Source organism: Bacillus cereus group sp. BcHK124 (genome assembly GCF_027712065.1).
Lineage (GTDB): Bacteria > Bacillota > Bacilli > Bacillales > Bacillaceae_G > Bacillus_A > Bacillus_A pacificus.
Genome location: NZ_JAQFPJ010000022.1, coordinates 1 through 57,671, shown reverse-complemented (window position 1 = coordinate 57,671; position 57,671 = coordinate 1). Strand labels below are relative to the sequence as shown.

The window sequence follows — 57,671 nt, the reverse complement described above, 5'->3', positions numbered from 1 at the left end:
TCGTTGCACTACCTCGCTCTAGAAGAACTTTACGAATGCTGCGAAGGATTGCCTCTTTAATCGATTTTTGAGTAACAAATTGTTCACTCAAATCGCTCACCACCTTAATCAACATACTTATTAAACCCTTTTAATAAGTTGCGTTGACAATATATCATACATCATTTTCTAAAGCAATAAAGATAATATATTTCTACTAGCAGTATTCCGAATGCTTCCCCTAGTATACTTAAAAATTGTGTATAACCTATGATAGAAACTTACAGCAAACGAGAAAACCAGCAAAACAAATAAGAAAAAGAGCGTTTCAAGAAGTAAGTAATGTCTTCGTACGATTTCCGCACTATTTTTCTTTATATGAAACACCTTTCACATTTTCTATACGATACGACATCTGTTTATTCATGCACTCATAAAAAACGATTTCTATAAGTCTATCGTTTTAATAACTTTAGCTGGGTTACCACCAACTACTACATTATTGGGTACATCTTTTGTCACAACTGCCCCTGAAGCAATTACAGCGTTATCTCCAATTGAAATACCAGGGTTAATAATAGCTCCCCCGCCTACCCAAACATTGTTACCAATCTTTACAGGCTTTCCATATTCTTTACCAGAATTCCGCTCTACCGGGTGTAAAGGATGTGTAGCAGTGTAAATGTGGACACCAGGTGCAAACATACAATGATCACCGATTCGAACTTCACAAACGTCTAAAATCACACAATTGAAATTTGCGAAAAAGCTCTTTCCAACATGGATATTGTAGCCGTAATCGCAACGAAAATCAGGATTAATTTGCGCTTTCCCATCAGCTGAAGAACCTAAAAGCTGATTTAATAATGTAAAACGTTGTTCATCCCCTGTCTCCATCGCCTCGTTATAAAGACGTGTTAAACGTTTTGCCTCCACCCTATCAGCTACTAATTCTTCGTCATCTGCAATATACATTTCTCCCGCCAACATCTTTTCTTTTTCTGTTTTCATAGAATCATCTCCTTTGTAATCAAATGAACCCTACTTATTAAACATCTTTATTAAGTGACTTTCATTATACTTATTAAACATGTTTAATAAGTAACCCTATAGTAGCATACTTTTTAATATATGCAACTAATAAGTTTCAAAAGAATATGCGAACTCCTTGCTTTACTCATCGATATGACGAATAAGTTATAGAGAAAAAAGAGGGAACGCTCAGTGCTCCCTCTCAAATCCAATCCGTTTCTTAATTTCTGTTAAATTTACCTTCGCAATAGTCCGCGCCCGCCCAGCACCTTTTTCCAACGCTTCATATAATAAATTCGGTTCATTCATATACATAGCATATTTCTCACGTGGCCCAGCTAATTCACGGTCTACAACGCGGAATAACTCTTTTTTCACATCGCCCCATCCGATTCCAGTCTCATATTTTTCACGTAACGACTGCATTTCATCTTCTGTCGCAAATTCTTTATATATTGTATATAACGTTTCTAGTTCTTTCGGTTCATTTGGAAGTGAAGAATCTGTTTTGATTTTAAATATTAACTTTCGTAGTTTTTCTTTCTCTGCAAATAATGGGATCACATTCCCGTAACTTTTACTCATCTTTCTTCCATCAAGCCCTGGTAATATTGCACCCTCTTCTTGTATGACATACTCCGGAAGTGTAAATGTCGTGCCGAAAGTATGATTAACATACGTCGCAATATCACGCGCAATTTCAATATGCTGAATTTGGTCTTTTCCGACTGGCACATGCGTAGCCTGAAATAGCAATATGTCAGCTGCCATTAAGATTGGATACGTATATAATCCCATATTCACTCCTGCATCGACCTCTAAACCCGCTTCTTTATTTTGCTCTACTTTCGCTTTATACGCATGAGCACGGTTCATAAGCCCTTTCGGAGTTAGGCAAGCTAATATCCAAGCTAATTCTAGAATCTCCGGCACTTCTGTTTGTCGGTAAAAAATAACATCTTCTCCAAGTCCAAGCGATAACCAAGTAGCTGCTACCTCTTTCGTATAACTACTAAACTGGCTCGGATCATGCACAGCATTTAACGCGTGATAATCTGCTATAAAATACAATGCTTTTCCTTCATTCTTCTTTGACATTTGCAACGCAGGTTTAATTGCACCAATATAATTTCCTAAATGCGGATAACCTGTCGGCTTAATTCCTGTTAACATTATTTTGTCACTCATCCTAACTCCTCCTTTCTCAAAACAAAAGAGCCCCTCATCCTTAAAAAAGGACGAGAGACTCCCGCGGTACCACCTTAATTAGCTATCTTTATAGCTCACTTCACACTTCAATAACGGGAAGTAACCGTCTTTACCTACTCATTTCAGTTAGAAGCTCCAGAGCCCATTCCATATTCATTCCTTGCTGATTCCCACCACACATCAGCTCTCTGAAAAGTTTCGAATATGTACTCTTCTCTTTCATCGCTTTTCGTTATTTTTTTACAGTTTATCACATTTCACTTCTGAACAAACCAAAATTTTCTATTTTATATAGCAGGAATTTCCACTTCAATTGTCTAATATTATATAGGTTTGCAGAAATACTCGAAACAACTTTGGAGGTTTTTTCATGGTAAAATATATATCCATTTTAGGTTCAACAGGATCTATCGGCACATCTGCATTAGATGTCGTTTCAGCTCATCCCGAACATTTTAAAATCGTCGGTTTAACCGCAAATTATAATATCGAGCTTCTTGAGCAACAAATCAAAACGTTTCAACCTCGCATTGTAAGCGTCGCGACAAAAGAATTAGCAGACACGCTTCGTACGCGTATTTCAACCAACGTAAAAATTACATACGGAACAGATGGCTTAATTGCGGTAGCTACTCACCCTGATTCAAATCTTGTATTAAGTTCCGTCGTTGGTGTTTCAGGATTACTCCCAACAATTGAAGCATTAAAAGCGAAGAAAGATATTGCCATCGCTAATAAAGAAACGTTAGTTGCAGCTGGTCATATTGTAACTGAACTGGCCAAACAAAACGGATGTCGTTTAATTCCAGTCGATAGCGAACATTCAGCTATTTTCCAATGTTTAAACGGAGAAAATAATAAAGAAATTGACAAATTAATCGTTACAGCTTCTGGCGGTGCATTCCGTGATAAAACACGTGAAGAAATGAACACTCTACAAGCAAAAGATGCCTTAAAGCACCCAAACTGGTTAATGGGGGCAAAATTAACGATTGATTCTGCCACATTAATGAATAAAGGATTCGAAGTAATGGAAGCAAGATGGCTATTTGATATTCCTTATGAAAAAATTGATGTAATGATTCATAAAGAAAGTATTATTCATTCTTTAGTAGAGTTTATTGATGGATCAGTTATTGCGCAGCTCGGTGCTCCTGATATGAGGATGCCGATTCAATATGCGTTTCACTACCCTACTCGGCTACCTTCTTCCTATGAAAAATTAAATTTATTAGAAATCGGTAGTTTACATTTTGAAAAACCAGATTTAGAGAAGTTTCCTTGTCTACAATACGCATATGAATGTGGCAAAATTGGTGGTACTACTCCTGCTGTATTAAACGCAGCAAATGAAATTGCGAATGCACTATTCTTAAAAAATGAAACTGCCTTTTTCGATATTGAAAAAACAATTTACAAAACAGTTGAAGCCCATCATAACGTAAAAGATCCTTCACTAGATGCTATATTAGAAGCGGATCAATGGGCACGCCAATATGCACATCAATTGTTAATAAAAAAGAGCTAAAACAGATAATACTGTTTTAGCTCTTTTTCCTACGTATTCAACTTAACAAATCGATAACCATGCGTTACTAACACTTTTAATATCGCATATCCTGGGATTGCTAAAATAATCCCCATAATTCCAAATAAATTTCCGGCAGTTAAAATAATAAAAATGATAGTAATCGGGTGAATATCTAGCTTTTTCCCCATGACTTGCGGAGAAATAAATTTACCTTCTGCTAATTGTACAACCATCATAACAATAATTACCTTTAAAACCATTCCTGGCGAATCAATAAATGCGATAATTAATGCTGGAGTTATTGCGATAATTGGTCCTACGTACGGAACGATATTTACAATCATCGCTAAAATAGCGAGTAGTACTGCATATTTAATACCGATAATAAGGTAACCAATTAATAGCATAATACCGATAAATAAGCTAACGATAATTTGTCCTCTAATATACGAGCTAATCGCATAATGCATATCGTCTAGTATTCTCATCGCTGCTGGTCGTCTTTGTTCTGAAATAAACTTTAAAAAGTGATTTGGTAATTGCTCACCATCTTTTAAAAGATAGAACAATATAAACGGAACCATTACAAACGTTAAAACGACCTCTGTAATAGTACTTAAAAATCCAGTTACATTTCCTGTTACTGATGATAAAGATTTCGTAAAATCAACTGTATAGTCTTTTACCATACTCGCTACATCAATATTTAAATTCTCCTGAATTTTTCCTAGTAAATTACTTTCCCCAAATCTACGTGCTGCTCGTTCAATTTCATGACCGAAATACGGTAAGTTATCTATTAATGCGTCAATTTGATCTTTAATAATAGGAATAACCGTTAAAACTAAAAACACAAATAATCCAATTACGATTAAGTATATCGAGGCTATCGATACGATTCTTGAAACACCTTTCTTTTCTAAAAGCGAAACGAATGGATGCAAAATATAAAATAGCACGCCCGCTAATAATACCGGGAAGAAAATTGTTTTTAAAAAGACGATAAACGGTGTAAAAACAAATGATATTTTTGTTAGTAATAAAATATTAATGAACAATAGTGCAAACCCAAGTAACACTGCTAAATAATTGTGTTCTCTAAAAAATTTTTTCAACTTATCTCGTTTTCTTAAACTTACTTTCTCCAATAAAACCACCTCTTCGAATGATGAAAAGCCCTTATATAGGGCTTTTTATCATAATATAACTCTTTATTTCCTTGCAGCTTTCACTACAAATGATACAATAAGAACGAGAACAATTGATCCTAATAAAGCTGGTACAATATGAATACCACCTAGTGATGGACCCCAATCTCCAAATAATTTACCGCCTAACCAAGCTCCTAATAAACCAGCAATTATATTTCCAAACATGCCAGCAGGAAAGTCTTTACCTGTAATAGAACCTGCAATTGCACCTATAATAGCACCAACTATTAATGTGATAATCCACCCCATCTTTAGTCCTCCATTTCTATTATAGTGTAATTCAATTTAGCTACTAACTTATTGTGTAACTATGTAATTATTATATCCAAAAAAGAAAAATCTTGTCAAATCTATGAAAATACAGCCAACAAGGAGGTTTCTATTCTATGATTCAAAAATTAATAACAACTTCTCACAAAACTGCAACTTCTATTTTAAGCATTCAAATACCCGCTTATGAAATTGAGGCGAAATATATAAATAGTACAGCTATCCCTCGCCTTTATGATACTGTAGCCGATATTCAATCTTGTGATGAAATTTTTTACGGCTATTTTTTTGAAGATACACTTGCTGGGTTTATTTCTTTTAAAATGGATGAAGAGGAAGTAGATATTCATCGTTTAGTAGTATCCCCCGATCATTTTCATAAAGGGATTGCAACAAAACTACTACTTTATGTATTTGACATGTTCTCCCCTTCCAAAACATATATTGTACAAACAGGAAAAGAAAATACCCCTGCTCTGTCTTTATATAAAAAACATGGCTTTATTGCAGTAAAGGAGATCATATTACCCGATGGAGTGGTTTTAACTTCACTTAAAAAATCAGAAAACAACAAATAGTTTGACTCATTAATTTATTTATGTTATCTTTTACTTTATAAAACCTTTTGCTGAGTCCAAAATTTGGAGCGGGGGAACCATTTTTGTAGCTTTGCTACTTGGGGCGAATCTTATTTAAGTAGGGAAACTCTCACTTCCCGAGTCCGACAGCTAACCTCGTAAGCGTAATGGGAGAGGAAGGTGCTTTTTGCCTATGTTACACATTTTACCTCCTTAATAATAAATATGGGATCGATACCAAATAGTCACCTATATTTATAGAAAAGGAGACATGCACTATGTTACGTTTATCTGATCACGCAATAAAAATGATGGAGCAAAGACTTCGACTCGAACAACATCGCACATATCAAGCAAATAAAATTGTAGATAACTTACATCACAAATACTTCTTTCAACATATTTTTCAGCCGAAAAGATAAAGAAATGGTTCATTTAACATCAAAAACACAAGGTGTGTCTAAAAAGCATCCCTTGTGTTTTTTATTTTTCTTATAAAATTCTCACTACATTTAAACTTGCTGTAATCGCACCCGCTATGGTCGTTACATGCCCTACCCCTAACGGACCATTTTGTAATATTAATGTTGAATTGGCACTCGTTACATTCACAAGAAGCGTATTTGAAATGGCTGGTTCAATTACTACAGTTGACGTCGTTACGTTTTGTATAAAACTCCCTGTTAGTTGAGCTCCGTTTAATAATAATCTGACAGATACTGTCTCATTCCCACCACTTGCATCTCCTTGAAAATAATAACTTACCAAATATATTCCTGGCGTAGATACAGTAACCGTTGTGGCACTAGTTAAAGATACACCTGTTCCATATACTGTAGATCCACTATTGATTGGAATATTGGCATTGGCTGCAATTGCACTTGTTGAGGTAGAAAAGAAATAGCCGCCACCTGTTGATATTGCAGATGATCCTGTTGCTCCTGTTAAGCCGGTTGGACCCGTGGCTCCTGTTGGGCCTGTTACTCCTGTTGCACCAGTCGCTCCAGTTATGCCTTGTATGCCTTGGATTCCAGTCGGGCCTGTTGCACCAGTCGCTCCAGTCGCTCCGGTTGCTCCGGTTGCTCCCGTCACACCTTGTGGACCTTGGATTCCTTGGATTCCTTGTGGGCCTGTTATTCCAGTAACTCCGGTTGCTCCCGTCGGACCCGTTATCCCCTGTGGACCTTGGATTCCTTGCACGCCTTGTGGACCCGTTGCTCCTGTCGCTCCGGTTGCTCCCGCCTGCCCAGTTACGCCTTGGGGTCCTTGAATACCTTGAGGACCTTGAGGACCCGTTACTCCAGTTGGACCTGTTGCTCCAGTTGCTCCTGTTGGTCCCGTCGAGCCGGTTATCCCTTGAATTCCTTGCGGTCCTGTTGGGCCGGTTGGGCCTATTACACCTTGAATTCCTTGTATACCTTGTATGCCTTGTGGACCCGTTACTCCTTGTGGTCCTTGAATTCCCTGTATACCTTGAGGACCTGTTGCTCCAGTCGGACCGGTCGGGCCTTGGGGTCCTTGCACACCTTGGATTCCTTGGGGGCCGGTTGGACCGATATTTCCTTGAGGGCCCTGTATTCCTTGAATTCCTTGTGGACCGGTTGGGCCTGTTATGCCGCTCGGTCCTTGTACTCCTTGGATTCCTTGGGGCCCAGTTGGTCCCTGTATTCCTTGTATCCCTTGTAGCCCCTGTAAACCTGTTGGACCCGTTGCTCCTCTTACACCTTGCTCACCTTGTATGCCTTGAATTCCTTGTGGGCCTGCCTGCCCGATTGGACCCTGCGCCCCTTGCACGCCTTGCGGGCCTGTTGGACCGGTTGCTCCTACCGGTCCCTGTATCCCTTGTAAACCTTGTAAACCGGTTGGACCTGTTACTCCCATTACACCTTGAGGTCCTTGAATACCTTGATCACCCGTTGGACCAGTTGCCCCCATTGGTCCCTGCACTCCTTGCAACCCAGTTAAACCTGTTGCTCCAGTTGGTCCCTGTACTCCTTGCACTCCTTGAATTCCAGTCGCCCCTGTTGCTCCAGTCGCTCCTGTTGCTCCGGTCGCTCCCGTCGGACCTGTTGGACCTCCTGGTGATCCTGCTGGACCGGTTGGACCGGTCGGACCTCCTGGCGGACCTGTTGGGCCGGTTGCTCCGGTTGGACCTGTTGCAGATCCCGTTGCACCAGTTACTCCGGTTGGGCCAGTCGATCCTGTTGGACCTGGATCCCCTTGCAAGCCTGTTGGGCCGGTTGGTCCTATTACACCTTGCACTCCTTGTATTCCTTGAAAGCCTGTTGGACCGGTTAGCCCCATCTCACCTTGTGGACCTTGTAAACCTTGGACGCCGGTTGCCCCTGTTGGTCCCATTGGTCCTTGTTCTCCTTGAATTCCTTGAGATCCTGTTGGACCAGTCGGGCCAATTGGTCCCTGAATACCTTGTATACCTGTTACCCCTTGTAAACCACTATTCCCTAAATTCCCTTGAACACCTTGTATACCCGTATTTCCTGTTGGGCCAGTCGGACCTATTTCACCTTGTACTCCTTGTATACCTTGTATTCCTGTTGGACCGGTTGGACCAATTTCTCCTTGTATACCTTGTATTCCTTGTATTCCTGTTAGACCTGTTTCTCCCATTGGCCCAGGTATACCTTGTATCCCTTGAATTCCAGTTGGGCCAGTCGGACCTCGTTCGCCTTGAATACCTTGAACACCTTGAATCCCTTGTGGACCTTGTTCCCCTATCGGCCCTTGACTCCCTTGAGCACCCCGTGGTCCTGTTAAACCAGTTGGACCGGTTGGGCCAATCTCTCCCTGCACCCCTTGCGCTCCTTGAATTCCTGTTGGACCGGTTGGACCGATTGGACCTTGCACGCCTTGTATTCCTTGCGGTCCAGTCGGCCCACCTAAAGAACCTGTCGGACCTGTTGGACCGGTTGGACCTGTAATACCTGAAGGCAGAAAAGGAATAGGTGCTTGAAACTTACTACACTTATCTTGATCCTTCACAAGCATCTCCCCCCGTTTATAATGCGTCAAACTATTTTTAATATATTTAAACTAGCTGTTATCACACCAGATAATGTCGTTACGTGCCCAATAGCTAATGGACCATTTTGTAATGACAAGGTGGAATTTGGAGAAGTAACTTCAATGACCATCGTATTCGAAACTGCTGGTTCTAATACAAAAGTACCTCCTGTAACATAAAAAATAAAACTCCCTGTGACTTGTGTTCCATTTAAAGTAAGCCTCACGGAAATCGTTTCATTCCCCCCATTTGGATCACCTTGAAAATAATAGCTTACTAAATATATTCCCGGCGTACTTAACGTTACAGTTGTTGCATTTGTTAAACTTACACCAGAACCAAAAACTGTAGATCCAGAATTAATTGGTATGAATGCATTCGCTGCAATTGTACTCGTTGAAGTAGAAAAGAAATAACCGCCCCCGCTAGGTAAGCCAGTCGCTCCAGTCGCTCCCGCTATTCCCAAGAAGCCTATTGAACCTGCACTACCAGTTGCGCCTGTCGGTCCCACCACGCCACTTGGTCCCTGACTACCTTGCGCTCCAACCGGTCCTGTACTTCCGCTAACTCCCGTCATCCCTATTACACCAGCCTGACCCTGCAAGCCTTGAATACCTTGAATTCCTTGTATGCCTTGTGGACCTGTTGCTCCTGTATTTCCTGTCGGTCCCGTTATCCCTTGTAGCCCTATAATTCCTTGCACTCCTTGAATACCTTGTAATCCCGTCGCTCCGGTTGCTCCCATCGCTCCAGTTTCACCAGCTTCACCAGTAATTCCAACATTTCCTTGTAGGCCTTGGGGTCCTTGACTACCTTGTGCCCCTTGAACTCCTTGAGAACCAGTTATCCCGTTTTCTCCTAGATTCCCTTGGGAACCTCTAATTCCTTGCGCACCTGTCGGACCTGTTATTCCTTGTATGCCTTGCATTCCTTGAGAGCCTTGCGCTCCTGTTGGGCCTACTATACCTTGTATTCCTTGAGGTCCTTGCAAACCAATAGCTCCAGTCGGCCCTATTATTCCTTGCACTCCTTGAGGACCTTGTGCACCTTGAGGACCGGTCAATCCCGTTATCCCTTGTATCCCTTGAACTCCTTGTATTCCTTGTACTCCAGCTGCCCCTGTTTCTCCTCGGATTCCTTGTGCACCTTGTATGCCTTGTGCTCCAGCTGGCCCGGTTGCGCCTTGTATGCCTTGTGCACCTTGAGCTCCTGCAGCTCCTGCCACTCCTGTTGGACCTTGTATACCTTGTAACCCTTGCATTCCTTGTGCTCCTGTTGGACCTGTTACTCCTTGTATACCTTGCACTCCTTTAGGACCTTCTGCACCCGTTGGACCGATTTCTCCCTGCGGACCTTGTATTCCTTGTGGACCTTCTACACCAGTTGCTCCTGTTATTCCTTGTAACCCTTGGGGCCCCTGTGCTCCTTGAAATCCAACCGCTCCAACTACACCTCGAGCTCCTTGCGCTCCTCTTACACCTTGAGGACCAGTTGGACCAGTTATTCCTTGTAACCCTTGTGCTCCTATCGCACCAGTTCCCCCTGTTACACCCCGCGCACCAGTTGCTCCCGTTGGACCTGTTGGCCCCCCAGGTGGACCGGGTGGACCAGCTGGACCAGTCACTCCACTTGACGGACCAACTGGACCGGTAACTCCTGTTGGCCCTCCAGGTGGACCTTCTGCACCTTGTGTACCGGTAGGTCCGGTTGCTCCTGTTATCCCTCGTACTCCTTTTGCTCCTTGAAAACCGGTAGAACCTCTTACTCCTTGTGTCCCTTGTATCCCTTGTGGCCCTTGTGGACCTGTTACACCTGTTATTCCCTTTATTCCGCTTATACCTTGAGGGCCTTGTGGACCAGTAGAACCGGTTGGGCCTACTACACCTTGTATCCCTTGATCACCTTGGTGTCCTTGCTCTCCAGTAATTCCTTGTATTCCTTTTGGACCTTCTTCCCCTTGTATACCTGTAGTTCCGTCCTCCCCTTGTATTCCTTGCGCTCCTTGGGCACCTTGGGGACCTGTTACACCTGTAATACCAGCTTCCCCTATCACACCTTGCATTCCTTGTACTCCCGTTTGTCCTCGCTCACCTATCTCTCCTTGTATTCCTTGTGGACCTTGTATACCTTGACTACCAGTAGGGCCTGTAATTCCTTGTATTCCTTCTGGTCCTTGTACTCCAATATCACCAATTAGACCTTGGTTTCCGATTAACCCTTGAGCACCTTGGAGACCAGTTGGACCAGTTATACCTTGCTCTCCTGTATCACCAATAGCTCCTTGTATTCCTTGTGCTCCTGTTGTCCCTCGGGGACCTTGTATTCCCCTGATACCTTGAGGACCTTGAGGCCCAGTTGCTCCCGTCGGGCCAGTCACCCCTGTAGGACCAACAGGACCTTCATGCCCTCCAGTTGGACCAATCGGGCCACTATTACCAGTTGGGCCAGTTGCTCCTATAAGCGGAAGAGGCAGTGCCACTCCAAATTTTTTGCACTTTCTATAATGACGCACAACAATCCCCCTTCCCCAAAATAATTACACCTTTTATATGAAATGCATTTTTATAAGAAAAGTACACATCTGACCTCATTTTTTAAAAAATAAAGAAGCCTATCATTTCATTCATTTGAAATAATAGGCTTCTTTTTATAAAACACTTTACTTTCTCGCCTTAATAATAAAAGTAGTTGGCACCATTCTAGCTTTATGTAAAGAATAATATTTCGGAGACGGCTCAGCTAGTTCTTCATCAAACGAGCTCGATGGTTCAGGCTCTTCTATTCTCTCAATTGTAAATCCGGCTCTATGTAACTCATTTATGTATGTACTTATTTTTCTCTTATATAATGTCGCTTGTACATCCTCCCCTTTAAATGTTTCAAACGTAATAGGAGTTTCTTCATGATAAGACGAGCTGAAAGCAATCTCCTCTGTTCCATACATTAAGTTTGAATATACGGGATGCTCCCAGCTAAAAACAAAGCTTCCTCCTGGCTTTACATACGAATAAATCAATTCCAACGTTTTTCTTAAATCTGAAGTCCAACCTAATGCATAAATGGAATATACAATATCAAAATACCCTTTCGGAATATCCACTTCCTCTTCCATTGCTCCACATATTAACTTTGGATTCCACGACTGTAATGTTTTATGTGCCGTTTCGATTTGTGTGCTCGAAAGATCAAGTCCCCACAATTCTTCTGCGCCATGTTCCGCCATATATTGCAACGAATGCCCACTTCCACATCCAATATCAAGAACCTTTTTACCTTTAATTGAATCGAACAAATGAATCTCATCTTCAGACGCTGTATACGGGCCATATTTCGGTAAACAATCCACTTGAAAGAAATAAGGTGCAACTGTATCCCAACACTTTTTATTTAAAGCTAACATTTGTGTACCCTTCATATTCTACATTCCCCCATTCCATTTTCTTCCCCTAATTTAAATTACACATTATAACCCGATCTTCCTTTTCTTTTCGCTCGATAATTTTTCACTTTCGCAATCGTACCGCACGCTCTCCCTCCTTCTTCTCCAGCGTACATACCGCACCATCTTTTACTTCCATTTCGTGAATTGTCATAGAATACCCAGCGGCAATCTGGACATGCTTTTAACCTCCCCCATAAATTTTCTTGAACTGCTATTAAAACAATGCTTAATACTTTTGTATATACAGTTTCTTCGTGTATTGGTTCATACGTAATACCTTTCATATCTTCCATTACATGTACATGAAATGGATATTTCTCTAACCACTTTTGCAATGATCCTTCACCTTCAATTGCCGCCCGAATATCTTCTCGAAAACTTTTTAATTCCTCTATCGTATGAAATGTAAACTCTTCATGAAAATATTCTTTCATAAAAAGCTTTATATCCTCTTCTGTTTGCAGCAAATCAATTGCTTCTCTCGTATCGTTTGGTATTCTCCATGTATTTAAAAATTCTCGAATATACTCTAATTCGTTTGGTGCGTTTTGGCTCAATTCCATTCACCTTCTTCTTAAAATTTACTTTTTTCTGACTTTGTGTATAATTATAATATAAAATAGTTAACCATCAAATGATTTTACTGGTTACATAATTAGGAGGGGTTTTATGAAAAGTTTCTCAATACCGATACGTTTCATGCTTATTTCTTCATTTTTTATGTCTTTTGGGTATTTTGCAGTATACGCATTTTTAGCTATTTATCTATTAAGCTTTCTTCATTTTTCAACTTTTCAAGTCGGAACAGTGTTGACAGTTATAATAATTACATCACGGGTTATCCCTTTATTCTCAGGTTTAATTGCTGACAAAATAGGCTATATCATTATGATGATAGCCGGATTATTTTTAAGAGGAATCGGATTTATCGCTTTAGGAATATGCTCTGATTTCTATACAGTTTCTATTTCTTCTGCACTTATTGGCTTCGGAACTGCATTTTACGAACCTGCTGCGCGCGCTATATTTGGCTCACAGCCAGCTCATTTGCGAAAAAATTTATTTACATATTTAAACCTTAGCTTTAATTGCGGTGCAATAATCGGACCAATTGCAGGAGGGTTCTTACTCTTACTCGATCCAATCTATGCTTTCTCTCTAACAGGATCTCTTATGCTGTTATTTGCTTTAATCTTTTACTTACTTAAAAACCACTTCCAAGTCACTACTGAAAGTACGTCTATTGCATTAGGAATACAGACTATCTTACAAAACAAGTCTTTCCTTCTGTTTTCATTTATCATGATCTTCTTCTATATTATGTTTACTCAGCTTACTGTCGCACTTCCACTTCATATGAAAAACATTAGTAATAGCAATCAGCTTGCTACATTAGTCATTACGATAAATGCAATAACAGGCGTCATATTTATGGTGTTATTTCGAAAACTCTTTCACAAATACAACACGCTTTCATTTATTAAATACGGTATTTTATTAATGAGTATTTCCTTTTTACTCATCCCTTTATTTCAACACCCATATTGGCTATTTATTTGTGTAATTTTCTTTACAATTGGTGAAACACTCGTATTACCTAACGCTGATATCGCTATTGCAAATTACAGTAATGAATCATATACAGCTACTTTCTTCGGATTTTATCAATTATCACTCGCATTTGGTTTTATCATCGGTAATTATACCGGTACATGGTTTAAATCCAAATTAAACGGAATGTATACACCATGGCTTATTTTCGGGGGAATAGGACTTATTGGTTTTATTTCACTTCATATTTTAAATATAAAAAAAGAGCGCTCTAAAGAAGATATATACCTACTAGAAAAATATTGATACTCAACAATAAGTAAACTTTTCAATCTCCCTTAAATTTGATTTACACCCCGCCCTGATTTACATATTATGGTACAATCAAAAGAGTACTAGCTAAGCATTTACGCTCCACACTAGCAATCTAACAATGCCAAAATCAAAAATTACATAGAATCGGGGGGATGTTATGAAAAAGAAATTAATTGTTCTTCTATTCACCGGAATCATATTATCCGGATGTTCAGCTATTGCAGAAAATTCTTTAGAAACCGGAAACGGCAGTATCGCATTATTAACACCAACGATTACAACAAAAGATAATGAATTAGAAATTAAGACTGAAGGTATTGATGAAAATAAAGTAACTTTTATTTATGTCGCTAATAAAAAAGTGTTAGAGCAAAAGCTAAAAAATGGTGAATCCTACAAGCTTAACATTAAAGATATCGAACACGCTCATCGGACAGACTACAAACCAAAAGTTCAACTTTTGCAAACGAAAGATGATAATGATGATGGAGAAATAGTAACCTTCAAACAAGTTAGATATACAGTTAAAAACTAATTTTAAAGTTGTTTCATTATAAATGTAACGAACGAAAATATACTTTTAACAGTAGATACATGTAAGGGGTGCTAACATGAAAAAACGATGGATTTCTTGGTGGATCGGTAACCTATTTTGGATTATCATTTTTGGAATATGGGCGGCTATTATTTGGTTACGAGAGGTTGATGGTGCTGGTGTTATTCAAACACCTGAAATTAAATCCATATCACTTATCGTTATATTAATCGCGTTTATCATACCGGTATTTTTTCAAGTTATATGGCTAATCATTAATTTGAGGATGAGTAGAAAAAATAATTATACGATTTAGCTTTTCAATTAACAATAAAAAAGAGAGGAATCTACATCAAAATAGATTCCTCCCTTTTACATTTGGGCTTATACTGCGCTTTTCATGCAGCACTACTCCTCTTTTTTACGATGCGTGTTCATCTTTCTTCTTCATTAACGCTCTCTTCTTCATCGCCTTCGTTAAATATCCACCTTTAAATGAACGAATTTCATAAGAAGACATAAACGCTTTCGGTGCAATTTCATTAATAATTTCTAACAGTTCTTTTTCTCTAGAACGCTTTGCAACGATATCTAAGCGATAACGTATCGAATTAATACCTTCGCCTTCAAATACTGTAACGCCAAATCCAGAGTGACGTAACTCATCTACTAATTCATTACAACGGTCTAGTAAACTAACTTGATACGTAATATAACCAATTGCTAATTTATTCTCTATATAACCGCCTAATAACAGTCCTGCACTAAAGCCAATGACATAGGCAACGATGTTCATCCAATTTGATAAATCTTGAAACACAATACCTAAACTGACAATGTAAATAGCTCCTTCTAACAATCCTACGCCAGCAGCGGATCTTGTTTGATTCTTTACAAGCAAAATCGTACGAATTGTTAAAATTGGAACGTAAATAATTTGAAGCACAAAAATAAGTAGCGCTTGTAACATTGGTATCCACCTCTTTCAAAAAGTCTTTTGTCATGATAACATACATAACCTTTAGAAATCGATGGGTTTTTAAAAATTTTTTTATTATTTTTCATACTATTGAAAAACGCAAAAAAGAAGCGTATTATATTTGTCGTTAATTTGGTTACTTGTATCAAATCACTAAAATAAAAAGGAACCCTATTAGGTCCCTTTCATCATAGCTCTATGTTTTTCGAAGTACGTTCCCTTTTCTTCTCTTCTTCTTTCACTAACTGCATATTTGCATAAGCTAAATTCGCAATCATTAAAAAGTGACCACCTAAAATGCCTGTACCAAATGCCCACATTTCCATTTCATGCTCAATTTCATACATGATGATAGCTCCTAAAATGGCAGCTGCAAATCGGTTTAGAACTCCTAATCCTGGAGCCCTTTCCTTCATTACGATACTTTTCCCAAGTTTCTCCACCCTGCGAGCTAATAACCAAAGGCAATATGCACTTACAGCTAATCCGATACCAAACCCTGTTACTTGTTTTCCAAACGGAGTAATCGTCCACATAAGTAGTAAACCACTAAAGATTACATACAATTGTAATCGATATACACGTAAGGCTTCTTGAATCAAAATATCCGCTCCTAAGTTCTCATTTTTTGTACTTTAGAAGAAAAGCAGCAACTTACACAGTTGCTGCTTTCTCTTCTTCTTGTTCTTGTTCCATCTTACGAATTTCAACACGTTTAATTTGGTAAGCGTCTTTTTCTAACACTTTAAATTCATAACCTTCTGCCTCAACGTGTTGTCCTTCTTCGATTTCATGATTTTGCATCATAATCCATCCACCGATTGTATCCACATCATCTTCTTCAATGTGTAATCCAAATAAATCTTTCACTTCTGAGATAAGCACTTTTCCATCAACAATGATATGTTGCTCGTTCACATGTTGAATTGGTGGTGCTTCATCTTCATCATATTCGTCACGAATTTCGCCGACGATTTCCTCCAAGATGTCCTCAAGCGTTACAATTCCAGCTGTTCCTCCGTACTCATCATATAAAACAGCCATCGGAATTCGCTTCTTCTGCATTTGAAGTAATAAATCGTGAATTGGAGTCGTTTCCATCACTTCAATAATCGGACGCATATACGAGCGAATAGATGATAAATCTTTTTGATCCTCGGTCATATATCGAATAAAGAAATCTTTTACGTTGACCATACCGATAATATCATCTTTATCTTCTCCAAAAATCGGATAACGTGTGTATCGCTCATTTTGGATTACTTTCATGTGTTCTTCTACTGAATCTTCCAGATAGAAACCAATGATTTCTGTTCGCGGTACCATAATCTCTTTTGCAATACGATTATCAAATTCAAAAATGTTATTTACATACTTGTATTCAGCCTGATTAATTTCGCCACTTTCATAGCTATCTGAAAGGATAAGGCGTAATTCTTCCTCTGTATGAGCTACTTCATGTTCTGAAGCTGGTTTTAAACCGAATAAGCCAGTTACAACACGCGCTGAACCGTTCAATACCCAAATAAATGGATACATCACTTTATAGAACATCATTAATGGACCCGCCAATAATAACGTTACCCTTTCAGCCTTTTGAATTGCCATCGTTTTTGGAGCTAATTCTCCTACTACAACGTGTAAATACGTCATAATCATAAAAGCAAGACCAAATGTTAATACTGATGAAATAGAAGGATTTAAGTTCCATTTCTCAAATAACGGGTGTAATAACTTTTCAATTGTCGGTTCACCTAACCAACCTAATCCCATAGCTGTAACTGTAATACCTAATTGACAAGCAGATAAATATTCATCTAAATTTGTTGTTACTTTTTTCGCTGCTAAAGCACCGCGTTTTCCTTCTGCAACAAGCTGATCAATACGACTTGAACGTACTTTTACAATCGCAAACTCAGCTGCTACGAAAAATCCAGTAAATGCGATTAAAATCGCAACCATGACTAAATTAAATATTTCCAATGAATCCCCTTAGTTAAAAAACTAAGGTGTCCACCTCCTGTATACTATAATGTTTTCTTATTTCTTTCTTAGAAAACATAGCCCGATACAAAAATTAAAGAGGTCGGATTTCACTTTTTCTATAGTAATAGAGCAAGTGTCTGTATTAAAGCTGTCGTTTGACCAGATAAAGATTTCGATATTTTTTCACGTTGTGAATCAGTCAATCCATCTAAAAGCGGCTTTAACTCTGTTAACTCTGCTTCTAATCGATGAATATGGTCTGTCACTTCATTCACTTGTTTCGAAACGTGTTCATTGATACCGAGCAGCTTCTTCTTCTCCTCGATTTTCTCTTTAATCTCACAAAGCGGCATATGCATTTCTTTGCACTTCTCAATAAATTGTAATGTCTCAACTGCTGTTTCGTCGTAATAGCGATAATTAGATTGAGATCGCTCCGCTTTTAAGATACCTAGATTCGTATAATAATCAATCGTTCGTTTCGACACGTGAGCCATGAGAGCCAACTGTCCGATTCGATACACCTTCCCAACGATCTTCCCCCCTTGTTTATATTACTAACATCATACAATACATAAACTGTACAGTCAAACGTGACGGTTTACTATTCATAATTTATACACAATTCCGCACACATCTAAGTATGTAGTATATTCACAATCTATAACTCTATCTATATAGTTAGATTGCTGTTTTTTCGATATACTGATACTAAAATAGGAAAATGGAATCCCCCGTTCCTTTCAACCTTTCTTACTGTAAAACATATGATAATAATAGTGAAATACAATCATTATTTATGCAATTGGAGGAGATTAAAATCACTAGGACAGTTATCTCTCACTTTTATAACGAGGAGTATTTATTACCATGGTGGCTTATGCATCACACGAAAATATTCGATCACGGTATTTTAATTAATAGAGGTTCTACAGATCGTTCAGTTGAAATTTGCAAATTATTTGCCCCCCACTGGGAAGTACGAGATTCAAGATTCCTTGAATTCGATCCCACTAATACTGACATTGAAGTAATGGAAATTGAGAGAGAAGTTTCAGGTTGGAAGATGGTATTAAATACTACAGAATTTCTTTGCTGTAACAATGTAGAAGAATTTTTCTCATCACTTCATACGTTAGGCCAAAATATGTATGCGATTAGAATGATTGTCATGATTGATAAGCATGATTACAATTATTCAAAACTAAGATATTCTATTCCATTAATAGAGCAACGATACCATGGTCTTTTTCCTTATAAACCAGAAATCGGCTGCGCCTGGAGATTTATACACAATCATCTTGATGGCGCATATTTACCAGGCAGACATTTTACGCGGCACCAACCTATCGTTTATAACTCCCCTTCATTTATTGTTAAATTTTATTTTAGCCCTTGGAACGAACATACAAAGGCAAGAAAATTACAAATAATACCTACCCTTTCAAAAAAGGGCATTCAAATGGGACTTCAATCACATTATGGTCAGTCCCTTGAGCAAATCGAAACTCGATTTTTAGAGTTTAGTAGCCTAACCCAAGATCTTCGTAAGCACCCTGAATATCAACAATTATTCCCTAAATTCAAACCTTAATAGTTCCCATCTGATCATGCTTCACACATTTTTACGCACTTAGTCAAAAACAAAACCATTTGCATACAATATGAATACTGTATATATTATATATTTTTTTAGGAGGAAAAAATGAAAGCTGTTATTCTTGCTGGTGGATATGGGACAAGGATTGGGGAAGAAACACATTTAAAACCGAAACCTATGATTGAAATTGGAACAAAACCTATTTTATGGCACATTATGAGTTTGTATAGCCATTACGGCATTACAGAATTTATTATTTGCTTAGGGTATAAAGGATATGCGATTAAAGAGTTCTTTCTAAATTACAACCTACACATGTCAGATTTCACGATACATTTAAGGGACAATACAATTACTAGCCATTCTCATCGTGTAGAACCGTGGAAAGTTACACTAATCGATACCGGTGTAAATACAGAAACGGGAGGACGAGTGAAAAAGATTCAAAATTTTGTTGGAGACGAACCTTTCTGCCTCACTTATGGCGATGGATTAAGTAACGTAAATATAAAAGAACTTATTGCATTTCATAAAAAACATGGAAAAATGGCAACAGTTACCGCCGTACAACCTCCTGGTAGATTCGGTTCTCTCATATTAGATAAACAGTCTGTAACATCTTTTCAAGAGAAGCCTCTCGGGGATGGCGGATGGGTTAACGGTGGATTTTTCGTTTTAAATCCTGAAGTTTTCAATTATATTAGTGGAGATAAGTCTGTTTTTGAAACAGACACTTTAGTTCAGTTAGTAAACAAAAACGAACTATCAGCATATCAACATACTGGTTTTTGGCATCCGATGGATACATTGCGCGATAAAAATAAATTAGTCGAGCTATGGGAAAGTAATAACGCTCCGTGGAAGGTTTGGTAATATGGCTTCATCATCTTTTTGGAATAAGAAAAAAGTATTTATTACGGGACATACTGGATTTAAAGGCTCTTGGCTCACCCTTTTCTTAGCTTCTTTAGGTGCAGAAGTAGTTGGCTTTTCTTCTCACCCCCCATCGATTCCTAACCTTTTTGAACAATGTAACGTAGCAAAAGAGTGCATAACAATTAAAGGCGACATTACAGATTACAATCCTTTATTCCACGCCCTAAAACATCATAACCCTGACATACTATTTCATTTAGCTGCCCAGCCAATCGTCACCACTTCATATAAAAATCCTATCGAAACATTTAAAACGAATGTTTTAGGCACTGTTCACGTATTAGAAGCTGCAAAACATATAGAAAGTATACGTGGCATCATTAATGTTACAAGTGATAAATGTTATGAAAATGATGGGAGCGGTAACCGGGCATTCGTGGAAATTGACCGACTAGGAGGTTTCGACCCTTATAGTGCTAGTAAAGCTTGCGCTGAAATAGTGGCAACATCCTATCAAAAATCATTCTTCCGTACTAATACTCAGAAACTCGCCTCAGTAAGAGCAGGTAACGTCATCGGTGGTGGGGATTGGGCAGAAGACCGATTATTCCCAGATGTCATTCGTGCATATTTACAAGATGGTACATTAACGATTAGAAACAAAAATGCTATTCGCCCGTGGCAACACGTATTAGATCCTTTACACGGCTATATCCTTTTAGCTGAAAAACTTTGGACAGACGCTGAATATGCAGAAGCATGGAATTTCGGCCCGTTGAACGAACCTAACAGAACCGTTCACGATGTCATTCAATCTGTAATAAAATTATGGAATAAACAACTAACAATCTCTTCCCCCTCTACAAACACTCCTTATGAATCGCCTGTTTTAACACTCGATAGTACAAAAGCAGTAACTAAACTCGGCTGGACTCCTAAGTTATCAACAGATAAGGCTATCACTTGGACTGTTGATTGGTACAAAAAATATGCATCTGGTGAAAATATCGAATCTTTCACGCGACAACAAATCGATGCATTCAAAAATTTATAAGGGGGCTATAAAATGGAACAGAAAAAATGCCGTTTTTGCCACTCATTACTCAGCAACACTTTTTTAGATTTAGGTGTTTCTCCTCTCGCTAACTCATTTGTTTCTCCAGAAAACTCATATAAAATGGAACCATTTTATCCATTGCACACATTTGTTTGTCACTCTTGTTTACTCGTACAATTAGATGAATTTGAATCTCCGCACAATATTTTTCATGACTATTTATACTTTAGCTCTTACTCATCAAGCTGGCTACTGCATGCTAAACAATATGTAGAAATGGCGATTAAGCGCTTCCGCTTAAAGAAACATTCAAAGGTGGTTGAAATCGCGAGTAACGACGGGTACTTATTACAATACTTTCAAAAAGAACATATCGAAACGTTAGGAATTGAACCAGCAAAAAATGTAGCAGAAATCGCTATCCAAAAAGGAATCCCTACTGAAGTGAATTTTTTCAGCAACGACTTAGCAAAAAAATTACCGCAAGCAGATTTAATCATTGCTAATAACGTATTAGCACACGTTCCGAACTTACATGATTTTGTGGCAGGTTTAAAAACGTTATTAAAACAAGACGGAACAATAACAATTGAATTCCCGCACTTATTAAATCTCATATCCTTTAAACAGTTTGATACGATCTACCATGAGCACTTCTCCTATTTCTCACTTATAAGCCTGCAAAAAGTTTTAGCTCACCATCATTTACAAATTGTCGATGTAGAAGAACTTGCAACGCACGGTGGTTCCTTACGTATTTTTGTAAAACATCATAGTGACGAATCAACTATCCATTCTAGTGTTACAAAATTAATCCAAAAAGAAGTAGATCACGGGCTAAATACATTAGATTGTTATCTCCTTTTTTCTAAACGCATCGAGCAATTGAAAATAAATATTTTACAGTTTTTTATCGAAGCGAAAGCTTTAAACAAACAAATTATCGGTTACGGTGCCCCAGCTAAAGGAAACACCCTTTTAAATTATTGCGGGATAGGAAAAGAATTTCTAGCTTATACAGTAGATAAAAACCCTCATAAACAAAATCTCCTTCTACCAGGAACCCGCATTCCAATAAAATCTCCAGAAGAAATAAAACGTACAAAACCTGATTACATTCTTATACTTCCTTGGAATTTAAAAGACGAGATTATGAAAGAATGCTCTTTCATTCGTGATTGGGGCGGCAAATTTTTAGTAACAATACCAGAAGTTGAGGTAATTGAGCCATGAAAAAAATCCTTGTAACAGGCGGTAGCGGATGGATTGGTAAATATGTTGTACATTCTCTTATTCAAAAGGGCTATGAAGTGCACGCCACTTACAATACAAATAAGCCTTCCCATCTTTCTTGCCATTGGCATAAAGTCAACTTACTTTGCGATGAAGAAGTAAAAAAACTCATTTACGACATGAAGCCTAGTCATCTCATTCATTTAGCTTGGGAAGCAGTGCCGCCAGCGTGTTATGTATCTATCAATAATTACTATTGGCTTACATCCAGTATCTCATTGATTCAACACTTCACAACATGCGGCGGAAAGCGAATCGTCGTTGCAGGCACTGGTGCAGAGTATGAATGGTTTAACGGCGTACTATTTGAAAATTCACCGCTTCTTTCCTATAAAACACCGTATTCATTATGTAAAAACGCACTACACTCCTGGCTACAAACGTACGCTGAGCAATTAGGCCTCAGCATGTGTTGGGGCCGTATTTTTCATATGTATGGCCCTCACGAACAAGGGAATCGACTCGTTTCTAACATTATCACTTCTTTATTAAAAAATGAGGAAGCACTATGTACACATGGAAAACAATCAAGAGATTTCCTCCATGTGAGCGACGTCGCTCATGCTCTCGTAACAGTATTAGAACACGACGTTACAGGCACAATCAATATCGCTTCTGGTCAATCTGTACAAATTAAAGAATTAGCATCTATCATTGGGAAAAAGATAGGAAAAGAGCATTTAATTAAACTGGGTGCAATCCCTTTCTCTAAAGATGAACCTTTATTTGTCGGGGTTCATGTAGAACGTTTAAAAACTGAAGTAAACTGGAAACCGACATACGATCTAAATACAGGAATCGAAGAAACAATTTCATGGTGGGAATCATTTATACAAAAGCATAACGGTACGCATCACTAAAACGTAAATCCTTCGTCCCTCTTGCTAATTCCTTATACCATTCTTCTAATCTTTCCGGCGTAATCATATGGTGTGTACCCATCCCCCGATCCTTACTAGCTTCAGAAAGGGTTGGACCAATTTGTAATTTCCTCTTTCTCATCGCATCGTTCCACGGGCTAAACCCAAACCATAATATACAAGCAAGAGGCGGATAAATCATAGACTCATGCGCGGATAAATGTCTTCCAACTGTATAACTTCCGTGTTCATGATTATGAATAAATCTACCTCTTCTCCATAACGTCCATTCTTCTGGTAAATAACCGTGAAATCGCTGTTTCATTAAAGGTATTCCAAAGTTAAGTTCCGGATAACTGTAGTTAGGATCATCAACCATAATAAGCCCTTCTAGCCAATACATCCTCCCTCCCAATTCATTTAGTGATTTCCAAAACTGATTTTTATCTTGCACACAAAGAAACTCAGTCGTATTTAAAATCATTTTCCATCCTTGTATTTCTTGTTCCACCCTCATTACTTCATGATCTGTCGCTAATGCATCAAATTCTGGATTTGCAGAATCTCGTACTTCCCAGTGCGGCGCGAACTTTTTACAAATTTCAACCGAACGATCTGTTGAACCTTTATTAATTAAAATGCCATGATCAAATAGTTTCGTATGATGAGCAAGCCACCACGGTAATAAATACTCTTCGTTATAAAAATGAGAAATAACGGTTGTAGTTATAATAATCTCCTCTTTCTCTATTAATCTATTTTTCATCCTACAACCAATATACTCATAAACTAAAAATATGTTTCCTATATTAATGACCAAATAGTATTACTAATATTTTTGTAAGTTTTCCTTCGGTACCCAGCCATCCTCACCACCTGTTTTTTCACACCAAACCCATCCATTCAATTCTTCTAATCCAATCAATCTTTCTCCAATACTTACATTTAATTCTTTGGCAGTATATTGTTTCGTAATGATTCCTACATCAGTTGTATTTTTCATTATAATTTGCTCCGGAACCCACCCTTTCCGGTCATATTTCTCTTCGTGACAAAACATCCAGTTTTCCCAATTTTCAGGACCATCGTAACTCTCTATCATTTTCACTACATCTCCCTCTTCTAAGCGAATTGGATCAGGATAATTGCTAACATGTGATTTTATCACGATATATTTCATAACAACCTCCAATAATCAGAAAATTAAGTTATAATGTCATTATAACTTAAGAAGGAGGAATACACATGTACTACAACACTTCATTCGAAAACGATCAACCAGTAGGCCGTCTATAAACTAAGGCGGGCATTCATATAACACATACACTATGCCTCGTCTTAGGGAACTCATCATACCCTAAAAATAGACGGAGGTACTTTACATGAAACAAACAATTTTAGGAGCTATATGTTTATCACTAGCAGCAAGTATATGGGGCGGTATGTACGTTGTTAGCAAATATGTACTCGACTTTATCCCTCCACTAACACTCGTTTGGCTACGCTTTATCATTGCTTTTGTTGTTTTGTATATGATTTTAAAAATAGCTGAGAAAAAACAAAAGAAAACAGTAACCATTCACAAAAAAGATTGGCTCCTATTCGCTTGGATTGGATTTATCGGATATTTCATTTCGATCACTTGTCAATTTATCGGAACAAAACTATCCGACGCTCATACAGGATCTTTAGTAACATCAGCTACACCTGCATTTATGGTTATATTTGCAGCGATCATTTTAAAAGAAAAACTAACCGCTCGTAGATTACTATCTACCATCATAGCAACAATCGGTGTCATTATCGTAATCGGATGGGATATTGAAATTGGCTCCTATTTTATCGGTACAATCATATTAGTTGGGGCAGCTATTACGTGGGCTCTACTATCTATTTATGTAAAAATTGCTTCAGCTCGATTTTCATCTTTAGTGATTACAACGTACGCTATATTCTTTTCACTCTTTTTTATTACACCTTTTATGGTATGGGAATTTCAATCAAACCCAATTGAACATATGAACCTATATGTAGTATTAGGCGTACTTTATTTAGGAATCGTCTCAACTGCAGGTGCCTTTTTCCTTTGGAATAAAGGATTAGAATTAATGGATGCAAGCATCGGCTCGTTATTTTTCTTCTTCCAGCCTATTGTTGGATCATTGCTTGGTTGGCTCTTATTAAATGAGACATTAAATAGTAACTTTTTTATTGGTGGTATTCTTATTGTATGTAGTGTTTTTATTACTACTTTTGAAAAGAAATGAAAAACAGGCAGAGATTAATTTATAGAGATAATAATGTCATAAAAAAACGCTAATCATGTTCTGGAATAACGAAGGCAATAGAAAAACACGCATTAATTTTTTACAATATTGCAGAAAACAGAGGAGTTATGGAATCAGTAATTATAGGGAGGCTAAGCGATGAGAGTAGGAATCATAGGAGGTGGCTTTGGTTTAGCAGTTCAAGCACCTATAATAAATACTCATCCTAAGATGAATGTTTCTGCTATTAGTACAATGATACGTCATCAAGTGCCAAAAAATTTATCAACTGCAGACGATTCTCCAGTTCATTATACAGACTGGACCAAAATGTTAGATTTAGAAGAGTTGGACCTTGTATTTGTTAGTTCTCTTCCGATTTATCATTTTGAAATGGTTAAATACGCATTAAACAAAGGTATACATGTAGTGTGTGAGAAACCTTTTACAATGAATAGTGTGGAATCAGAAGAGTTGCTAAGGTTATCTAGTGATACTAATACAAAGGTATTTATTGATTTTGAATGGCGATATCATCCTGCTCGCCAAAAGGTCAAAGAACTTATAAGCGAAGTTGGTGACATCCTTCATTTTGAATATCATATTTCTGCCTCTCAATACCAAAAACTTCAAACTAACAAAAGAGAGTGGATGGGAGAAAAGCAAAAGTTTGGTGGAATGTTAGGAGCTCTAGGAACACATATGGTCGATTGTCTTAGATGGCTTATTCAGGACGAAATTATAACTATCAATGGTTTCATACACACCCACGTCCCAGAAGGTCCAGAAGAACTTAGAGACTCTGATGATGCCTTTTTTATTCATGGTAAAATAGAAGGAAATTGTACCTTTTCAATTCAACTTATCTCAGGAATTCATCACGGATTTGGTTCAAACTTAAAAGTATTTGGAAGTCTTGGAACCATTAACTTAATTGATGATAAAACACTGTTTTTTGGCAAAGCAAGTGAAAGCCTAGAAGAAATAAAAATTGAAACATATACCCAAACCATCCCACCTTTATCGTCAGAGGCAAAAGCTTATTATCCAGCATTTTATCCTTTTTTAGATAAAGTTTACGAGAATATTATTTTTAATAAATCAGACAAGGATTTACCAACCATTGTAGATGGGCATGAAAATCAAATAATTATAGATAACGTACTGTCAAATTAAATTTATTATTCAATAAAATGAAAGTATCTTAGATCACAATTCAATAACTTTATTTTACCCCCGTTCTAAATATAGGACGGGGGTATTCTTGTTTTAGGGTTTAAAATTTTCCGGAGTCTTTTTACCATTAAGTATCTTTGCCAATTCGTATAATTGGGTCCTGATCGTGAAAACCAATACAAATCGGTATATTCCTTTGCACTTCACTACACGCACTCATAAAACTACATACCGTTCTAGCAATTAAATACAAATTTATACCAATTGCCTTTTCATTTATATCAAAGCCATTCTCAGCATACACATCTGCTAATTCTATAGACTTCGGTCCTTCAACATCATATGTCCATTCAGAAGCCCAATCATCATCCTCTTCTTCCAGCGAAAAATACTCTTCACAAATATAAAACTGACTATCCCATTCATTATCAAGATTATATTCAAAATAAATTGCTTTTGCCTCTTCACTAGTAGCGATTTGTATAGCTTCATACAATGCTAGTCGAATACTTTCCTCATATGCTCCTAAATGAATTGCTTTAATTCTCTCTGCATAACCCTTAGACGCTAACATGCAGCAAATATCATAATACTTCCCTTCTATTTGCTCTACTGCTAACGAAAAAACATCTTCTTGCATCTCTTCTAAATACTGAAATATATCCACACTAACTACTCCTCACTCTTTACGCACCCCAATGCGATGGACGGGACAACATTTTCGGTAATTTCGTATGTTTATCCCCTCTCGCCGCATTAACTTGAACTTGCGTTAGAAAAATACTATTAGTAAAATCAGCCCCGCGAATATCTGCATCTCGCAAATCTGCCCCGATAAGGTCTGCTCCTCTTAAATTTGCTCCATTTAAGTTAGCCGCAATTAAGTAAGCTCCTCTTAAATTCGCTCCTTGCAAATCTTTCTTCTTCAAATTTGCTCCCATAAGATCTGCTCCGCGGTGAATGATTCGTTTCTTACGCGCAGTATTCATTTCCTTCCAAACTAGCTCACTCGTTTCTAAAAGTAAAATATTCACTTCTGCACGATGTAATGGGATATTTACTTTCATTAACTCGTCCGCATTTAAATTCGAAAGTCGCTCCGTCTCTTCAATTGCTTTACTTAATTCTTTATGGATCGATTGTGTCGCCTTTAATAAAATAGCCTCATTTAAATACCAAAGCATTTCATGGAGCTGATGCATAACTGGAAAAGCATCATACATTTTTCTCGCATGCTTAGCATCTTTCCGCCAATCCATCCCGTTAAAAGTAACTTGAGAAATCTTCTGTCCAGCGCCAAAACATTCAAATACTGTACAGCCTTTATAACCTTTTCCTCTAAGATCTTTATGTATACTACATTTAAAATCTGACTGTAAGTTGGAACATGGTTTACCACCATCTTTATTCACTGCAAAATCTACCGATGCTGCGAACGGTAATGCAACGCAACATAAGCCGAAGCATTTTTCGCAGTTTGCTTTTAAATGATAAAAATTAATATCTTCTTTATTTTTATGAATATCTTTTTCTCCAATCAAACCATATTCCCCCTGTTATACTCACTTAAACTTTATCTTTATACACCATTTATTATGTATCATACTGTTTCCCCAAACATTTTAAAAAGAGTCTTTCCAATTTTCTCAGTTCTAGCAATTACATATATTACTCTTTGCTTATTAAAATCGCAAATTGGTTTTGCTAACAACGGTAAATGACCAATGTGTTCTGAAATTGTTCTTGGTACAATTGTAACTCCAGCCCCAGAAGCAACCATACCAAGAATAAAATCTCTAAATGAGACTTCAGTACTAATATTAGGCTTTACTTTCCATTTCTCATACTCCTCAATTATCGCTCTGCGTATATCACATCCATCAGGATACATTACTAGGCGTTCAAGCAATAATTGATTCATGAAAACAATATCTTGTTGATGAAATGAATGTTCCTTTTGAAAAACTACATCATATGATTCTTTGAATAATTCTTTATTCCAATAATTTTTAGGCACCCACTTTTCATCTATTAAACCAGCATCTATTTTCCCGCTCAATAGATCTTCCATTATCTCCTTTGACATATCATACACATTCGTATTTATTTTTACATTTTCATCCTTATAATTAACAAGTTTTTGAGGTAGATAAAATGCTGCAAGACTAGGAAGTAAACCCAATGTTATATCCACCCTTTCTCCAAACTTGTTCATATCTTTTTTTATAATTTCCCAGTCCTCAAGGAGTGAAGTAGTTCTTTTTTGAAACTGAACACCCGCTTCTGTCAATTGTATTCCTTGCGGTGATCTATGTAATAATTCTACACCTAACTCGTCCTCCAACTTTCTAATTTGCTTGCTTACTGCCGGTTGTGTCATATGAAGATGTTCTGCCACTTTCGAAAAACTTTTATACTCCGCACAAATTAGAAAACAACGTAACCAATCAATATCCACGTTCCACATCCCCTTGTTAAAACTTTTTATTATACCCTTCAAAAATAATGGAAATTCTCACTCTTTATAATACATAGTATCCTTTCGATATAACAATAAATCAAACCTATAAAGGAGCATGAAAATGAAACAAATATCTGAAAATACCGCACTTATTTTAGTTGATGTTCAAAAAGGATTCAACGATGCATATTGGGGAAATCGTAACAATCCTCATGCTGAATCAAATATGAAGCTCATTCTACAAACATGGCGAGATACAAATCGACCTGTTATTCATATACAGCACATTTCAAATAAAGAAAATCATCCTTTAAGAGAAGATTTCATCGGTAGTGAATTTCAAGAATTCGCTATTCCACTTATAAATGAACCCGTATTCAAAAAAAACGTGAACAGTGCTTTTATTGGAACCGAATTAGAATCCTATTTACGAAAACACAATTATGAAACCATCGTAATTATAGGTTTAACAACTGATTATTGTGTTTCTACAACAGTCCGAATGGCTGGTAATTTAGGTTTCTCTACCTATGTAATTTCTGATGCTACTGCTACATTTGATAGAATTGCATACGATGGGAAATATTATTGCGCTAACGATATCCACAAATTTGCTTTACTAAGCCTTCACGAAATGTTTGCAACAGTTTTAACGACCAATGATCTATTAAATATAACAACATACGAATCTTCATCCTTATAAATTTTCAAATGAAAAATTTAATATAAAATAAAGTTACAAATGACATCCAATAAACAATAATCACTTTCATTTTAAATTGCAGTTTCCACCATTAAACATTATCATTAAATTATAAAAATTCAAACAAAAAGGGGAGTTACTATGGCACTACAAATGAAAACAAACTGTCAAATTTGCGATCAATCGCTCGAACAAGATTCTGAAGCATACATTTGCGTGTATGAATGTACATTTTGTGCACCATGTACAGAAGAAAGACACAACGTTTGCCCAAACTGCGGCGGCGAATTAGTACGTAGACCTAAGAAAAAACAGTAAAAAGCAAAGCGATATCGCTTTGCTTTTTACTGTTTTTGAGGATTTGAAATTATATCAACGATTTTTCAAATATATCGAACACAACTTCAACACAACTTAAACATTTAAAAACTTCACACAAACAGGCTCTGGCACAACAACATCAGATTGTAAAAGAGTTAGCTTCCCTGTCGTTTCATCTCTTGAAAATAGCACAAGATTATGCGACTTTTCATTTGAAGCAACAAGAAACTTTTCAGTAGGATCTAATACAAAGTCTCTTGGCCAATTTCCTTCTGTAGATGTATGTGCAACAAATGTAAGCTGACCTAAATTTTCATCTACGCTGAAAACAGCAATACTATTATGGCCGCGATTACCTGCATATACAAAGCGGCCATCAGAAGAAATATGAATCGCACTTCCTTGATTATTTTCATCAAATGCTCCAGGAACGGTAGAAATATACTGTAATTCTGTAAATGTTCCTTCTGCTGGATTATATGTTAACACAATAACCTCTGAGCTAAGCTCTGTCATCACATATGCATATTTTCCATTCGGATGAAATGTAATATGTCTCGGACCACTTCCTGGATTTACAGACAAGCTATTCACTTCTTTTAATACACTATCTTTTATTTCATACGTAAGTATTTTATCAATCCCTAAATCAACACCCACTACATACTTTTCATCAGGCGTATATCCCGCGTAATGTGCATGCGGTTTCTCTTGTCTTTCTTTGTTCGGACCTGAACCTTCATGTGCCATAATAGATGTGGCAGGATTTACAGTTCCATCTTCTTCATTAACTACAAAAGACTCGATCGTTCCTTTATGGTAATTCGCTGTAACTACCGTACGATTTCTACTATCAACACTCACATGACAAGGAGAAGCCCCTTCCACTACTTGTCTATTTTCTTCCGTTAACTCTCCCGTTTTACTATCAATCGAATAAGCAGCCACACCACCAGATTCGCCTTCCTTAACAACGGAATAGAGATATTCATTATTTTTGCTAATCGTTACATATGTAGGGTTATCCAGCTTAGCCGCAAGTGTTACATGACTAATTTTCTTTGCTTCCGTGTCTAAAATAAACTTATATATTCCTTCACTTTTTTCTTTCGTGTAAGTTCCAACATACCCAATAAACTCTTTGTTATCCTTCATTTCCATAACCCTCTCTCCCTAAATTTTTTGTTCATCATACTTCTTAACATATTTTATGTTGAAAGAGTATCCTAAAAAATTGGAGTACCTCTTTATACGTTACCATATTTCCCTGTTAAATAGCCTTTAAACCCACTTTTTTTGATACGCTGCTATACTTTCATATTCTTCTTCCAATTGACGGGACAGACGAATATAGATTGGTGTTAAATCTTTATATTTTTCCACACTTTCCATGTTTGGTTCATGGTGGAAATTCGCACCTACCATTTCAGAAACTACATGTAACGTATCTACTTCACCTAAACTATATAAACCGAGGATTGCAGCTCCTAAGCAAGAGCTTTCGAAACTTTCCGGAACATATACATCTTGATGAAAAATATCCGCCATCATCTGTCTCCAAAGTTCCGATCTTGCAAAACCACCTGTCGCTTGAATTTTTTTCGGTTCACCAATTAGCTCTTTTAAAGCAAGAAGAACGGTGTATAAATTATAAATTACTCCTTCTAACACAGCACGGATAAGATGTTCTTTCTTATGATGCAATCCAAGTCCAAAGAAAGATCCTCGCGCATTTGCATTCCATAAAGGAGCTCTTTCTCCTGCTAAATACGGGTGAAATAATAAACCGTCGGACCCCGGACTCACTTTTGCTGCTATTTCAGTAAGCACTTCATATGGATCTTTTCCTAACCGTTTCGCAAGCTCAATCTCTGAAGTGCCTAATTGATCGCGAGCCCATCTGAAAATCATACCACCGTTATTAACTGGTCCACCAATTACCCAATGGTCTTCAGTTAGGGCGTAACAAAAAATTCTACCTTTCGGATCAGTTACAGGACGATTTGTTACAGCACGTATCGCACCGCTTGTACCAATTGTAACAGCAACAACACCAGGGTCAATTGCATTTACACCTAAATTCGATAGTACACCATCACTCGCTCCTACTACAAAAGGAGTAGAAACAAGTATATTCATCTCTTTTGCAAGTTCTTCATCTAATCCTGTTAAACTGTGCGTCGTTGGAACAAGTTTAGAAAGCTTTTCATCTGTAATTCCCGCAACACGTAAAGCCTCTTCATCCCATTTTAAAGATTTCAAATTGAACATTCCTGTTGCTGATGCTATAGAATAATCAATTACATACTCCTTATATAACTTATAAAAAACATACTCTTTAATAGAAATAAATTTATAACTTTTCGCGAACAATTCTGCCTGCTCATTCTGTAACCAAACTAATTTCGAAAGTGGTGACATCGGATGAATTGGTGTCCCAGTCCGTAAATAAATTTCATGACCATTCATATCATTCTTTATTTTCTCTGCCCAGCTTGCACTTCTATTATCTGCCCAAGTGATACATCTCGTTAACGGCTTTCCCTTCTCATCTACAGCAATGATACTATGCATTGCCGAACTAAAAGAAACACAAACAATATCATGCGGCTGTACACTACTTGATCGTACAGTTTCTTTAATCGTATGTATTACTGCATGAAAAATTTCTTCTGGGTCTTGTTCTGCTGTTTCAGGCGTAGGAGAATATAAAGGATATTCAATTCCATGACTTGCAATAACAGATCCCTCAGTAGAAAATAGAACCGATTTTGTACTAGTTGTCCCAATATCTACACCAATCATATATTTTGAGCTCACCATTTCTTCCTCCTAACAAAAAATTGCTACCGTATACCACCATAAAAATACATTCCTTTTATCTATTGATAACGTTATATGCTACATTTATCTAAATGGAAACATCCTTACCTTAAACAAACATATCGAGTAATAAAACGCCTCCAAAAGCGATAAATGAAAGTAATGTTTCTAATACTGTCCATGTTTTAAATGTTTCTTTCACTGTTAACCCTAGGTATTCTTTTACCATCCAGAACCCAGCATCGTTTACGTGAGAAAACATTAATGCTCCTGCACCTGTTGCAATGACGAGTAACTCTACATTCACACCTGTCGTATTTTCGACGATTGGCGAAACGATACCCGCTGCTGTTGTTAAGGCGACTGTCGCTGACCCTGTCGCAATTCGAATTAATCCTGCTACTATAAATGCTAATACAATTGGAGATAGTGCTAAATGCTCAGACATTTGAGCAATAGCATTCCCTACACCACTATCGATAAGAATTTGCTTAAATCCGCCCCCAGCACCAATAATCGCAACAATAGAGCCGATTGGTAATAAGCTATCTTCTGTTACCTTCTTAATCGCCTTTTTATCGATACCTTGACGAAATCCAAGAAAATAGAAAGCTGCAAAACATGCAATCAATAATGCAATGATAGGACTACCAATTAATGTGACAATCTTCATCAAAGTAGTAGAAAGTGGAACATAAGGAGCTGCTGCAGCTAAAACCATTAACAGAACAGGTAACAATATAACTAAAAATGAAACTCCTATTCCTGGTAATTTCGTTGATTTTGTATTTACACGAATCAATTCTGGCTCATTTTCAGGAATTACACGTTTGTGAATCCATTTAGCGAATATAGGACCTGCAATAATCGCTGCAAAAAATGTAATAATGAGTGAATACAATAATACCTTCCCAAGATTCGCCTTATAAATACCTATTGCCACGATTGCCCCTGGATGCGGAGGAACAAGGCCGTGTACGACAGATAGCCCAGCAATTGCTGGTAATGCTATCAATAAAATATTTTGTTTCGTTGTTTTATGAATTGAAATTACTAACGGCAGTAATATTAAAATGCCTACTTCAAAAAACACTGGGATTCCAATAATAAAACCTGCAATTAACATCGCCCATGGTAAGTTTTTTATTCCAAAGGATTTAATAAAGAACTCTGCCACTTGCATTCCAGCACCTGACTCTGCCATCATTTTCCCTAAAATTGTACCTAATACTAAAATACCTACTAAATGCCCGAGAACACTTCCGACTCCCGTTTCATAAGCACTCACTATTTTATCCATTGGCATTCCAGACATAATTGCTAAAAACAAACTTGCAACCGTCAAACTAATAAACGCATGCCATCTCCACCACGATACCCCTAAAATAACAATTACAATTGATAATAATGTAATCATTAAAAGGTACATATTCATACGCAATTCCCCCTTTATGTAAACCCTTTCAAATTTCTATATAATTAAAAGAACCTATATAGTTCTTACTTGGGTAAAAGATACCTTTACATATTGATATAAAAAGAATCTCCCTTATTAGAGATACACTTTAACTCATCTCTCTAATAAGGGGATTTCTCTTTCATAATTATAATGTTATTGTGATAAACGCTTCGCCGTGAGCAAGTTTTCCTTTTTTAAAAGTGAATGACGCTTTCTTCTCTTACTATTTTCACATAGTAAGACTCCAAACTCGGGATCCAGTTTAAACGATGAAGTTACTTAGGATTTGTCCTCTCATGAAAAGCAATTTTCGGAAAGCCTCTTCACTTTTATGCCTTATAATTTAGGAGCTTTCGCCCAATCCGCAGCAAACTTCTCAATACCTTGATCTGTTAATGGGTGCATAGCAAGTTGTTCAATTACTTTATAAGGGATTGTTGCAATGTGAGCACCTGCCATCGCTACACGAGTTACATGATCTGGATGTCTAACAGAAGCCGCAATAATTTGTGTATCTAATTGGTGAACATCGAATAATTCAGCAATTTTAGCAACTAATAATACGCCATCTTCAGAAATATCATCTAAACGTCCTAAAAATGGAGAAACGTACGTTGCACCTGCTCGAGCAGCTAAAAGAGCTTGGTTCACAGTGAAAATAAGTGTTACGTTTGTTTTCACACCTTTTTCAGTAAGATAGCGACAAGCTTCTAATCCTGCTAATGTCATCGGAAGTTTTATCGTGACGTTTTTATCGCCACCATTAATTTTAATTAACTCTTCTGCTTGAGCAATCATTTCTTCAGCCGTAACAGCATCTGGCGTTACTTCTGCCGAAACAGATTCAACTTTAGGTACTGCCTGACAAATTTCTGCGATACGATCTTCAAACTTAACGCCCTCTTTTGCTACTAAAGAAGGATTCGTTGTAACACCAGCTAAAACTCCAAGTTTATATGCTTTTTTTATGTCCTCAAGATTTGCAGTATCAATAAAAAACTTCATGATCTATTCCCTCCATTTTTTAAACGTCAATGAGTTAAATTTTTAAGATGTTTATTTCTTTTCTACTGCATGTCCGCCAAATTCATTGCGCAGAGCTGCTACTACTTTTCCTGTAAATGTATCATTGTCTAATGAGCGGTAGCGCATTAATAGAGACATTGCGATAACAGGAGTTGCTGTTTGAAGGTCTAATGCTGTTTCTACTGTCCATTTTCCTTCACCAGAAGAATGCATAATACCCTTAATTTCATCTAATTTTGCATCTTTAGAAAATGCATTTTCTGTTAATTCCATTAACCAAGAGCGAATGACTGAACCGTTGTTCCATACTCTTGATACTTTTTCATAATCGTAGTCGAATTCACTTTTCTCTAGAATCTCAAATCCTTCGCCAATAGCAGCCATCATACCGTATTCAATTCCGTTGTGAACCATTTTTAAGAAGTGACCACTACCAGCTTTTCCAGCATATAAGTATCCATTTTCTACAGCAGTATCACGGAAGATCGGTTCAACGATGTCCCAAGCTTCTTGATCTCCTCCGATCATATAACACGCACCATTACGAGCGCCTTCCATTCCGCCAGAAGTTCCTGCATCCATAAAGTGAATGCCATCTTTCTTTAATTGCTCATATCGGCGAATGGACTCTTTATAATGTGAATTACCCGCTTCAATTAAAATATCTCCTTTTGATAAAAGTGGTGTAACCTCATCGATAACAGAATCAACAACAGCGTGTGGTACCATAACCCAAAGAACTCTTGGTGATTGTAATGACTGAACAAGTTCATTTAAGCTAGATGTACCTGTAGCCCCGTACTCTTTCATTTCTTCCACTGCACTTGCATTTAAATCAAATGCTACTACTTCATGTTTATGATCCATTAAATTTTTCCCTAAATTTAATCCCATTTTACCTAACCCAATTAATCCTACTTGCATAATATAATTCCTCCTCAAATCATCTTTTATTAAAAATCCACATCACTACAATCTGGAATACCTTTCAGCACTGAAATGTTAGTACGTACAGAAAGGTATTCACAGTCATAGCTTAAGAATTCAACACATTTTTTGTAATTTGAACAACATTTTCTGTCGTAAATCCAAATAGATTCATGACTTCAGCTCCAGTTCCTGAAGCTCCAAATGTTTCAATTGATAGTACTTTTCCTTCTTGTCCTACATAACGTTCCCAACCGAGAGATACACCCATCTCAAGAGATACTCGTTTCGTTACAGAAGACGGAAGAACGGATTCTTTATATTCGTTCGATTGGCGATCGAATAATTCCCAGCTCGGCATTGCAACGATGCGAACAGAAACTTGATCTTCTTCTAATTTTGCTTTCGCACTAGCAGCTAAGGATACTTCAGAACCTGTCGCAATTAAAATTACATCTGGATTTTCATTCGTTTGTGTTAATACGTAAGCTCCTTTAGAAAGATTCTCTATGTTCGCTTTCGTTTCATGAAACACCGGTAAATTTTGACGGCTCAGTACTAAAACGACTGGACCTTCCGTTTGCTGTAAAGCATAAGCCCACGCACTTGCTGTTTCATTTGCATCTGACGGGCGGATAACTGTTAAACCAGGAATTGCCCGAAGAGCTGCCAAATGTTCGATTGGTTCATGCGTTGGACCATCTTCTCCTACAGCGATCGAATCATGTGTAAATACGTACGTAACAGGTAACTTTTGCAATGCAGCCAGTCGAATCGATGGACGAAGATAATCGTTAAATACAAAGAATGTACTTACGAACGGCTTTACTCCTCCATGAAGTGCCAGTCCATTCGCTGCCGCGCCCATTGCATGTTCACGTACACCGAAGTATATATTGCGGCCAGCATACGATTCTACTGCGTACACTGCTTCCCCTTTTATATCTGTCATCGTAGAATGAGAAAGATCCGCACTTCCACCGAAAATAGAAGGAATCGATTTCACATAATGATTAATAGCTTCCCCACTTGCAACACGAGTAGAAATCGTTTTTTCAGTATCAAAGGATAGAATGTCTTTCGCTTCGATTAAAACCTCACCTGTAATCGCTTTTTCTAATTCATCTGCTAGTGCTGGATTCGACTCTCTATATACGTTGAACTGCTCATTCCACTTGTTCTCTTTTTCAATACCTTTTTGCTTCAGTTCATTAAAATGAGCTGTTACTTCTTCAGGTACAAAGAAATCTTCCTCATAATGCCAACCATACGCTTGTTTTGTCGCTGTCGCTTCTTCTACTCCAAGCGGGTTACCGTGTGCTTTGTTTGTTCCAGCAACTTTTGGACTTCCGTAACCTATAATCGTTCTAATCTCTATAAGAGTAGGTTGATCCTTATTGTCTTTCGCTAATTGAATCGCTTTTGTAATCGCATCAACATCGTTTCCATCCTCAACTCTTACATATTGCCAATGTGCAGATTCTACCCTTTTCTGCATATCTTCAGAGAAAGCAATGTTTAATTCTCCGTCAAGTGAAATTTCATTTGAATCATACAGTACAATTAACTTACCAAGTTTCATATGCCCTGCCATTGACATCGCTTCATAAGCGACGCCCTCCATTAAGTCACCGTCTCCCACTAAAGCGTACGTATTGTGATCTATAATAGAGTGACCATCCTTATTGAACTTCGCTGCTAAATGAGCTTCCGCCATTGCCATCCCAACAGCATTTGCAATGCCTTGTCCTAACGGGCCTGTAGTCGCTTCAACTCCAGAAGTGTGACCAAACTCAGGATGTCCTGGTGTTTTACTATTTAACTTTCTAAAACTTTTCAAATCATCAATTGAAACGTCATATCCAGCTAAATGAAGTAGGCTATATAATAAGCTAGATCCATGTCCAGCCGATAAAACGAATCGATCACGGTTAAACCATTTTGGATGATTCGGATTATGATTTAAATGATTCGCCCATAATGCATAAGCCATCGGTGCTGCGCCCATCGGAAGACCTGGATGACCTGAATTTGCCGCATTAATAGCATCAATTGATAACGTACGAAGTGTGTTCACTGCTAATTGATTTATGCTTTGTGTCATAATAATCGTCCCCCTAAATGCTTTCATGAAAGAAAGTACTTATTTTTCCGTTTCTTGATCTAACCACCATTTAAATCCACTTTCTTGCAATAATTCATGAGACGCATCTGGACCATATGAACCAGACTCATATTCATGAAGTGGTAATAAGTTTTCCTCGAATGCTTCAAGAATTGGTTGTACCCATTCCCATGACAATTCAACTTCTCTCCAATGTGCAAAGAATGTAGCGTCTCCACTTACAGCATCATGAATAAGTCTTTCATACGCTTCAGGCACTCCTACATCTGCTTGCTCGCAAGTAAAGTTAATACGCATCGGTTCAATTTCTCCATTTTTCAATGGATTTTTACTATTTAACTGTAACGAAACATTCTCACCTGGGCTAATTTCAATTATTAATAAGTTAGGTTCTGCATTTGGATTATTATCTTGGTATTGCTGTTTTAGTGTATTTTTAAATTCGATTACAATACGAGTAGACTTTTCTTTCATTCGTTTGCCTGTTCGTATATAGAAGGGAACGTCAGTCCAAAATGGATTATCGATCCACAAACGAGCAGCAACAAATGTGTCTATGTTAGAAGAAGGATTTACTCCTGGCTCCTCTTTATATGCTACAACTTGCTCGCCTTTTATCTCTCCTGAAGCGTATTGTCCGCGAATGATATGGTTTTGAACGTCTTCTTTTTTCACTTTACGAAGCGTCTCCATTACCTTTCGCTTTTCCTCTCGAATTTCACATGCATTAACCTTTTCCGGCAGATTCATAGCAGTCATCATTAATATTTGTAACATATGATTTTGAACCATATCTCGAATGGCTCCTGCCTGATCATAATATCCTGCTCTTTCTTCAACCCCAACTGTTTCACTCGCTGTAATTTGTACATTCGCTATATGTTCTTTATTCCAAATTGATTGGAGAACAGGATTTGCAAACTCTAGTGCTTCAAGGTTTTGAATCATCGGCTTACCTAAATAATGATCAATACGGTATATCTCGTCTTCTTCAAACGTGCGACTAAGCTTATCATTCAGCTCACGAGCAGATTTGAGATCGTGTCCAAACGGTTTCTCAATCATTAGGCGTTTCCATCCATCCGTTTTATCAAGTCCGCTTTCCTTAATATTTAAAGCAATTGTCTCGAAAAATTCAGGAGCAACGGAAAGATAGAACATTCTATTCCCTTTTATATGTAGTTCTTCTTCCCTTTCACGAACGACTTGCAATAATCTCTCATAGTCTTCCGGCTTACTCACATCTAATGGACAATAGCGAAAATTATCTAAAAAACCTTCAAGTTCTAGAGTACCTTCTTCTCTATGACGGGAAAATGTCTCTATTGATTCTTTTATTCTTCCTTGAAAATCTACATGAGATACTTGGCGTCTTCCAAGCCCGATAACGGATATTTGCTTTGGAAGCTTTTGATCTCTATATAAGTTATATAGTGCGGGGTAAATTTTTCGTTTCGCTAAGTCCCCTGTCGCTCCAAATAAAACAAAGGTCATTGATTCCAATTTCAGTCCCCCTCTTGTTGTATAATCCTTGTCAATATTTTAAAAATGAATTGTACAGAAGCCCCTGTTTTTATAAAAAACAAAGAATTCGCAAATTCCAATTCTTTTTATACCTTTCGCTTTCTAATTGTCCCCAATATTAATAGTGGCAATTCAAAGCATTTCCATCACATCTTACTTACCTACTGTCACTTAAATAAAATAACTTAATTATTAAAAGTAATTAGGTTATTTTATATCTATCATATTAACCACATAGATTATCATCGTCAAGTAAAGTGTCTCGAATTAAAGATTTCCCATTCCGTACTATCTTTTCGTACTTGTTTATTTATTAGAATTATCTTCATCACATAAAATGAATAATAAAAAGGCAAAAACGAACAAGAATATGTTCGTTTTTGCCTTTTTATTATTGCTTCAATTGATTTTTAACCGCTCTTATAACCAATTCATGATCTTCTTCTGGTGGTAATCCTGAAACGGTTATCATTCCAATAACCCCTACGTTTTTTATTCTGATAGGAAAGCATCCACCAAATGCAGCGTATTCCGAAGTATCTAAAAGATATTTTTCATTATAGGAGACTCCAGTTATTTCACTTTGTACCTGCATATAATACGAGCTACGATCATGCAGGGAAACGACTCGTTTTTTACGCTCAATCCATTTCGTATTTTCCTCATTTGTCCCCGTCATCTTAAAATGAAATAATTGCACACCATTTTTCGTTATATCAACAGCAATCAATTTTCCCTCTTGCTTCGCTGTTTTAACGATAAATAAACCTAGTTGTAAGGCATCTTCATTTGTAAAAGAGGAAAATTGAAGTGTTTCCTCCTCTTTTAAAATTTGTTTACTTATTTCACTCAAATTTGAATTGCTCATATCTTTATCCCCCTTACTCACTTTATGCCACATGGATATTTTTCAATTTATGTGACTCTATCGTATGACCTTTCAATATTACTAGTACTCTCTTCCTCTTGGTGCTAATAAGAATTATATTTAACGCATTCAAAATGTATGTCCCTTAAAGTGCTGCTATACGCACTAAACATTTCGTATAGAGACATCAACAACATTACAAGCTAAAAAAACCAATTGCTTAAGCAACTGGTTCGCTAAAATTTTCATATGGGATATTCATTCAACCAAAGGAATGCTTGTCTATAATCATCAAAAAACTTTACGGATTCTTTCGTATTGGATTGTTGTAAATAATTCATGATCTCGCCTTCTTCAAGGAGAAAAGCAATTGCCTTACTGTGATTCAAAATCGTTTCATTAAAAAACTTCTCTTTCCATACTTTTTGAACAGAAAAATGATCTGGTATGTAGCCTTTTCTATCTACCAACAATTTGTATTTCCGTCCCTCGGAAATGAATTGCTGACAAACTTGCTCGAAACCATTAAACCATTCATACACATCATCTGTTTTAATCTTGCCGATAAGACGAGTAACAATTATATCTCCCGAAACAGTTGTTCTAATATTCAGTTTACTCAACCTAAAATCATCTCCCTTAGCTACAATTATGCAGAAATATCTCATAAAATCAACAAGATAAACTGTAACGCATTAAAAAGGGACAGACCCTCCCAACCGAGAAGCCTGTCCCAAAATCGTTCTATTTTTCATTCAAACTAATAATCGTGAATTAGAATAATGATTTAATACTTGCTAAAACAGTAAGTACACCTACAATAATAACAAATACGTTACTCATTTTCCCTTTGTATTTAGCTAGTACTGGTACTTTTTGAATCGCATACATCGGTAATAGACATAAGATAGCAGCAACTAATGGACCACTTAAAGAATCAATAAGTCCAAGAATACTTGGATTTGTGTAAGCAACAAACCAGCATGATAATACAACAAAAGTAAGAACGATTGTCTTAATTGTTTTTTCTTCAATTACTTTTCCACGTGATTGACCGAACTTAATAATCATGTCACGCATTACTTCAAATGCTCCGATATAATGGCCAAGGAAAGATTTTGTAATAGCCACAAAAGCAATGATTGGAGCGGCAATCGTAATTACAGGTGAATTAAGTTCATTCGCTAGATATGAAAGGATTGATAAGTTTTGCTCTTTTGCCATTTTTAAATCCTCTGGAGTTAAGCTCAGTGCACTACTCCAAACGAAGAACATAACTACAACGAATGTCATGATGTAACAAACTTTTTGTATTTGTGCACATTTCGCATCAGTAGCTTCGATTCCATACGTAGCTCTCTGTTTCACAACAAATGATGAAATCATAGGTGAATGATTAAATGAGAATACGATGATTGGTAAAATCATCAATATCGTTCCAAAATATCCTGTTCCTGTTGAAGCAGTAGAAACAGCTGAAAAGCTAAGCATTGACGTATTCCACTGTGGAATTAAAGATATTGCGATAAATAATAGAGAAGCTATGAAAGGATACACTAGCATACTCATGACTTTTACAGTAATATCTTGACCAAAATTCAGTATAGCGATAAGACCAAGAACTAATACAAGTGATAAAATAGCCCTTGGAGGTTCTGGCATGTGCAATTGATGCACGATAAAACTACTTGCAGTGTTTGTAAGCGCAACCGAATACATTAGTACGATTGTATAAATTGAACCGAAATATACGATGTTAAAAATGATACTCGCTTTATTTCCGAAATACTCTCTAATTGTACCTGTGATCCCCTCATCAGCAGAATTAGAAGCGTATATCATTTTAGCAAGTGCCCTATGTGAGTAATACATAACTGGATATGCAAGCAATGTAATTAGTAGTAACGATAATAATCCACCTGAACCTGCATTAATCGGTAAAAAGAGCACCCCTGCTCCAATTGCAGTTCCAAATAGACTGAGTGCCCATGTAGTATCCTGCTTATGCCACTTTTTCGGATCTGCATATTGCTCATTTTTTCGTGCGGTATTTTCAGCTTGAACTTCTATTTTCTTTGCAGTATTCCCGTTCATATAATAACTCCCCCTTTTATCTATTCCTGCGGCTCTCTTTATAGCTAACGAATATTTTTCTTTTTCGGAAAATGAATGCCTTACAAGTTGCCCCACATTGTATGTCCTTCATCAAAATGAATCCAAATTAAAACATTCGCTAGATAGCGTCCTAATATAATTGTTAGCGTTAACAAAAAAGTTTACTCGTACTATCCGCTCCTTATATAAAGACCGCTTAAGAGAACAATATAGAATAGATTTCATAAATACGTTGCAACATTTTTAATAACAATGTATTACTTTAATGGTTTCTCTAAATTACTTGTAACAAGTAATTTTAGTTAAACCGGCCTCTCTTCATTTATGAGGCATTTCTTTCTCAATTCTATACATCACTTTCATAGCTTCGGCAGCATTTATGGTATTGATTACACAAGCCACTGAAGCACTTTACATACATTTCGCCTCTAACCACACACCTTTCTTACTTATAATCGCATTTTTTATATTTTCTCCAGAGATAATAAAATTTCTCTCGACGCCCTCATTATAACGTGTATATTTATAAAATTAATATTTTTATATTTTCAGAAATATTTAGTGAACAAAATTTTATATGGATAATATTTTACAGTTCGTACACAACCCTTGTTCCTAGCGCTTAAAACTGAATGAATTAAAATAAAATACAGTCATACAATACTTATCAAAGTTACTCATTTTAAAGATACTTATATTTTTTTCTGTCAAAAAATTATTTTAATCAAAAAAAGATATTCCGATAAATGATTAACGTAGTTAAAAAGAAATATCTTTTTGAATGTACAAACAAATTTTAAGGATATATATTATCACTATTGCATTCATATACATTTTTAGGAAAAATACTTTTTTAATTCATAGCAATAAGAGGACCGCTAACATTTTACAAAAACCTACGCTACACGAAAAAATAAAATGAGCTGCCCATATCAGGCAGCTCATTGACATAATTATCACTATCAGGAGTGGGCAAACAAATCATTTCAAAGTCATCTTAATTCGAGTTTTTTCAACTCTTCTTCAGGAATATCTCTATGTTTATACCGAATCGTTTTTACATCGTTTCCTTTTATACGAAAAGTAATTGTGTCCTCTCCATAAGGCGGATTATGCGCACCCTCAAAAGTTTGAATTTGAACAGTTACATAAAAAATATTGTTTGTTTTATCTGTTTTTATTTCAAGTATTTTTTCAGAACCTCGATACCAAAGTTTTGGTTCCTTATAATAGTTTTCAACTTCTTTACTTATCGGCTCTAATAAGAGATTAATGACCACTTCTTTTAAAAACTGTTTTGGTACGGGTATTCTGTTAATTTCCTTCCTTTTCACATCTATAATTTTCCAAAAACCGCCACTCTTTTCAACAGTATAAAGAACATTCGTACCGTCTGCTTTCCAAAGATGAAAATAACCTTTATTTCCCTTAATATATAATCTTGGTTCATCAATCCACTCACCTTCTGTTTGGACTATCCCTAGAAACAGTTGAGTAAGTGGCGTTATTTTATAACCTAATTGATTAAAATCACCAAACGAATAAAGTTCATAACCGGTTAAATCTATGTCAAAGCTTTCATTTCTATTATTTTCTATTTTTACAATTGCTTGAGCGGAAATACAGGGTAATAAAAAACTCAGAAAACATATGATGCTAATTATTTTTATTTTCATAAAACCAATCACCTCTTTTATTAAAGTGCAACAAAAGAGATGATATTATTGATTATTGCACGATTCAACCTATTAAAAGCAAATCATGTAATCTCTAAAACCTCTCGTTAACTAGCTCTTTTATCGAGTTTAATTTTGAAGAAAGCTCGATAAACCATTCTTCGTCTCCTGTTAATAATGCAAGGTCTATAAGATAAAGGATTTGCTCCTTATTGATTACCTTTGATTCAGGGAGTTTGTTAACATGTTTACTAAAGAGTAAAATCGCTTCGTTTTTTGTGTACTTGTCATCGCGTTTCACAATGCTAACTGTAACTACATCTTCCACTTCATCAAGTGATACAATGTAACCAACTATAAATTCGCCCTCATTTGATATTCCACGAACCCAATCTCCCACTTTTAAAACATGATTATTATTTGACAACATACTTTTTCACCTTCTTATAAATATTTTTTGTAACGATAAACAAGGAATAAAAACGAAATCAAACTGTAATATTTCCCATTACATTTAAATAGTAAGAACTTACGGCTCTATATAACAAGTAAGCCGCTTAACGTTCTTGATTGATAAGATCAACAACTTCTTTCATTGTATAGTTCTTTAAGTATTCACCTAGATGTTCTTCCGCACCTAAGAAAATAGCGAAAAGAACTTTTCGCATGTTTGAACCTACAATACACTGATTATTTGACTCAGGACACTTAGGCTGCAACGCACCTTCAGAGGTTATCTGATATATATGCCAAAGGTTAACTTCACTTAAATCTCGAGCAAAAATAAAACCGCCACCAGTCCCTTCTTTCGATTGTATAAACTTATGTTTTTTTAACAAACTTAGCACTTTGCGAATGCGTACTGGGTGAACACCTGCACTTTCTGAAATAGCGTTACTTGTTGACATCCGGTCTGGCTGTAAAGCTAAATAAGTTAAACTGTGTATGGCCAAGGTAAAGTCGCTGCTCATTATTTTCCTCCTACGATCCAAAAAAATTATTTCTCCTATATTCACATACTGTAGCTATAAACATTACAGATAGATTAGCCAAACGTTAAAATATATAAGACCCACTCTTAGCATAAAGAAATAGATTCCATAACTTCATTTAGCTTTTTAAGTTACAATACATTTAAAGATTCCATTGTTTCTTCACTTGTTCTTCTGCCAACTGTTTAATTTTTTTCCACACTGTATCTTTGCTTACAATAACATTTGTTTGATAATTTCTATCGTTATAATTAACTGTAACACATACTTCAATCATCTTCTGCTTCCTCCTTTCAAAAAACTTTTCTTAAAAAATATTACTTATTAATTAGCCAACTTTTGCAGTTCAATATTTAAAAATGTTCGGACGCTACGTGGTAAAAATTTGCGAATTTCTTCTTCGTTAAAACCAATCTGTAATCTTTTCTCATCCAGCATAATTGGACGACGCAACATTAGCGGATGCTCAATGATTAATGTATAAAATTCATTTAGCGAGAGCTCATCTATATTTATATTTAAGTCTTGAAAAGTTTTGGATCTAGTTGAAATAATTTCAGTAGCCCCCTCTTCCGTTAAACGAAGAATGGATTTAAGTTCATCCACTGTCATAGAGTTGGATACGATATTTTTTTCAGTATAATCAATTTGATTCTCCTCCAGCCATGCTTTTGCTTTTCGGCATGAACTACAGCTTGCTGTTGTATATAAAACCACCATATTTCACTCACTCCTTTAATTTTTTTATGAAATGCACATTTTAAATATCGGTTACTGAAATGTATTAAAAAAAATTACAGTTTAGAATCAAATTCACGTAATGTTAGTTATTCAGCAATGTTTCATTTATCTCTATTATTCATTTCTTTTAAAATGCTTCTTCTATACATTTGTTGAAACTACATTTTACAGACGATGACAACTCACTTCTAAAAAGCTTACTGTAATTTTAAACCTTACAGTTCTATTAATCAAATGTTAAGTCTTGGAGTAATTAATCATTTTTTTATGTGAATTTCCCCCATAGCGTTATTGAAGACACAAAAATAGGTTGAGGCAATACGTGCCCCAACCTATTTTTTATGCCTCTTTATAACTTTTTGCAGTAATAACTGTTTCAAATTCAAAGGTTTCTGGCAGGTGATCAGCATAAGCGTATTCAAAAGTTCGTCCATCCGTTAAATAGGCCACCTGCTCCACTCTCATTAGAAAATCTTGATTTGTTAAGTTCATAAACTGCTTTTCCTTATCATCTGGGCGAATGCCTTTGACCCTAACAACGGATGTTCCCACTTTAAGACCTAGTTTATTTTGAATGTATGAGTAGATCGACTCCTCTAAAACCGAAGCTTCAACACCTGGAATGACCGCAATAGGCATCCATGTATGCTCCATAATCGTTGGGATACTGTGAATGATACGAAGGCGAATGATTTTATATACGAAATCCCCTACTGAAATGCCCAATTTTTCAGCAATGATTTCATCGGCACCGACAATCGTAAACTCGATAATTTTACTTTCTACCTCGCTGCCATAAACAGCTTTCGTACCTGTTAAAGTTTGAATCATTCGTGCCTTTTCCTGCTGACGCCAATCTTGAACGACTGTTCCACTTCCGCGCCGGCGGATAATGTATCCGTCTCTCACTAACAGATCCAGCGCTTTTTTTATTGTCAGGACTGAAACGCCAAATTCTTCAGCAAGGACGGGGCTACTTGGAATTTTTTCATTAATTTTATATTCGCTGTCTAAAATTTGCTGTTTCATTTTTTGATAAATGCCGAGGTATTTTACTTGTGTTGATCCGCTTGCCATTTCCATACCTCCTTTATGCTGTATTCCCTCTTCTATTCATTCAAATGTAAAGCCTCCAGTTTGTAAACTGAAGGTGATGGCGCAGCAAATCCGTTTTCTAAAATTTCAATATTCGTTATTGCTTCTTCGTCTTTCACAAGCTTTGGTGCACCATTTACAATTGTTTCATACGCTGCATCATAGAAACGACCGTAATCGCCAAGCGGCGTTTTAATTTGTTTTTCAATCCAATCACCGTTTGCATTGCGATATTTAGCAACCCCATAGTACATCGGTGAATCTTCACCAAATCCTGCACTCTCAGGCATAATACCAGCTTTCAGATCATTTTCCTGCTGGTCTTCACCATATTTAATAAACGATCCATTTGTCCCATGAACGATAAAACGCGGATAATCCTTCGCTACAACATGGTTCGTTTTTAGTTTAATTTTCAGCTTATTTCCATAATGTAGACTAACATCAAAATAGTTATCAACCGCACCTTCCACTTCATTATTACGAATATCGTATGTCACCGTATCTGGACGGCCAAACAGTGCAATCATACGGTCCATCGTATGAATACCTAAACTATAAAATGCGCCTTCTTCTTTTGGAGCTTCATGAATGATTGAACCAGGACGGAAATAATCAATATGTGATTCAATCTCGACAATATCACCAAGGAATCCTTGTTCCACAACTTGCTTCACTGCTAAAAAATCACCATCAAAACGACGGTTTTGGTAAGGCATAACTACTACACCTTTCTCTCGTCCTAAAGCTAACAATTCTTTCGCATGTTCTACTGTATCGCAAAATGGTTTTTCAACGATAACTGATTTTCCCGCAAGTATAACTTTTTTCGCGAATTCATAATGCGTATGTGCTGGCGTACATACCGTCACTACTTGAATTTCTTTATCATTCAACAATTCATCCAAATCAGTAGTAAAACTAACACCTTTTTCCTCATATGGAGCTGCTAATTCTTCATTTATTTGACGTACAAAAATCGTTTTTATTTTTATATTATTACGTGTGTTTACATAAGGTAAGTGATAGCGGTTAGCTGACTTTCCAAATCCAATAAAGCCCATTGTTAATGTCATGTTCTTCAACTTCCTTGCTCATAAATTTTCGTTTCTATATTTATTATATAGTTTAGTTATAAAAAGTATATAGTTTTGATTTATAAATTATATATTAAATAAAAAAATTCAGATTAAAAAGGAGCATAACAAATATGGCACACACTACTACATCTATGGAAATTTTCGGTTCACCTGAACAAGTATGGCAATTAATTGGAGGATTCAACTCCCTTCCAGACTGGTTACCTTATATACCTAGTAGTAAATTAACTGAAGGCGGTCGTGTACGTCACCTAGCTAATCCAGATGGTGATACGATTATAGAACGTTTAGAAGTATTCAATGATAAGGAACGGTACTACACGTATTCAATCATGAATTCACCATTCCCAGTCACTAATTATGAGTCCACAATCCGGGTTAAAGAAGGTGCTGAAAGTAAAACATCATTAGTAGAGTGGTTTGGTACGTTCACTCCTGTTGAGGTTAGTGATGAAGAGGCAATAAATCTGTTTCATGGTATTTACAGTGATGGGCTCAAAGCATTGCAGCAAGCATTTTTAGATTGAACTACTAAAAAACAACGAAAAGCAAAGCGATATCGCTTTGCTTTTTTATAAAATCCCTTTTAACTTTTCACCAATCAACTTCGATACATACTCATAGCCTTCTAATCCAAAGTGTAGCCCATCTCTTTCCTCATTTTCTACAAACCTTTTATAATTCCGTTCCTGAATCATTTCGGCATATAAATTTAGAAAATAGCTTCCTGTTTCTTTCGCCACTTTCTCTACCACATCTGCATACTGACCGAGCACTTTATTTGTTCTATTGTGCTGTCTTTCCTCATCAACTGGCGCGGGACTAATAAGCAGTACTTTATCTGACGAAATCCGCTTCACAATCTTCTCTAAGTTTTCTTTATATACTTGTAATGATCCTTGTGAAAAAGAAACTGCATCATTCGTGCCAAGAAAAACTGTTACGAAATCTGGTTTATGTGATAATACATCTTCTTCAATTCTATGTAACGCATCGAACGTATTATCACCCGGAACCCCCGCATTTACCACCTTCCAATTCGGAAACATCTCTTGCAAACGCGGTGTTAACCTCGGCGTTCCATCAAAAAACGTTTCATCAGCTGTAATACTATCACCGAAGCATACTAACGTATTCATAAAGTCTAACTCTCCTTTTATGTATGAAATAATTTTCCTTCTATCGCCTTCATATATCTTTCAGCAGAACGTTCCACTGCCTCATTTGCATTTTCTTTTACTACACGATGAAAAGCGTTGTATAAACGATTAAATTGTAACGGCTTTACTCGATTCACCATTTCTTCCACTTTTCTCGCTGGTAATGGAATTAAGTTTGGATAGCTGTACATAAAGCTTACCCATCGCTCATCTGCTACAACTTGAATAATATCGCCTGTTAACAAAATTCCTTTTCCGTCATTACCTTCTTCCCAATGTAAGACAGATCCTCCTTTAAAATGACCACCTAAACGATGAATGACCAATCCATCCGCTAATTGTAAAGACTCACCAGACCAATAAATAATACGACTACTCGGGCGCATCACCCACTCTTTATCATCTTCATGTATGTAAATTGGTACATCAAATGTCTCTGCCCATTCTACTTGCGTTGAATAATAATGAGGATGAGACAATGCAATCGCATCTAATCCGCCAAGCTCTTTTATTTTCGTAATTGTCATTTCATCTAAATAAGTAATGCAGTCCCACAGTAAACGATATGACTCTGTTTTCACTACATATGCCGTTTGACCGATCGCAAACCCTGGTTTTGTCGTAATACTATAAAGCTCGTTTTCCTCTTCGATTATTTCATTTTTATATGTATCACCTGTTTGTAAGCTTTCTAGCGTCGTCCAAGACTGCCCTTTCGGATTCACATATTGCCTTTCTTCATCACAAATATGACAACTCATCGGTTCTTCTACACTCGCTGCATACTGTACACCACACGTTGTGCAAACATAATTTTTCATGATCATTTCCCCTATCCCTATATTTTTATTAAGCTGATTTTTTATTTTCAATTAATAAAATGATAATGGAATTACAGTAAATCCTTTTTCGTTTCTGAAACATTCATTTCACGATCCCCAAAAAATATTTGTGCTATAAAGCAGCTTCAACCTCGTCCATCCAATAACGCCAAGCTGCTAAATAACCTTCTAAATCTTTCGGGTGGTGTCTTAAACATGTATCTATACGCAAATATAAGCCTATAACTATTTCTTCATATAAATCACGGTCTTTTTTATGAAATACACACTGTTTCATCACATAATCAATCGTTTCTTTCGTTAAATCTTCCGGAGTGGAACAAAACGCATAAATTAAATCGTATATAGGATCTCCTAACACTGGCAAGGGATCAATTACACCGTGCAGCTTATTCTCTTGAAATATAAAGTTATGAAATCCAAGATCCCCATGTAATAAAAATGGCTGCTCTACTCCAGCGTCCCTATTTGCTAACTTAAGAACCGTTCTATACTCTTCTTCACTTATGTAACGTTTTACATTTTCATGAGCTTCCATCACATTTGTCGTTAAAAATTCATTCCAAGATTGAACCGGATTTTCTTTCCATCCCCAGACATCTACATCTGAAACTCTTTCATACTTATTAATAACTTCTTTTACAAGTGTACGAAGCGTACTTCGTTTATCCCCTTGTTCACAAGAAGTACTACCTTCAAGAAAAGAATACACAATATACTTATGGAAAGGTTCATTATACAAAAGCTTCGAAAACAACGTATTCCCCTCATAAAAAGAAAGAAAATTAGCTTCTTCACGTATTACTTCCGCTTCATTCAGCTTTACAACATATTCTTCATCCAGCAAATACACTGTACTTGTCGTTCCTCCGTTTAACACTTTTATGCTATTTGGATCATGTGAAATCACTTTCTCCTTAACTAGTTGTGCAGCGATTACTGAAATGTCCATTCCCTCACCCTTTAATACCGAAGATTCCATCAATTCAAAAGACAACTTTACTATTATTTGACAAACACAAAGGAATTCCTCCTGAAAATCTTAATATAACAAAAAAACATTTACTTTTATATTTCAAAAATAAGGAAATACTAACAAAAACGTTACATACATATAGGAGGACAATATGAAACCTGAATTTTTAAAAGCTGTACATGATGCCATTGGAAATGTCGAACACATTCATATAGAAGAAAGCGGTGCTGACAGCTTACTTATCCATCATGATGATGCACAGCAGTTACAACAAGTCGCTAAAACGTTAGAAAACAACAATTTCCGCTCTGCTTTAAGAACAACTGGCGATGCTTCGTATATTGAAGTATTGAACAGATAATGAAAGTCCGGATGTATGCCGGGCTTTCTTTTTTATATCGAAACTTCAAATTCTTTCACATACACCGCTGTTCCAGCAATATCTATATGTAACTTCTCATTTTCTACATCTTTCGTTACATATACCGTTACACGACCATCTTTATTTATTTCCTGTCCTTGTTCAACAATTAACTCCATTTCATGGTCAAAATCTTTTTCCAAATACATCGCATAATACGCTCCCATTACACCTGAAGCTGTTCCTGTCACTGGATCTTCTATCGTTCCAGCATAAGCCGATGAGAAATGACGTCCATGCATTTGTGCCTGTTCATCATAAGTTTCTAGACAAATTGGGTGAATAGAAGCATTAGGTATTTCTTTTAATACTGATGGAAATGCAGCATTATTAGGTTTCATTCTCTCACACGCACCTAGATTTTTAATCGGTACAATTACCGTCCAATTACCAGTACTTCCATATACAATCGGTAAACTTACATCTAAATCATTTACTTCTAAACCGATACTATGAGCTAATTCTTCTTTTGAACCTGTAAATTCTTTAAACTGAGGTGCTGCCTGCCTCATTTTAATAAAGGTTTCTCCATTTTCATTTACATCTATTTGTATCGGTAAAATCCCAGCCTTCGTTTCAATCGTAAGGTTACTTTTCTCTTCTAATAAACCTTTTTCGCGCAAGGCATATAGCGTCCCTACTGTCCCATGACCACATAAATCCATTTCAAAACCAGGTGTAAAGTAGCGCATTCTTATATCTCCTACTTCTGAGGAAAGAACAAAAGTTGTTTCATTATATCCAACTTTTTCAGCAATAATTTGCATTTCCTCTTCCGTTAATCCATCTGCCTCTAATACAATACCTGCTGGATTCCCCATATTCGGTTTATTCGTAAATGCGTCATAATGAAATACATTTATAGTCTTCATTTTCTTTTCCCCTAACCCTCATTAAAAATTTTATAATAAAGCTCTATCTCCGTTTTCACCACTTTAATTCACCTACACCCGGCTCAATAAACTTCCCTGAAACATCCTCATTTGAATCTATTACCCAATCATATATATTTTGCGCTCCTTCAGCCGGAGTCATATTCGCATCAAAAGCACCAATGTCAGTCTTTAATTTTCCAGGGTGAATGGCAGTTACACGAATTCCTTTATCTTCAAATTCTTGTTGCAGACAAAGCGTTAACATATTTTGTGCAGCTTTAGCAATTCGATAGGAATAGGAAAACTGACCTTGCGAAAACTCTTTGTTCGCCATTTTATGTAATGAACCTAATCGAGAGGACACATTTATTATTCTCGGATGATCCGATTTCTCTAAAGCTACATATGTACCTTTTACAGCTCGAATTACACCTAAACAATGAATATTAAATACATCCGTTAACTCTTCTGAATTCGTATGTAAAACTTCAGTCTCCTTTCCAGTAATGCCAGCGTTATTTATAACTAGATCCAAATACCCTGTATATTCCGCAAGCTGGTTCTTAATTTGCTCCGTACTCTCATCAAGTGATAAGTCTGCCAATATAGGAAAACATCTACAACTAAACATTTGCTTCAATTGTGTTACCGCAACCTCAGTTCTAACTAACGGATAAACAATATGCCCATTTTCATGAAATACTTTTACCAACTGTAATCCTAATCCACGATTTCCACCTGTAATAAACACTCTCATATATTCATCTCCTTATTTTTAAAATAAATAAGAAAATCCATCCACTTACCATTCTCTAAAGAAAATGCCTCTCTCTTGCATTCAAAAGAAAAACCTGCTCTTTCCGCGAGACGGATGGATGGCTCATTATCAACATGTATATGTAATTCAATTCTATGAAAACGAAGGTTATTAAAAAATAACGATAACGCAGCTTTCACACTTTCAATACCATATCCATTTTTCCAGTATTGATTATGTACGGAATACCCCATCATCGCCCATTGATAGTCCATACGTAAAATTTTTATCAGCTCTAGCTTTCCAATATTAGCCCCGTCTTCTTTACGAAAAATACCTAATACATACATCTCATCTCGATGTACTGCTTCATCAAAACCTCTTATCCATTCCGTAAACCATTCTTTCGTTGATGATGCCATAACTTGATAGCCATCGTCATATTTATACTGCGATGGTAACCTCTTATGAAATCCATCGAACCAACTTTCATAATCATCATTTTGGAACGGACGAATCATAAGTCTCTCTGTCTCTACCTGTAATAGCGGAAGCTTCATTTACATCTCTTCCCTTAATTAATATTTGAATTTTCTTTATTATCTTACACAAAATACAAAATCTAGTAAATTATTATGTTCTTGATAAACAAAAAATCCAGTTATGCTTTATACATAACTGGATTCCTCATCACCTAATCATTTTTTATTTTACAAGTACACCTTCTCTTAATTCCCTCTTCAACACTTTCCCTAAAGCATTTTTCGGTAATTTGTCCATAAATACAACTTCTGGTATTTTATAACTTGCCAGTTTTTCTTTACAATGCTGTATAATTTCTTCTTCCGTTAAAGATGTTTGCATATCTTTTACAATATACGCAGTCGGAACCTCTCCCCAAAAGTCATCTGGAACTCCAACTACTGCAACTTCTAAAATACCATGTATTTCATGAATAACATCTTCTACTTGATCTGGATATACGTTATCACCACCGCGTATGATAACGTCTTTATATCTTCCCATAATATGCAGGAATCCATCGTCATCTATCATGCCAGCATCGCCCATGTTAAACCAATTATCTTTTACTACTTTCTTTGTCGCCTTTTCATTATTCCAATACCCTTTAAACATATATGGACTCCTTACATGAATCTCCCCAACTTCATTTGTTGTTAGTTCATGTCCTGTTTCTGGATGAACAATTTTCACCTCTACATGTTTCAAGGTTTTCCCTACAGAAGACATCTTTTCTTTTCCCATCATTGGATGCCATGAAGTTACAACCCAACCTTCTGTACTACCATAGCCTTGCACCATATATATTCCTTTTTCCATATATTTTTGGATGAGTGTTTCTGGCACTTTTGTTCCACCGCTTTGTGCTACTTTAAAAGTTGAAATGTTTCGTTCCTTTTTATTTAATTCATCAAGCATATAGCTATAAACAGCTGGGAATGCAAGCATCGTCGTAATTTTCTCTTCTTCAATCTTATCCCAAATAAGAGTAGGATTCGAATCAGCTAAGAAAATCATCGTAACACCGTGATAAATGCAATTTAAAATAGAAAGCACGCCACTCATATGGAACAATGGATGCACAGATAAAAAGCGTTCTCCTGCCGGAATTTCTCTTTGTCCTGCAATCTCTGCAAAATAATGATGTAAGTTTTTATGTCCAATTACACATGCTTTTGCTTGTCCAGTCGTTCCTGAAGTAAATAAGTAAATTGCATCATCATCTTCATGAACTTCTACGTTCGGCTCTGTACTTGGCTGTTCTTGTAATGTTAATTCAAATGAACCAAAGCCTTCTTTTGTCGTTTGAATTACATAAGGAATTTCTTTAACAGCATCAATCTTTAAAGCTTCATGGAACTCTTCATCAATAACTAACACTTTTAATTTTGCTTCTTTTACAATCGTTTCTAATTCATACGCAGTAAGCTGATGATTTAGTGGAATACATACCGCTCCGATTTTTAAACTTGCCATCATAACGCTTGGAAATGGATGATTATTTTTGCATAGTATTCCAATACGATCTCCTCTTTGTACACCGCTCTGTAACAAATAATGTGCAAGCTGATTTACTCGTTCATTATACTGCTGAAACGAATACCTTTTCCCTCCCCCTACAAGCGCTTCCAAATTTGGTGATTGCATTGCTCTTTTGTGTAATAATTTTTGCATCGTTCTCAAGTAAAACTCCCCTTTATATATGTTAGGTTTTTTATTTTACCAGATTAATTATTAATTTACTAAAGATTACACTTAGTGAATATAAATTTTATAAAAATAGCCATCTACTTAACAAGTAAATGGCTATTCCCTCTTATATATTAGAATACTCCTTATTCATCACATATCGTACATACTCCGGTGCGCTTTTATCAATCTCTTCATCACTTAATTTATATTCAGCACCGTATAAATAAAACGAAGGTATAAATTTCATATCTGTGTATAAGCATGTAGCTTGAAATGGTTTTGTTAACTCATCCATCGTACTGTATATCAAGAAGTACCACCAAAGGTTGAGTACACAATAAGCGAATACGGGAAGTCTTTAATGCAAATTATGAATGAACTATTTGAGTGGGGAAAAGATCATCAAATGAAAAGATTACATGACTAAAAAACCTACCAACTTCTTTACATACTGGTGGGAACAGCACATCACTATCAAGCTAACAAAAAGACCTTAATAAAAAACTTTCATGTTTATAGTCCATTTAAGAATTAGCTTGATAGTGATACGGCAAGACCCAAATAAAGAAGTATATGAAACAAATTAACAACAACGCACGGCTGATGTTAATAAGAAAATTATAGTCGCTGAATGTCTTTCTTACTTCATTTTGAAGTTTAAACAATTATCCATTAAGCCAAGCTTAATAATATCGCTTTTGTACGATTATCCGTTACTTCATAATAAATTTCTAACCCTTTTCGAGTACCTGTAACGACTTTAGTAGCTTTTAGTTTAGATAAATGTTGACTAATTGTACTTTGAGGCATTTGTAACATTTCATACATTGTCGTTACGTTAATAGGACCTTTTGCAACCATTATTTTTACTAATGATAAACGGACAGGATGTGCTAATACCTTCAATACTTCAGTGATTTCTTCATACATTTCTTTCATATTTTTTCTCCCCTTTTACATAAATATTAATGATATCCATATATATAATTCGAAAGGATATACGATTTTGTGTCCGTCATTTTAAAAAAAATAAAAAATCTTTTCAGATGGAAAGAATCCCCCCCTCTGTTCAATATTCTATAAAGTGAAACTTTAATCAGTGGGGGTTTTCTTCATCCCCCACTGATTATTAGTTGAACCAATCGGGCTTTTATGGGCAGCTGATCCCCATCTTACTTCTTTGCTTTCGCTGAATTTTGAGGTAGGGGTCTTACTGCCCATTAAAGCGGGATACATTTTTCTTTCACTCGATATTATGTGGTAGGAATTTTCCTTATTGCGATCCTCTTCCATTGTTTTCTTGCTTATGTCCACTATTCCCTTGAGAATCTCTTCCATTATTCTCTTGCTGATTCCCATTATTCCCTTGCGAGCCTCTTCCGTTATTTCCTTCCTGATTCCCATTATTTCCTTGGGACCCTCTTCCGTTGTTTCCTTGCTGATTCCCATTATTTCCTTGGGAACCTCTTCCATTGTTTCCTTCCTGATTCCCATTATTCCCTTGCGAGCCTCTTCCGTTGTTTCCTTCCTGATTCCCATTATTTCCTTGGGACCCTCTTCCATTGTTTCCTTTCTGATTCCCATTATTCCCTTGCGAGCCTCTTCCGTTGTTCTCTTGCTGGTGCCCATTATTTCCTTGGGACCCTCTTCCATTGTTTCCTTTCTGATTCCCATTATTCCCTTGCGAGCCTCTTCCGTTGT

The 57,671-nt window shown here is 36.6% G+C and carries 60 protein-coding genes, 3 pseudogenes, 1 riboswitch and 1 other annotated feature (1 of these 65 running past the window's edge); of the genes and pseudogenes, 18 read left to right on the top strand and 45 right to left on the bottom strand.

All coding sequences use genetic code 11. From position 1 onward, the window contains the following. The 3 genes from PDK19_RS23005 to PDK19_RS22995 all read right to left on the bottom strand — a co-directional run. Positions 1 to 91: the beginning of an ROK family transcriptional regulator gene (locus tag PDK19_RS23005; RefSeq protein WP_270708113.1), read on the bottom strand. 938 nt of this gene lie to the left of the window's left edge; 91 of the gene's 1,029 nt are visible here — the first part of the coding sequence; it begins with the start codon at positions 89 to 91; the stop codon falls past the left edge of the window. Positions 92 to 426: 335 nt separating this feature from the next. Further along, complete coding sequence (locus tag PDK19_RS23000) at positions 427 to 990, bottom strand: maltose O-acetyltransferase (protein ID WP_147806959.1); 564 nt, start codon at positions 988 to 990, stop codon at positions 427 to 429. A 210-nt stretch (positions 991 to 1,200) separates the two neighbouring features. Then, positions 1,201 to 2,199 carry a tryptophan--tRNA ligase gene (locus PDK19_RS22995; protein WP_074567520.1) on the bottom strand — a complete coding sequence of 333 codons (999 nt, stop codon included), beginning with the start codon at positions 2,197 to 2,199 and terminating at the stop codon, positions 1,201 to 1,203. Between the two features lie 43 nt (positions 2,200 to 2,242). Continuing rightward, positions 2,243 to 2,452 (bottom strand) — a binding site (T-box leader). 138 nt (positions 2,453 to 2,590) lie between these two features. Between PDK19_RS22995 and PDK19_RS22990 the strand changes: the two genes are divergently transcribed. Then, positions 2,591 to 3,748, top strand: a complete 1,158-nt coding sequence (locus tag PDK19_RS22990; protein ID WP_000241813.1) for a 1-deoxy-D-xylulose-5-phosphate reductoisomerase — start codon at positions 2,591 to 2,593, stop codon at positions 3,746 to 3,748. 29 nt (positions 3,749 to 3,777) lie between these two features. Here the strand turns inward: PDK19_RS22990 and PDK19_RS22985 are convergent, their stop codons facing one another. After that, positions 3,778 to 4,899: an AI-2E family transporter gene (locus PDK19_RS22985; RefSeq protein WP_000416969.1), complete on the bottom strand. Its 1,122-nt coding sequence runs from the start codon at positions 4,897 to 4,899 to the stop codon at positions 3,778 to 3,780. A gap of 63 nt (positions 4,900 to 4,962) precedes the next feature. Then, complete coding sequence (locus PDK19_RS22980; protein ID WP_000539717.1) at positions 4,963 to 5,211, bottom strand: GlsB/YeaQ/YmgE family stress response membrane protein; 249 nt, start codon at positions 5,209 to 5,211, stop codon at positions 4,963 to 4,965. Between the two features lie 137 nt (positions 5,212 to 5,348). On the opposite strand from PDK19_RS22980, the gene PDK19_RS22975 reads away from it, so the two are divergent. Together PDK19_RS22975 and PDK19_RS22970 are read left to right on the top strand one after the other, a co-directional pair. Next, positions 5,349 to 5,810, top strand: a complete 462-nt coding sequence (locus PDK19_RS22975; RefSeq protein WP_000615111.1) for a GNAT family N-acetyltransferase — start codon at positions 5,349 to 5,351, stop codon at positions 5,808 to 5,810. A gap of 38 nt (positions 5,811 to 5,848) precedes the next feature. Further along, positions 5,849 to 5,991: riboswitch (cyclic di-AMP (ydaO/yuaA leader) on the top strand. Positions 5,992 to 6,088: 97 nt separating this feature from the next. Continuing rightward, positions 6,089 to 6,232: a hypothetical protein gene (locus tag PDK19_RS22970; protein WP_000945244.1), complete on the top strand. Its 144-nt coding sequence runs from the start codon at positions 6,089 to 6,091 to the stop codon at positions 6,230 to 6,232. 70 nt (positions 6,233 to 6,302) lie between these two features. On the opposite strand, the gene PDK19_RS22965 is transcribed toward PDK19_RS22970, so the two are convergent. From PDK19_RS22965 to PDK19_RS22950, 4 genes are all read right to left on the bottom strand, one after another. After that, positions 6,303 to 8,816, bottom strand: a complete 2,514-nt coding sequence (locus PDK19_RS22965) for a BC_3345 family exosporium-associated protein (protein WP_061680716.1) — start codon at positions 8,814 to 8,816, stop codon at positions 6,303 to 6,305. A 20-nt stretch (positions 8,817 to 8,836) separates the two neighbouring features. Next, positions 8,837 to 11,344 (bottom strand): collagen-like protein, encoded by a 2,508-nt coding sequence (locus tag PDK19_RS22960; protein WP_270708110.1) that lies wholly within the window; start codon positions 11,342 to 11,344, stop codon positions 8,837 to 8,839. Between the two features lie 147 nt (positions 11,345 to 11,491). After that, a complete protein-coding gene (locus tag PDK19_RS22955) occupies positions 11,492 to 12,247 on the bottom strand; it encodes a class I SAM-dependent methyltransferase (RefSeq protein WP_000679189.1) in 756 nt (251 codons plus the stop codon). A gap of 41 nt (positions 12,248 to 12,288) precedes the next feature. Further along, positions 12,289 to 12,831 (bottom strand): CGNR zinc finger domain-containing protein, encoded by a 543-nt coding sequence (locus PDK19_RS22950; RefSeq protein ID WP_014893586.1) that lies wholly within the window; start codon positions 12,829 to 12,831, stop codon positions 12,289 to 12,291. Positions 12,832 to 12,943: 112 nt separating this feature from the next. On the opposite strand from PDK19_RS22950, the gene PDK19_RS22945 reads away from it, so the two are divergent. The 3 genes from PDK19_RS22945 to PDK19_RS22935 all read left to right on the top strand — a co-directional run bounded on the left by PDK19_RS22945 (position 12,944) and on the right by PDK19_RS22935 (position 14,991). Continuing rightward, positions 12,944 to 14,131: an MDR family MFS transporter gene (locus PDK19_RS22945; RefSeq protein ID WP_000834832.1), complete on the top strand. Its 1,188-nt coding sequence runs from the start codon at positions 12,944 to 12,946 to the stop codon at positions 14,129 to 14,131. Between the two features lie 166 nt (positions 14,132 to 14,297). Then, positions 14,298 to 14,675 (top strand): hypothetical protein, encoded by a 378-nt coding sequence (locus tag PDK19_RS22940; protein WP_074567523.1) that lies wholly within the window; start codon positions 14,298 to 14,300, stop codon positions 14,673 to 14,675. Positions 14,676 to 14,751: 76 nt separating this feature from the next. Then, positions 14,752 to 14,991, top strand: a complete 240-nt coding sequence (locus tag PDK19_RS22935; RefSeq protein ID WP_000747688.1) for a DUF3923 family protein — start codon at positions 14,752 to 14,754, stop codon at positions 14,989 to 14,991. Positions 14,992 to 15,096: 105 nt separating this feature from the next. On the opposite strand, the gene PDK19_RS22930 is transcribed toward PDK19_RS22935, so the two are convergent. From PDK19_RS22930 to PDK19_RS22915, 4 genes are all read right to left on the bottom strand, one after another. Further along, positions 15,097 to 15,645, bottom strand: coding sequence for a DUF2179 domain-containing protein (locus tag PDK19_RS22930; protein WP_000938438.1), 549 nt, complete (start codon positions 15,643 to 15,645; stop codon positions 15,097 to 15,099). 197 nt (positions 15,646 to 15,842) lie between these two features. Beyond that, the gene (locus tag PDK19_RS22925) at positions 15,843 to 16,256 is read right to left on the bottom strand and encodes an ATP synthase subunit I (RefSeq protein ID WP_000613881.1); all 414 of its coding nucleotides are present in this window, start codon (positions 16,254 to 16,256) and stop codon (positions 15,843 to 15,845) included. A gap of 52 nt (positions 16,257 to 16,308) precedes the next feature. Then, on the bottom strand, positions 16,309 to 17,637 hold the full coding sequence (locus tag PDK19_RS22920; protein WP_000402270.1) for a hemolysin family protein: 1,329 nt from the start codon (positions 17,635 to 17,637) through the stop codon (positions 16,309 to 16,311). 119 nt (positions 17,638 to 17,756) lie between these two features. Continuing rightward, positions 17,757 to 18,164 (bottom strand): MerR family transcriptional regulator, encoded by a 408-nt coding sequence (locus PDK19_RS22915; RefSeq protein WP_000285644.1) that lies wholly within the window; start codon positions 18,162 to 18,164, stop codon positions 17,757 to 17,759. A gap of 275 nt (positions 18,165 to 18,439) precedes the next feature. On the opposite strand from PDK19_RS22915, the gene PDK19_RS22910 reads away from it, so the two are divergent. From PDK19_RS22910 to PDK19_RS22890, 5 genes are all read left to right on the top strand, one after another. Then, positions 18,440 to 19,234, top strand: a complete 795-nt coding sequence (locus tag PDK19_RS22910; RefSeq protein ID WP_041184588.1) for a glycosyltransferase family 2 protein — start codon at positions 18,440 to 18,442, stop codon at positions 19,232 to 19,234. A 111-nt stretch (positions 19,235 to 19,345) separates the two neighbouring features. Continuing rightward, positions 19,346 to 20,113 carry a glucose-1-phosphate cytidylyltransferase gene (gene rfbF, locus PDK19_RS22905; protein ID WP_000648791.1) on the top strand — a complete coding sequence of 256 codons (768 nt, stop codon included), beginning with the start codon at positions 19,346 to 19,348 and terminating at the stop codon, positions 20,111 to 20,113. Between the two features lies 1 nt (position 20,114). Next, positions 20,115 to 21,170, top strand: a complete 1,056-nt coding sequence (gene rfbG / locus PDK19_RS22900; RefSeq protein ID WP_000168646.1) for a CDP-glucose 4,6-dehydratase — start codon at positions 20,115 to 20,117, stop codon at positions 21,168 to 21,170. Between the two features lie 12 nt (positions 21,171 to 21,182). Beyond that, positions 21,183 to 22,406, top strand: a complete 1,224-nt coding sequence (locus tag PDK19_RS22895) for a class I SAM-dependent methyltransferase (protein ID WP_049113069.1) — start codon at positions 21,183 to 21,185, stop codon at positions 22,404 to 22,406. After that, positions 22,403 to 23,326, top strand: a complete 924-nt coding sequence (locus PDK19_RS22890; RefSeq protein WP_049113067.1) for an NAD-dependent epimerase/dehydratase family protein — start codon at positions 22,403 to 22,405, stop codon at positions 23,324 to 23,326. Before PDK19_RS22895 ends, PDK19_RS22890 begins: the two co-directional genes overlap by 4 nt. On the opposite strand, the gene PDK19_RS22885 is transcribed toward PDK19_RS22890, so the two are convergent. After that, positions 23,295 to 24,092: a glycosyltransferase family 2 protein gene (locus tag PDK19_RS22885; protein ID WP_049113065.1), complete on the bottom strand. Its 798-nt coding sequence runs from the start codon at positions 24,090 to 24,092 to the stop codon at positions 23,295 to 23,297. The two genes, PDK19_RS22890 and PDK19_RS22885, sit on opposite strands and share 32 nt — an antisense overlap. Positions 24,093 to 24,155: 63 nt before the next feature. Then, positions 24,156 to 24,506 (bottom strand): SH3 domain-containing protein, encoded by a 351-nt coding sequence (locus tag PDK19_RS22880; protein WP_000875278.1) that lies wholly within the window; start codon positions 24,504 to 24,506, stop codon positions 24,156 to 24,158. Positions 24,507 to 24,708: 202 nt separating this feature from the next. Here PDK19_RS22880 and PDK19_RS22875 point away from each other — a divergent pair, with 202 nt between their 5' ends. Further along, positions 24,709 to 25,593: a DMT family transporter gene (locus PDK19_RS22875; protein WP_000814740.1), complete on the top strand. Its 885-nt coding sequence runs from the start codon at positions 24,709 to 24,711 to the stop codon at positions 25,591 to 25,593. A gap of 159 nt (positions 25,594 to 25,752) precedes the next feature. Then, on the top strand, positions 25,753 to 26,769 hold the full coding sequence (locus PDK19_RS22870) for a Gfo/Idh/MocA family protein (protein WP_270708103.1): 1,017 nt from the start codon (positions 25,753 to 25,755) through the stop codon (positions 26,767 to 26,769). 127 nt (positions 26,770 to 26,896) lie between these two features. Here the strand turns inward: PDK19_RS22870 and PDK19_RS22865 are convergent, their stop codons facing one another. From PDK19_RS22865 to PDK19_RS22855, 3 genes are read right to left on the bottom strand one after another with little or no spacing between them, the layout of a single operon-like run. Next, positions 26,897 to 27,436 (bottom strand): hypothetical protein, encoded by a 540-nt coding sequence (locus PDK19_RS22865; RefSeq protein ID WP_242296415.1) that lies wholly within the window; start codon positions 27,434 to 27,436, stop codon positions 26,897 to 26,899. A 19-nt stretch (positions 27,437 to 27,455) separates the two neighbouring features. Further along, positions 27,456 to 28,310 carry a pentapeptide repeat-containing protein gene (locus PDK19_RS22860; protein ID WP_431077470.1) on the bottom strand — a complete coding sequence of 285 codons (855 nt, stop codon included), beginning with the start codon at positions 28,308 to 28,310 and terminating at the stop codon, positions 27,456 to 27,458. A gap of 59 nt (positions 28,311 to 28,369) precedes the next feature. Continuing rightward, a complete protein-coding gene (locus PDK19_RS22855) occupies positions 28,370 to 29,236 on the bottom strand; it encodes a LysR family transcriptional regulator (protein WP_229196206.1) in 867 nt (288 codons plus the stop codon). A gap of 115 nt (positions 29,237 to 29,351) precedes the next feature. Between PDK19_RS22855 and PDK19_RS22850 the strand changes: the two genes are divergently transcribed. Together PDK19_RS22850 and PDK19_RS22845 are read left to right on the top strand one after the other, a co-directional pair. Further along, positions 29,352 to 29,933: a cysteine hydrolase family protein gene (locus PDK19_RS22850; protein ID WP_000809831.1), complete on the top strand. Its 582-nt coding sequence runs from the start codon at positions 29,352 to 29,354 to the stop codon at positions 29,931 to 29,933. A gap of 141 nt (positions 29,934 to 30,074) precedes the next feature. Further along, positions 30,075 to 30,251: a DUF1272 domain-containing protein gene (locus tag PDK19_RS22845; protein ID WP_001207874.1), complete on the top strand. Its 177-nt coding sequence runs from the start codon at positions 30,075 to 30,077 to the stop codon at positions 30,249 to 30,251. Positions 30,252 to 30,347: 96 nt separating this feature from the next. On the opposite strand, the gene PDK19_RS22840 is transcribed toward PDK19_RS22845, so the two are convergent. From PDK19_RS22840 to PDK19_RS22760, 17 genes are all read right to left on the bottom strand, one after another. Then, complete coding sequence (locus PDK19_RS22840; protein ID WP_074567528.1) at positions 30,348 to 31,415, bottom strand: lactonase family protein; 1,068 nt, start codon at positions 31,413 to 31,415, stop codon at positions 30,348 to 30,350. A gap of 120 nt (positions 31,416 to 31,535) precedes the next feature. Then, positions 31,536 to 33,077: a gluconokinase gene (gene gntK / locus PDK19_RS22835; RefSeq protein WP_049114336.1), complete on the bottom strand. Its 1,542-nt coding sequence runs from the start codon at positions 33,075 to 33,077 to the stop codon at positions 31,536 to 31,538. Between the two features lie 109 nt (positions 33,078 to 33,186). Beyond that, entirely contained in the window at positions 33,187 to 34,512 is a 1,326-nt protein-coding gene (gntP, locus tag PDK19_RS22830) for a gluconate permease GntP (RefSeq protein ID WP_001057629.1), read from the bottom strand. 360 nt (positions 34,513 to 34,872) lie between these two features. Further along, positions 34,873 to 35,541, bottom strand: a complete 669-nt coding sequence (gene fsa / locus PDK19_RS22825) for a fructose-6-phosphate aldolase (RefSeq protein ID WP_000667692.1) — start codon at positions 35,539 to 35,541, stop codon at positions 34,873 to 34,875. 51 nt (positions 35,542 to 35,592) lie between these two features. Further along, positions 35,593 to 36,486 (bottom strand): phosphogluconate dehydrogenase (NAD(+)-dependent, decarboxylating), encoded by an 894-nt coding sequence (gnd, locus tag PDK19_RS22820; RefSeq protein ID WP_270708097.1) that lies wholly within the window; start codon positions 36,484 to 36,486, stop codon positions 35,593 to 35,595. A 112-nt stretch (positions 36,487 to 36,598) separates the two neighbouring features. Beyond that, positions 36,599 to 38,593 carry a transketolase gene (gene tkt, locus PDK19_RS22815; protein ID WP_000194421.1) on the bottom strand — a complete coding sequence of 665 codons (1,995 nt, stop codon included), beginning with the start codon at positions 38,591 to 38,593 and terminating at the stop codon, positions 36,599 to 36,601. A gap of 39 nt (positions 38,594 to 38,632) precedes the next feature. Further along, positions 38,633 to 40,117, bottom strand: coding sequence for a glucose-6-phosphate dehydrogenase (gene zwf, locus PDK19_RS22810; protein WP_000445366.1), 1,485 nt, complete (start codon positions 40,115 to 40,117; stop codon positions 38,633 to 38,635). Between the two features lie 412 nt (positions 40,118 to 40,529). Continuing rightward, positions 40,530 to 41,039, bottom strand: coding sequence for a heme-degrading domain-containing protein (locus tag PDK19_RS22805; protein WP_140383362.1), 510 nt, complete (start codon positions 41,037 to 41,039; stop codon positions 40,530 to 40,532). Positions 41,040 to 41,251: 212 nt separating this feature from the next. Continuing rightward, positions 41,252 to 41,674, bottom strand: coding sequence for an STAS/SEC14 domain-containing protein (locus PDK19_RS22800; RefSeq protein ID WP_080120838.1), 423 nt, complete (start codon positions 41,672 to 41,674; stop codon positions 41,252 to 41,254). Positions 41,675 to 41,780: 106 nt separating this feature from the next. Next, positions 41,781 to 43,100, bottom strand: coding sequence for an aromatic amino acid transport family protein (locus PDK19_RS22795; protein WP_001014187.1), 1,320 nt, complete (start codon positions 43,098 to 43,100; stop codon positions 41,781 to 41,783). A gap of 1,013 nt (positions 43,101 to 44,113) precedes the next feature. Further along, on the bottom strand, positions 44,114 to 44,797 hold the full coding sequence (locus PDK19_RS22790; RefSeq protein ID WP_000694048.1) for a DUF3888 domain-containing protein: 684 nt from the start codon (positions 44,795 to 44,797) through the stop codon (positions 44,114 to 44,116). Between the two features lie 94 nt (positions 44,798 to 44,891). Further along, complete coding sequence (locus PDK19_RS22785; RefSeq protein ID WP_000950600.1) at positions 44,892 to 45,227, bottom strand: IDEAL domain-containing protein; 336 nt, start codon at positions 45,225 to 45,227, stop codon at positions 44,892 to 44,894. A gap of 127 nt (positions 45,228 to 45,354) precedes the next feature. Then, complete coding sequence (saiR, locus tag PDK19_RS22780) at positions 45,355 to 45,768, bottom strand: Rrf2-family transcriptional regulator SaiR (RefSeq protein ID WP_000093222.1); 414 nt, start codon at positions 45,766 to 45,768, stop codon at positions 45,355 to 45,357. Between the two features lie 163 nt (positions 45,769 to 45,931). Next, positions 45,932 to 46,066, bottom strand: a complete 135-nt coding sequence (locus PDK19_RS22775; protein ID WP_000573533.1) for a BA3454 family stress response protein — start codon at positions 46,064 to 46,066, stop codon at positions 45,932 to 45,934. Between the two features lie 47 nt (positions 46,067 to 46,113). Then, positions 46,114 to 46,509, bottom strand: coding sequence for a transcriptional regulator SpxA (gene spxA, locus PDK19_RS22770; protein WP_000261188.1), 396 nt, complete (start codon positions 46,507 to 46,509; stop codon positions 46,114 to 46,116). Positions 46,510 to 46,869: 360 nt separating this feature from the next. Beyond that, positions 46,870 to 47,607 carry a GntR family transcriptional regulator gene (locus PDK19_RS22765; RefSeq protein ID WP_270708090.1) on the bottom strand — a complete coding sequence of 246 codons (738 nt, stop codon included), beginning with the start codon at positions 47,605 to 47,607 and terminating at the stop codon, positions 46,870 to 46,872. A gap of 32 nt (positions 47,608 to 47,639) precedes the next feature. Further along, positions 47,640 to 48,701, bottom strand: coding sequence for an oxidoreductase (locus PDK19_RS22760; RefSeq protein ID WP_000176631.1), 1,062 nt, complete (start codon positions 48,699 to 48,701; stop codon positions 47,640 to 47,642). 134 nt (positions 48,702 to 48,835) lie between these two features. Here PDK19_RS22760 and PDK19_RS22755 point away from each other — a divergent pair, with 134 nt between their 5' ends. Continuing rightward, positions 48,836 to 49,252, top strand: a complete 417-nt coding sequence (locus PDK19_RS22755) for an SRPBCC family protein (protein ID WP_000951525.1) — start codon at positions 48,836 to 48,838, stop codon at positions 49,250 to 49,252. 45 nt (positions 49,253 to 49,297) lie between these two features. Here PDK19_RS22755 and PDK19_RS22750 read toward each other — a convergent pair whose 3' ends face one another. From PDK19_RS22750 to PDK19_RS22740, 3 genes are all read right to left on the bottom strand, one after another. Next, complete coding sequence (locus PDK19_RS22750; protein ID WP_262722997.1) at positions 49,298 to 49,864, bottom strand: SGNH/GDSL hydrolase family protein; 567 nt, start codon at positions 49,862 to 49,864, stop codon at positions 49,298 to 49,300. A gap of 17 nt (positions 49,865 to 49,881) precedes the next feature. Then, positions 49,882 to 50,706, bottom strand: a complete 825-nt coding sequence (locus PDK19_RS22745) for an MBL fold metallo-hydrolase (protein ID WP_000801073.1) — start codon at positions 50,704 to 50,706, stop codon at positions 49,882 to 49,884. 133 nt (positions 50,707 to 50,839) lie between these two features. Continuing rightward, a complete protein-coding gene (locus PDK19_RS22740) occupies positions 50,840 to 51,679 on the bottom strand; it encodes an aminoglycoside phosphotransferase family protein (RefSeq protein ID WP_014893582.1) in 840 nt (279 codons plus the stop codon). A 175-nt stretch (positions 51,680 to 51,854) separates the two neighbouring features. Between PDK19_RS22740 and PDK19_RS22735 the strand changes: the two genes are divergently transcribed. Continuing rightward, positions 51,855 to 52,064 carry a hypothetical protein gene (locus tag PDK19_RS22735; protein WP_000801653.1) on the top strand — a complete coding sequence of 70 codons (210 nt, stop codon included), beginning with the start codon at positions 51,855 to 51,857 and terminating at the stop codon, positions 52,062 to 52,064. Positions 52,065 to 52,096: 32 nt separating this feature from the next. On the opposite strand, the gene PDK19_RS22730 is transcribed toward PDK19_RS22735, so the two are convergent. The 5 genes and pseudogenes from PDK19_RS22730 to PDK19_RS22710 all read right to left on the bottom strand — a co-directional run. After that, positions 52,097 to 52,996: a PhzF family phenazine biosynthesis isomerase gene (locus PDK19_RS22730; RefSeq protein WP_000849356.1), complete on the bottom strand. Its 900-nt coding sequence runs from the start codon at positions 52,994 to 52,996 to the stop codon at positions 52,097 to 52,099. 55 nt (positions 52,997 to 53,051) lie between these two features. Further along, positions 53,052 to 53,756 (bottom strand): SDR family NAD(P)-dependent oxidoreductase, encoded by a 705-nt coding sequence (locus tag PDK19_RS22725; RefSeq protein ID WP_001263473.1) that lies wholly within the window; start codon positions 53,754 to 53,756, stop codon positions 53,052 to 53,054. Beyond that, positions 53,753 to 54,316, bottom strand: a complete 564-nt coding sequence (locus PDK19_RS22720) for a GNAT family N-acetyltransferase (protein ID WP_270708087.1) — start codon at positions 54,314 to 54,316, stop codon at positions 53,753 to 53,755. Before PDK19_RS22720 ends, PDK19_RS22725 begins: the two co-directional genes overlap by 4 nt. Positions 54,317 to 54,461: 145 nt before the next feature. Continuing rightward, the gene (locus PDK19_RS22715) at positions 54,462 to 55,961 is read right to left on the bottom strand and encodes a class I adenylate-forming enzyme family protein (RefSeq protein ID WP_001259936.1); all 1,500 of its coding nucleotides are present in this window, start codon (positions 55,959 to 55,961) and stop codon (positions 54,462 to 54,464) included. A 133-nt stretch (positions 55,962 to 56,094) separates the two neighbouring features. Beyond that, a pseudogene (locus PDK19_RS22710) lies at positions 56,095 to 56,268 on the bottom strand (NAD(P)H-dependent oxidoreductase); the annotation flags it as partial. Between PDK19_RS22710 and PDK19_RS22705 the strand changes: the two are divergent. Beyond that, positions 56,257 to 56,397: pseudogene (locus PDK19_RS22705) on the top strand (winged helix-turn-helix transcriptional regulator); the annotation flags it as partial. The pseudogenes PDK19_RS22710 and PDK19_RS22705 sit on opposite strands and share 12 nt — an antisense overlap. A 245-nt stretch (positions 56,398 to 56,642) precedes the next feature. Here PDK19_RS22705 and PDK19_RS22700 read toward each other — a convergent pair. Next, on the bottom strand, positions 56,643 to 56,909 hold the full coding sequence (locus PDK19_RS22700; RefSeq protein WP_000661864.1) for an ArsR/SmtB family transcription factor: 267 nt from the start codon (positions 56,907 to 56,909) through the stop codon (positions 56,643 to 56,645). 334 nt (positions 56,910 to 57,243) lie between these two features. Beyond that, positions 57,244 to 57,671: pseudogene (locus tag PDK19_RS22695) on the bottom strand (hypothetical protein); the annotation flags it as partial.

Excerpts from the sequence above, each read along its gene's own strand:
- PDK19_RS23000 (WP_147806959.1), bottom strand. The coding sequence starts at position 990 with ATGAAAACAGAAAAAGAAAAGATGTTGGCGGGAGAAATGTATATTGCA.
- PDK19_RS22995 (WP_074567520.1), bottom strand. The coding sequence starts at position 2,199 with ATGAGTGACAAAATAATGTTAACAGGAATTAAGCCGACAGGTTATCCG.
- PDK19_RS22990 (WP_000241813.1), top strand. The coding sequence starts at position 2,591 with ATGGTAAAATATATATCCATTTTAGGTTCAACAGGATCTATCGGCACA.
- PDK19_RS22980 (WP_000539717.1), bottom strand. The coding sequence starts at position 5,211 with ATGGGGTGGATTATCACATTAATAGTTGGTGCTATTATAGGTGCAATT.
- PDK19_RS22975 (WP_000615111.1), top strand. The coding sequence starts at position 5,349 with ATGATTCAAAAATTAATAACAACTTCTCACAAAACTGCAACTTCTATT.
- PDK19_RS22970 (WP_000945244.1), top strand. The coding sequence starts at position 6,089 with ATGTTACGTTTATCTGATCACGCAATAAAAATGATGGAGCAAAGACTT.
- PDK19_RS22965 (WP_061680716.1), bottom strand. The coding sequence starts at position 8,816 with ATGCTTGTGAAGGATCAAGATAAGTGTAGTAAGTTTCAAGCACCTATT.
- PDK19_RS22955 (WP_000679189.1), bottom strand. The coding sequence starts at position 12,247 with ATGAAGGGTACACAAATGTTAGCTTTAAATAAAAAGTGTTGGGATACA.
- PDK19_RS22945 (WP_000834832.1), top strand. The coding sequence starts at position 12,944 with ATGAAAAGTTTCTCAATACCGATACGTTTCATGCTTATTTCTTCATTT.
- PDK19_RS22940 (WP_074567523.1), top strand. The coding sequence starts at position 14,298 with ATGAAAAAGAAATTAATTGTTCTTCTATTCACCGGAATCATATTATCC.
- PDK19_RS22935 (WP_000747688.1), top strand. The coding sequence starts at position 14,752 with ATGAAAAAACGATGGATTTCTTGGTGGATCGGTAACCTATTTTGGATT.
- PDK19_RS22930 (WP_000938438.1), bottom strand. The coding sequence starts at position 15,645 with ATGTTACAAGCGCTACTTATTTTTGTGCTTCAAATTATTTACGTTCCA.
- PDK19_RS22910 (WP_041184588.1), top strand. The coding sequence starts at position 18,440 with ATGCAATTGGAGGAGATTAAAATCACTAGGACAGTTATCTCTCACTTT.
- rfbF (WP_000648791.1), top strand. The coding sequence starts at position 19,346 with ATGAAAGCTGTTATTCTTGCTGGTGGATATGGGACAAGGATTGGGGAA.
- rfbG (WP_000168646.1), top strand. The coding sequence starts at position 20,115 with ATGGCTTCATCATCTTTTTGGAATAAGAAAAAAGTATTTATTACGGGA.
- PDK19_RS22895 (WP_049113069.1), top strand. The coding sequence starts at position 21,183 with ATGGAACAGAAAAAATGCCGTTTTTGCCACTCATTACTCAGCAACACT.
- PDK19_RS22890 (WP_049113067.1), top strand. The coding sequence starts at position 22,403 with ATGAAAAAAATCCTTGTAACAGGCGGTAGCGGATGGATTGGTAAATAT.
- PDK19_RS22885 (WP_049113065.1), bottom strand. The coding sequence starts at position 24,092 with ATGAAAAATAGATTAATAGAGAAAGAGGAGATTATTATAACTACAACC.
- PDK19_RS22880 (WP_000875278.1), bottom strand. The coding sequence starts at position 24,506 with ATGAAATATATCGTGATAAAATCACATGTTAGCAATTATCCTGATCCA.
- PDK19_RS22875 (WP_000814740.1), top strand. The coding sequence starts at position 24,709 with ATGAAACAAACAATTTTAGGAGCTATATGTTTATCACTAGCAGCAAGT.
- PDK19_RS22870 (WP_270708103.1), top strand. The coding sequence starts at position 25,753 with ATGAGAGTAGGAATCATAGGAGGTGGCTTTGGTTTAGCAGTTCAAGCA.
- PDK19_RS22855 (WP_229196206.1), bottom strand. The coding sequence starts at position 29,236 with ATGTGGAACGTGGATATTGATTGGTTACGTTGTTTTCTAATTTGTGCG.
- PDK19_RS22850 (WP_000809831.1), top strand. The coding sequence starts at position 29,352 with ATGAAACAAATATCTGAAAATACCGCACTTATTTTAGTTGATGTTCAA.
- PDK19_RS22845 (WP_001207874.1), top strand. The coding sequence starts at position 30,075 with ATGGCACTACAAATGAAAACAAACTGTCAAATTTGCGATCAATCGCTC.
- PDK19_RS22840 (WP_074567528.1), bottom strand. The coding sequence starts at position 31,415 with ATGGAAATGAAGGATAACAAAGAGTTTATTGGGTATGTTGGAACTTAC.
- gntK (WP_049114336.1), bottom strand. The coding sequence starts at position 33,077 with ATGGTGAGCTCAAAATATATGATTGGTGTAGATATTGGGACAACTAGT.
- gntP (WP_001057629.1), bottom strand. The coding sequence starts at position 34,512 with ATGAATATGTACCTTTTAATGATTACATTATTATCAATTGTAATTGTT.
- fsa (WP_000667692.1), bottom strand. The coding sequence starts at position 35,541 with ATGAAGTTTTTTATTGATACTGCAAATCTTGAGGACATAAAAAAAGCA.
- gnd (WP_270708097.1), bottom strand. The coding sequence starts at position 36,486 with ATGCAAGTAGGATTAATTGGGTTAGGTAAAATGGGATTAAATTTAGGG.
- tkt (WP_000194421.1), bottom strand. The coding sequence starts at position 38,593 with ATGACACAAAGCATAAATCAATTAGCAGTGAACACACTTCGTACGTTA.
- PDK19_RS22805 (WP_140383362.1), bottom strand. The coding sequence starts at position 41,039 with ATGTGGCATAAAGTGAGTAAGGGGGATAAAGATATGAGCAATTCAAAT.
- PDK19_RS22800 (WP_080120838.1), bottom strand. The coding sequence starts at position 41,674 with ATGAGATATTTCTGCATAATTGTAGCTAAGGGAGATGATTTTAGGTTG.
- PDK19_RS22795 (WP_001014187.1), bottom strand. The coding sequence starts at position 43,100 with ATGAACGGGAATACTGCAAAGAAAATAGAAGTTCAAGCTGAAAATACC.
- PDK19_RS22790 (WP_000694048.1), bottom strand. The coding sequence starts at position 44,797 with ATGAAAATAAAAATAATTAGCATCATATGTTTTCTGAGTTTTTTATTA.
- PDK19_RS22785 (WP_000950600.1), bottom strand. The coding sequence starts at position 45,227 with ATGTTGTCAAATAATAATCATGTTTTAAAAGTGGGAGATTGGGTTCGT.
- saiR (WP_000093222.1), bottom strand. The coding sequence starts at position 45,768 with ATGAGCAGCGACTTTACCTTGGCCATACACAGTTTAACTTATTTAGCT.
- PDK19_RS22775 (WP_000573533.1), bottom strand. The coding sequence starts at position 46,066 with ATGATTGAAGTATGTGTTACAGTTAATTATAACGATAGAAATTATCAA.
- spxA (WP_000261188.1), bottom strand. The coding sequence starts at position 46,509 with ATGGTGGTTTTATATACAACAGCAAGCTGTAGTTCATGCCGAAAAGCA.
- PDK19_RS22765 (WP_270708090.1), bottom strand. The coding sequence starts at position 47,607 with ATGGCAAGCGGATCAACACAAGTAAAATACCTCGGCATTTATCAAAAA.
- PDK19_RS22760 (WP_000176631.1), bottom strand. The coding sequence starts at position 48,701 with ATGACATTAACAATGGGCTTTATTGGATTTGGAAAGTCAGCTAACCGC.
- PDK19_RS22755 (WP_000951525.1), top strand. The coding sequence starts at position 48,836 with ATGGCACACACTACTACATCTATGGAAATTTTCGGTTCACCTGAACAA.
- PDK19_RS22750 (WP_262722997.1), bottom strand. The coding sequence starts at position 49,864 with ATGAATACGTTAGTATGCTTCGGTGATAGTATTACAGCTGATGAAACG.
- PDK19_RS22745 (WP_000801073.1), bottom strand. The coding sequence starts at position 50,706 with ATGAAAAATTATGTTTGCACAACGTGTGGTGTACAGTATGCAGCGAGT.
- PDK19_RS22740 (WP_014893582.1), bottom strand. The coding sequence starts at position 51,679 with ATGGACATTTCAGTAATCGCTGCACAACTAGTTAAGGAGAAAGTGATT.
- PDK19_RS22735 (WP_000801653.1), top strand. The coding sequence starts at position 51,855 with ATGAAACCTGAATTTTTAAAAGCTGTACATGATGCCATTGGAAATGTC.
- PDK19_RS22730 (WP_000849356.1), bottom strand. The coding sequence starts at position 52,996 with ATGAAGACTATAAATGTATTTCATTATGACGCATTTACGAATAAACCG.
- PDK19_RS22725 (WP_001263473.1), bottom strand. The coding sequence starts at position 53,756 with ATGAGAGTGTTTATTACAGGTGGAAATCGTGGATTAGGATTACAGTTG.
- PDK19_RS22720 (WP_270708087.1), bottom strand. The coding sequence starts at position 54,316 with ATGAAGCTTCCGCTATTACAGGTAGAGACAGAGAGACTTATGATTCGT.
- PDK19_RS22700 (WP_000661864.1), bottom strand. The coding sequence starts at position 56,909 with ATGAAAGAAATGTATGAAGAAATCACTGAAGTATTGAAGGTATTAGCA.